At 68.4% G+C, this 56,206-nt stretch carries 49 protein-coding genes, 1 tRNA gene and 1 other RNA gene (1 of these 51 running past the window's edge); 21 read left to right on the forward strand and 30 right to left on the reverse strand.

Annotated elements, in window-relative coordinates; translation table 11 throughout:
• Positions 1–301: 301 nt before the first annotated feature.
• A complete protein-coding gene (locus tag HNO80_RS07495) occupies positions 302–3,511 on the forward strand; it encodes a S8 family serine peptidase (protein ID WP_502707828.1) in 3,210 nt (1,069 codons plus the stop codon).
• Positions 3,512–3,578: 67 nt separating this feature from the next.
• Here the strand turns inward: HNO80_RS07495 and HNO80_RS07500 are convergent, their stop codons facing one another.
• The 4 genes from HNO80_RS07500 to HNO80_RS07515 all read right to left on the reverse strand — a co-directional run bounded on the left by HNO80_RS07500 (position 3,579) and on the right by HNO80_RS07515 (position 6,032).
• Positions 3,579–3,959: a subtilase-type protease inhibitor gene (locus tag HNO80_RS07500; RefSeq protein WP_175322220.1), complete on the reverse strand. Its 381-nt coding sequence runs from the start codon at positions 3,957–3,959 to the stop codon at positions 3,579–3,581.
• The gene (locus HNO80_RS07505) at positions 3,956–4,936 is read right to left on the reverse strand and encodes a 3-methyladenine DNA glycosylase (protein ID WP_249777213.1); all 981 of its coding nucleotides are present in this window, start codon (positions 4,934–4,936) and stop codon (positions 3,956–3,958) included. The genes HNO80_RS07500 and HNO80_RS07505 overlap by 4 nt, the downstream gene beginning before the upstream one ends.
• The gene (locus HNO80_RS07510; RefSeq protein ID WP_175322221.1) at positions 4,911–5,468 is read right to left on the reverse strand and encodes an SSI family serine proteinase inhibitor; all 558 of its coding nucleotides are present in this window, start codon (positions 5,466–5,468) and stop codon (positions 4,911–4,913) included. Before HNO80_RS07510 ends, HNO80_RS07505 begins: the two co-directional genes overlap by 26 nt.
• 69 nt (positions 5,469–5,537) lie before the next feature.
• Positions 5,538–6,032: a MarR family winged helix-turn-helix transcriptional regulator gene (locus HNO80_RS07515; protein WP_175322222.1), complete on the reverse strand. Its 495-nt coding sequence runs from the start codon at positions 6,030–6,032 to the stop codon at positions 5,538–5,540.
• A gap of 78 nt (positions 6,033–6,110) precedes the next feature.
• On the opposite strand from HNO80_RS07515, the gene HNO80_RS07520 reads away from it, so the two are divergent.
• Positions 6,111–6,335, forward strand: coding sequence for a hypothetical protein (locus tag HNO80_RS07520; RefSeq protein ID WP_175322223.1), 225 nt, complete (start codon positions 6,111–6,113; stop codon positions 6,333–6,335).
• A 170-nt stretch (positions 6,336–6,505) separates the two neighbouring features.
• Positions 6,506–6,739 (forward strand): hypothetical protein, encoded by a 234-nt coding sequence (locus HNO80_RS07525; protein WP_175322224.1) that lies wholly within the window; start codon positions 6,506–6,508, stop codon positions 6,737–6,739.
• Positions 6,740–6,833: 94 nt separating this feature from the next.
• On the opposite strand, the gene HNO80_RS07530 is transcribed toward HNO80_RS07525, so the two are convergent.
• The 5 genes from HNO80_RS07530 to ffs form a co-directional block, all read right to left on the reverse strand.
• Positions 6,834–8,192 carry an aspartate kinase gene (locus tag HNO80_RS07530; RefSeq protein WP_175322225.1) on the reverse strand — a complete coding sequence of 453 codons (1,359 nt, stop codon included), beginning with the start codon at positions 8,190–8,192 and terminating at the stop codon, positions 6,834–6,836.
• 433 nt (positions 8,193–8,625) lie between these two features.
• A complete protein-coding gene (locus tag HNO80_RS07535; RefSeq protein ID WP_175322226.1) occupies positions 8,626–9,204 on the reverse strand; it encodes a GNAT family N-acetyltransferase in 579 nt (192 codons plus the stop codon).
• A gap of 8 nt (positions 9,205–9,212) precedes the next feature.
• Entirely contained in the window at positions 9,213–9,812 is a 600-nt protein-coding gene (gene recR, locus HNO80_RS07540; protein ID WP_146335883.1) for a recombination mediator RecR, read from the reverse strand.
• A 51-nt stretch (positions 9,813–9,863) separates the two neighbouring features.
• Entirely contained in the window at positions 9,864–13,031 is a 3,168-nt protein-coding gene (locus HNO80_RS07545) for a DNA polymerase III subunit gamma and tau (protein WP_175322227.1), read from the reverse strand.
• A gap of 27 nt (positions 13,032–13,058) precedes the next feature.
• Positions 13,059–13,155: signal recognition particle sRNA small type (gene ffs, locus HNO80_RS07550), an RNA gene on the reverse strand.
• 453 nt (positions 13,156–13,608) lie between these two features.
• On the opposite strand from ffs, the gene HNO80_RS07555 reads away from it, so the two are divergent.
• Positions 13,609–13,693 (forward strand) — tRNA-Ser (locus tag HNO80_RS07555).
• A gap of 99 nt (positions 13,694–13,792) precedes the next feature.
• Here HNO80_RS07555 and HNO80_RS07560 read toward each other — a convergent pair.
• On the reverse strand, positions 13,793–14,704 hold the full coding sequence (locus tag HNO80_RS07560; protein WP_175322228.1) for an oxygenase MpaB family protein: 912 nt from the start codon (positions 14,702–14,704) through the stop codon (positions 13,793–13,795).
• 586 nt (positions 14,705–15,290) lie between these two features.
• On the opposite strand from HNO80_RS07560, the gene HNO80_RS07565 reads away from it, so the two are divergent.
• From HNO80_RS07565 to HNO80_RS07580, 4 genes are all read left to right on the forward strand, one after another.
• Positions 15,291–16,223 (forward strand): M23 family metallopeptidase, encoded by a 933-nt coding sequence (locus HNO80_RS07565; RefSeq protein ID WP_249777214.1) that lies wholly within the window; start codon positions 15,291–15,293, stop codon positions 16,221–16,223.
• A gap of 103 nt (positions 16,224–16,326) precedes the next feature.
• Positions 16,327–16,812 (forward strand): glutathione peroxidase, encoded by a 486-nt coding sequence (locus HNO80_RS07570; RefSeq protein WP_175322230.1) that lies wholly within the window; start codon positions 16,327–16,329, stop codon positions 16,810–16,812.
• A gap of 261 nt (positions 16,813–17,073) precedes the next feature.
• Entirely contained in the window at positions 17,074–18,285 is a 1,212-nt protein-coding gene (fdhA, locus tag HNO80_RS07575) for a formaldehyde dehydrogenase, glutathione-independent (RefSeq protein ID WP_175322231.1), read from the forward strand.
• Positions 18,286–18,492: 207 nt separating this feature from the next.
• On the forward strand, positions 18,493–19,437 hold the full coding sequence (locus HNO80_RS07580; RefSeq protein WP_175322232.1) for a phosphodiesterase: 945 nt from the start codon (positions 18,493–18,495) through the stop codon (positions 19,435–19,437).
• 61 nt (positions 19,438–19,498) lie between these two features.
• Here the strand turns inward: HNO80_RS07580 and HNO80_RS07585 are convergent, their stop codons facing one another.
• On the reverse strand, positions 19,499–21,139 hold the full coding sequence (locus HNO80_RS07585; protein WP_175322233.1) for a stealth family protein: 1,641 nt from the start codon (positions 21,137–21,139) through the stop codon (positions 19,499–19,501).
• Positions 21,140–21,177: 38 nt separating this feature from the next.
• Complete coding sequence (locus HNO80_RS07590) at positions 21,178–22,089, reverse strand: hypothetical protein (RefSeq protein ID WP_175322234.1); 912 nt, start codon at positions 22,087–22,089, stop codon at positions 21,178–21,180.
• 212 nt (positions 22,090–22,301) lie between these two features.
• Between HNO80_RS07590 and HNO80_RS07595 the strand changes: the two genes are divergently transcribed.
• Positions 22,302–22,601 carry a type II toxin-antitoxin system VapB family antitoxin gene (locus HNO80_RS07595; RefSeq protein ID WP_175322235.1) on the forward strand — a complete coding sequence of 100 codons (300 nt, stop codon included), beginning with the start codon at positions 22,302–22,304 and terminating at the stop codon, positions 22,599–22,601.
• Complete coding sequence (locus tag HNO80_RS07600) at positions 22,594–23,274, forward strand: LytR C-terminal domain-containing protein (RefSeq protein WP_175322236.1); 681 nt, start codon at positions 22,594–22,596, stop codon at positions 23,272–23,274. The genes HNO80_RS07595 and HNO80_RS07600 overlap by 8 nt, the downstream gene beginning before the upstream one ends.
• A gap of 60 nt (positions 23,275–23,334) precedes the next feature.
• Here the strand turns inward: HNO80_RS07600 and HNO80_RS07605 are convergent, their stop codons facing one another.
• Positions 23,335–23,973, reverse strand: coding sequence for a TetR/AcrR family transcriptional regulator (locus HNO80_RS07605; protein ID WP_175322237.1), 639 nt, complete (start codon positions 23,971–23,973; stop codon positions 23,335–23,337).
• A 243-nt stretch (positions 23,974–24,216) separates the two neighbouring features.
• Here HNO80_RS07605 and HNO80_RS07610 point away from each other — a divergent pair, with 243 nt between their 5' ends.
• On the forward strand, positions 24,217–24,465 hold the full coding sequence (locus HNO80_RS07610) for a hypothetical protein (RefSeq protein WP_175322238.1): 249 nt from the start codon (positions 24,217–24,219) through the stop codon (positions 24,463–24,465).
• A gap of 99 nt (positions 24,466–24,564) precedes the next feature.
• On the opposite strand, the gene HNO80_RS07615 is transcribed toward HNO80_RS07610, so the two are convergent.
• The gene (locus HNO80_RS07615; RefSeq protein WP_175322239.1) at positions 24,565–25,275 is read right to left on the reverse strand and encodes a DsbA family oxidoreductase; all 711 of its coding nucleotides are present in this window, start codon (positions 25,273–25,275) and stop codon (positions 24,565–24,567) included.
• Positions 25,276–25,418: 143 nt separating this feature from the next.
• Entirely contained in the window at positions 25,419–25,955 is a 537-nt protein-coding gene (locus HNO80_RS07620) for a GNAT family N-acetyltransferase (protein WP_175322240.1), read from the reverse strand.
• 194 nt (positions 25,956–26,149) lie between these two features.
• Here HNO80_RS07620 and HNO80_RS07625 point away from each other — a divergent pair, with 194 nt between their 5' ends.
• A complete protein-coding gene (locus tag HNO80_RS07625) occupies positions 26,150–27,298 on the forward strand; it encodes an MFS transporter (RefSeq protein WP_175322277.1) in 1,149 nt (382 codons plus the stop codon).
• A gap of 262 nt (positions 27,299–27,560) precedes the next feature.
• Here the strand turns inward: HNO80_RS07625 and aceB are convergent, their stop codons facing one another.
• The gene (gene aceB / locus HNO80_RS07630) at positions 27,561–29,225 is read right to left on the reverse strand and encodes a malate synthase A (RefSeq protein ID WP_175322241.1); all 1,665 of its coding nucleotides are present in this window, start codon (positions 29,223–29,225) and stop codon (positions 27,561–27,563) included.
• A gap of 205 nt (positions 29,226–29,430) precedes the next feature.
• Positions 29,431–30,759, reverse strand: coding sequence for an isocitrate lyase (gene aceA / locus HNO80_RS07635; protein WP_175322242.1), 1,329 nt, complete (start codon positions 30,757–30,759; stop codon positions 29,431–29,433).
• A 141-nt stretch (positions 30,760–30,900) separates the two neighbouring features.
• Here aceA and HNO80_RS07640 point away from each other — a divergent pair, with 141 nt between their 5' ends.
• The 3 genes from HNO80_RS07640 (at position 30,901) to HNO80_RS07650 (ending at position 35,885) form a co-directional block, all read left to right on the forward strand.
• A complete protein-coding gene (locus tag HNO80_RS07640; RefSeq protein ID WP_175322243.1) occupies positions 30,901–32,412 on the forward strand; it encodes a helix-turn-helix transcriptional regulator in 1,512 nt (503 codons plus the stop codon).
• Between the two features lie 285 nt (positions 32,413–32,697).
• Positions 32,698–34,446 carry a pyruvate dehydrogenase gene (locus HNO80_RS07645; protein ID WP_175322244.1) on the forward strand — a complete coding sequence of 583 codons (1,749 nt, stop codon included), beginning with the start codon at positions 32,698–32,700 and terminating at the stop codon, positions 34,444–34,446.
• 164 nt (positions 34,447–34,610) lie between these two features.
• Entirely contained in the window at positions 34,611–35,885 is a 1,275-nt protein-coding gene (locus HNO80_RS07650) for a serpin family protein (RefSeq protein ID WP_175322245.1), read from the forward strand.
• Between the two features lie 43 nt (positions 35,886–35,928).
• Here the strand turns inward: HNO80_RS07650 and HNO80_RS07655 are convergent, their stop codons facing one another.
• On the reverse strand, positions 35,929–36,792 hold the full coding sequence (locus HNO80_RS07655; protein WP_175322246.1) for a hydroxymethylpyrimidine/phosphomethylpyrimidine kinase: 864 nt from the start codon (positions 36,790–36,792) through the stop codon (positions 35,929–35,931).
• A gap of 142 nt (positions 36,793–36,934) precedes the next feature.
• On the opposite strand from HNO80_RS07655, the gene HNO80_RS07660 reads away from it, so the two are divergent.
• The gene (locus HNO80_RS07660) at positions 36,935–38,326 is read left to right on the forward strand and encodes an MFS transporter (protein WP_175322247.1); all 1,392 of its coding nucleotides are present in this window, start codon (positions 36,935–36,937) and stop codon (positions 38,324–38,326) included.
• Between the two features lie 248 nt (positions 38,327–38,574).
• A complete protein-coding gene (locus tag HNO80_RS07665; RefSeq protein ID WP_175322248.1) occupies positions 38,575–39,273 on the forward strand; it encodes a queuosine precursor transporter in 699 nt (232 codons plus the stop codon).
• Between the two features lie 50 nt (positions 39,274–39,323).
• On the opposite strand, the gene HNO80_RS07670 is transcribed toward HNO80_RS07665, so the two are convergent.
• From HNO80_RS07670 to HNO80_RS07695, 6 genes are all read right to left on the reverse strand, one after another.
• The gene (locus HNO80_RS07670) at positions 39,324–40,073 is read right to left on the reverse strand and encodes a dienelactone hydrolase family protein (RefSeq protein ID WP_175322249.1); all 750 of its coding nucleotides are present in this window, start codon (positions 40,071–40,073) and stop codon (positions 39,324–39,326) included.
• A 22-nt stretch (positions 40,074–40,095) separates the two neighbouring features.
• Positions 40,096–41,394, reverse strand: coding sequence for a tRNA guanosine(34) transglycosylase Tgt (gene tgt / locus HNO80_RS07675; RefSeq protein ID WP_175322250.1), 1,299 nt, complete (start codon positions 41,392–41,394; stop codon positions 40,096–40,098).
• 33 nt (positions 41,395–41,427) lie between these two features.
• Positions 41,428–42,153, reverse strand: coding sequence for an SRPBCC family protein (locus HNO80_RS07680; protein ID WP_175322251.1), 726 nt, complete (start codon positions 42,151–42,153; stop codon positions 41,428–41,430).
• A gap of 86 nt (positions 42,154–42,239) precedes the next feature.
• Positions 42,240–43,307: a DUF6707 family protein gene (locus tag HNO80_RS07685; RefSeq protein WP_175322252.1), complete on the reverse strand. Its 1,068-nt coding sequence runs from the start codon at positions 43,305–43,307 to the stop codon at positions 42,240–42,242.
• Between the two features lie 120 nt (positions 43,308–43,427).
• Positions 43,428–43,967, reverse strand: coding sequence for an NUDIX hydrolase family protein (locus HNO80_RS07690; protein ID WP_175322253.1), 540 nt, complete (start codon positions 43,965–43,967; stop codon positions 43,428–43,430).
• A 46-nt stretch (positions 43,968–44,013) separates the two neighbouring features.
• The gene (locus HNO80_RS07695; protein ID WP_175322254.1) at positions 44,014–44,811 is read right to left on the reverse strand and encodes a VOC family protein; all 798 of its coding nucleotides are present in this window, start codon (positions 44,809–44,811) and stop codon (positions 44,014–44,016) included.
• A 43-nt stretch (positions 44,812–44,854) separates the two neighbouring features.
• Between HNO80_RS07695 and HNO80_RS07700 the strand changes: the two genes are divergently transcribed.
• Both HNO80_RS07700 and HNO80_RS07705 read left to right on the forward strand, forming a co-directional pair.
• Positions 44,855–45,472: a YdeI/OmpD-associated family protein gene (locus HNO80_RS07700; protein WP_175322255.1), complete on the forward strand. Its 618-nt coding sequence runs from the start codon at positions 44,855–44,857 to the stop codon at positions 45,470–45,472.
• A 41-nt stretch (positions 45,473–45,513) separates the two neighbouring features.
• The gene (locus HNO80_RS07705) at positions 45,514–46,290 is read left to right on the forward strand and encodes a phosphatase PAP2 family protein (RefSeq protein WP_175322256.1); all 777 of its coding nucleotides are present in this window, start codon (positions 45,514–45,516) and stop codon (positions 46,288–46,290) included.
• Here the strand turns inward: HNO80_RS07705 and HNO80_RS07710 are convergent.
• The 5 genes from HNO80_RS07710 to HNO80_RS07730 all read right to left on the reverse strand — a co-directional run bounded on the left by HNO80_RS07710 (position 46,287) and on the right by HNO80_RS07730 (position 53,651).
• Positions 46,287–48,230 (reverse strand): glycogen debranching N-terminal domain-containing protein, encoded by a 1,944-nt coding sequence (locus tag HNO80_RS07710; protein ID WP_175322257.1) that lies wholly within the window; start codon positions 48,228–48,230, stop codon positions 46,287–46,289. The two genes, HNO80_RS07705 and HNO80_RS07710, sit on opposite strands and share 4 nt — an antisense overlap.
• Positions 48,231–48,319: 89 nt before the next feature.
• Complete coding sequence (locus HNO80_RS07715) at positions 48,320–49,495, reverse strand: ABC transporter ATP-binding protein (protein ID WP_175322258.1); 1,176 nt, start codon at positions 49,493–49,495, stop codon at positions 48,320–48,322.
• The gene (locus tag HNO80_RS07720; protein WP_175322259.1) at positions 49,492–51,084 is read right to left on the reverse strand and encodes an ABC transporter permease; all 1,593 of its coding nucleotides are present in this window, start codon (positions 51,082–51,084) and stop codon (positions 49,492–49,494) included. Before HNO80_RS07720 ends, HNO80_RS07715 begins: the two co-directional genes overlap by 4 nt.
• 3 nt (positions 51,085–51,087) lie before the next feature.
• On the reverse strand, positions 51,088–52,140 hold the full coding sequence (locus HNO80_RS07725) for an iron ABC transporter substrate-binding protein (RefSeq protein ID WP_175322260.1): 1,053 nt from the start codon (positions 52,138–52,140) through the stop codon (positions 51,088–51,090).
• A 164-nt stretch (positions 52,141–52,304) separates the two neighbouring features.
• Positions 52,305–53,651 (reverse strand): glycoside hydrolase family 76 protein, encoded by a 1,347-nt coding sequence (locus tag HNO80_RS07730; RefSeq protein WP_217500696.1) that lies wholly within the window; start codon positions 53,649–53,651, stop codon positions 52,305–52,307.
• A 159-nt stretch (positions 53,652–53,810) separates the two neighbouring features.
• On the opposite strand from HNO80_RS07730, the gene HNO80_RS07735 reads away from it, so the two are divergent.
• Both HNO80_RS07735 and HNO80_RS07740 read left to right on the forward strand, forming a co-directional pair.
• Entirely contained in the window at positions 53,811–54,638 is an 828-nt protein-coding gene (locus HNO80_RS07735) for an SDR family NAD(P)-dependent oxidoreductase (protein ID WP_175322261.1), read from the forward strand.
• A gap of 80 nt (positions 54,639–54,718) precedes the next feature.
• Positions 54,719–55,852, forward strand: coding sequence for an acyl-CoA dehydrogenase family protein (locus HNO80_RS07740; protein WP_175322278.1), 1,134 nt, complete (start codon positions 54,719–54,721; stop codon positions 55,850–55,852).
• 123 nt (positions 55,853–55,975) lie between these two features.
• On the opposite strand, the gene HNO80_RS07745 is transcribed toward HNO80_RS07740, so the two are convergent.
• A protein-coding gene (locus tag HNO80_RS07745; RefSeq protein ID WP_175322262.1) for a DUF1684 domain-containing protein crosses the window boundary here: on the reverse strand, positions 55,976–56,206 show its 3' end. It continues 609 nt past the right edge of the window; 231 of the gene's 840 nt are visible here — the last part of the coding sequence; its start codon lies off the right edge, out of view — the gene reads right to left on this strand; its stop codon occupies positions 55,976–55,978.

A 56,206-nucleotide genomic window follows, 5' to 3' on the forward strand; every position in this document is an offset into this window, starting at 1 on the left:
CCGCCCAAAGCCGGGACGGCGCCGCCGTCCCGGCTTTGCCATGCCCTTGGGACAACCCCGGTTGTCGAGGGATATGACTAATTTTGATTAGTCGATTGTGGCCTATGTCATATCTGGCTCTCAGTCTGTACTGTATGAATCGGCTGGTGTCCGTGGGGGCGGGAGTCAACTACTGTTCCCGCACCCGTACCAGACCGTCGTCCCCGGCAATGGCGCCGGGACCGTTCCTTCTGAAAGGTTCAAATCACTCGTGAAATCACCAGGAAAGAGCTTCCTTCGAAGCGGGGGACTCCGGAGGGCCGTGGCACTGACCCTGGGCTTGCCGGTTCTCCTGTCAACAGTCGCCATTGCGCCCGCCACCGCGGCGCCGGCCCAGGGATCCACCGTTGCCGGAATCGCGCAGAAGAATCTGGACCCCGCCAACTACCGGGATGGTCGGTACATCGTCGTGCTGGCGGAGAAACCGGCAGCCACGTATGACGGCGGGACGGCGGGATTGGCGCCGACCAAGCCGCAGCAAGGCAAGAAGCTGGACACCAAGAAACCGGCCGTCCGGCAATACGAAGCCCACCTCGAGAAAAAGCAGGCCGAAGTCGCCGGGAAGCAGAACGTCGCGATCAAGCGCCAGTTCACCGCGGCGGTCAACGGCTTTAGTGCGAACCTGACGTCAGACCAGGCAATCAAGCTGGCGAAGAACCCGGACGTGCTGGTGGTTGCCCCTGACACCGAGAACGCCCCTGACTACTCCAGTACCGATTTCCTCAAGCTCAGCGGCGCCAATGGCACCTGGAACACCAAGTTCGGCGGCCAGGCGGCGGCCGGCAAGGGCGTCGTCGTCGGTGTTATCGACACCGGCTACACGCCGGGCAGCGCATTCTTCGCCGGCGATCAGGTCAAGCCGCTCGTCGGCAGCCCGGTGGTCGGTGTGCCGTACCGCACGGAGGACGGAAAGATCGCCATGCTCAAGGCCGACGGCGACACCTTCGTCGGCGAGTGCCAGAAGGGCACCGAAACCGGTGCGGACTTTGACGGTTCGGCCTGCAACTCCAAGGTGCTCGCGGCGCACTACTTTGCCGACGACTTCAGGAGCTATGTCAAACCCGAGAACCGCTCTCCGCTGGAGAAACTCTCTCCGGTCGACGTCGCCAGCCACGGCACGCACACGGCCAGCACCGCCGCGGGCAACGCCAATGTGGAGACCTTCGTTGACGGCCGCAGCTTCGGGCTGACCAGCGGCATGGCTCCGGCTGCCAAGCTGTCTATCTACAAGGTCTGCTGGGAAGACACGGACCCCAACACCGGCGGCTGCTATTCCTCGGCATCCGTGGCGGCCATCGATCAGGCAATTCAGGACGGCGTCGACGTGCTGAACTACTCGATCTCGGGCTCCACGACCACCACCACCGACCCGGTGTCCATGGCCTTCCTGTCTGCCGCATCGGCGGGCATCTTCGTCTCCGCCTCGGCCGGCAACTCGGGTCCAACCGCGAGCACGGTCAACCATGGCGCGCCGTGGCTGACCACGGTTGCCGCAAGCAGCTTCTCGCAGGAACTGCAGGGCACCGTTGAGTTCTCTGACGGCACCAAGTTCCGCGGCGCCAGCATCATGAACCGCGAGGTCAAGGACGCAGGTGTGGTGCTGGCAGCCAATGCGGCCGCCACCGCCGGGGACACCAATGCGGCACTGTGCGGACCCGACACTCTGGACCCCGCCAAGGTCGCCGGCAATGTTGTGGTCTGTGACCGCGGCGTCTTTGACCGTGTTGCCAAGAGCGCGGAGGTCAAGCGCGGCGGCGGCGTCGGCATGATCCTCGTGAACTTGAGCAACTCCTCGCTCGATACGGACAAGCACTCCGTCCCGACCGTCCACGTGAACCCGCCGGCCACCGAGGCCATCAAGTCCAAGGTGGCCGCGAACCCGGCCGTCAAGGTGTCCCTCGTCAACAAGGACACCACCGGGCTTCCGCTCGAGGCGCAGCCGCAGATTGCCGGCTTCTCCTCCCGCGGCCCGCTCCTCGCCACCGGTTCAGACCTGCTGAAGCCGGACGTCGCCGCTCCCGGTGTGGCCGTACTGGCCGGCGTTTCGCCGATCGGCACGGGCGGGGACAACTTCGGCTTCATGTCCGGTACGTCCATGGCTGCACCGCACGTAGCGGGATTCGGCGCGCTGATCCTCGGCAAGAACCCGAAGTGGTCCCCGGCCATGGTGAAGTCCGCGATGATGACCACCGCCGGCGACGTCAAGCTTCCCAACGGAAGCAAGGACCCGGACGTCTTCGCAACGGGTGCAGGCCAGGTCGATCCGGCCCGCGTGCTGGATCCGGGCCTGGTATATGACGCCAATGACGAGGACTACCTGAAGTTCATCCAGGGCACCGGCGTCGACCTCGGCATGCCGGGACTCGGCGTGACCAAGCCGCGGGACATGAACGTACCGTCCTTCGCGCTGGGCAACCTCACAGGCAAGATTGAGGTCACCCGCACGCTGACCGCACTGACCCCGGGCACCTACCGCGTCAAGGCCGATGTGCCGGGCGTCAAGGTGACCGTAACGCCGTCCATCCTGAACTTTGGCTACGCCGGCGACAAGAAGACCTTCAAGGTCTCGTTCGAAAACCAGAACGCGGCCCTGGGCAAGTTCGCCATGGGCACGCTGACCTGGCAGGGTGCAAACAAGAACGTCGCGTCCCCGGTTGCTGTCCGCCCGCAGGCGGTCGTGGCGGCCGGCGACGTGGCCTTCACCTCCGAGGGCGGCACCGGCTCCGGTGCCATCAAGGTGGTCTCCGGCAGCAACAGCCCGATCAACATGACCCTCGACGGCCTGTCCAAGGCCGACTCGTCTGCCATCGAGCTGGTGCCCGGCGATGCGATCCTCGGAGCCAATGATGCATCGAACTTCGGAAAGACGGTCCAGGTCCCGGCCGGTGCGCCGCTGGCCAAGTTCTCCGCCCTGTCCTCGGACCCGAATGCGGACTTCGACATGTACGTCGTGACCCCGGCCAACCAGCTGGTTCAGGTTGCTACGTCCTCGGCGAGTGAGTCCCTGTCCATCCCCAACCCGGCTCCGGGAACGTACCGGATCTTCGTCAACCTTTACGCCAGCCCCAACGGCCAGGCTACGAAGGGAAGCGTCGATGCGGCCGTCCTTGGCGCCAACGTCGGCAACGCGACTCTGACCCCGAACCCGCTGCGGCTCGCGAACGGAACGTCCGGCCAGGTCACGATGAACTGGAAGGGGCTGGCAGTCGGCTCCTACATCGGACGCGTGACGTACGCAGGCGCCAGTGAGCCGACGTTCGTCAGCGTGCTGGTGACCCCGGCCGGCGCCGTAGTGGTTCCGCCGACTTCCGAGGACCAGGACAGCAACGACGGCCCCGGCGAGAGCACGGACCAGGGTAAGCACAACGGCAAGGATCACAAGGACAAGAAGGAGAAGGGCAAGAAGGTGAAGAAGGAGAAGGGCAAGATCCAGAACGCGGATCTGTCCAAGGCTCCGAACAACGCCATCTAGGCAGTTGAACTAAGAACAGCGATGGCCGGCGGTTTGCACCGCCGGCCATCGCTGTTTAATGCCCGCCCTAAATGGCTCCGGTGGATCCTGGCGTGCCGCCCAGCAGCGGTGCCATGGCGCGCCAGCGGGCGATTTCGCAGCCGTCGGTGCGGCGGAATTCGCTGCGGACCTCGCGGCCCAGGTAGCGCCCGGTGACCACGGCCACCTGCGGGCCGCCGTACTGCTGGGTGCACAACCGGGGCGGACCGGGCTGGGGGAAGAAGATCTCCTCACCGTGCTGGCGGAGTGCCTCGAGTGCCGCGGCGGGATCCGGCAGGGTGGACGTGGCGGAGGGTCCGCCGTCGTCGGCGACCAGGCGGAAACTTACCTCCGGTGCCCCAGGCGCCTCCGTCAGCCGGATGGTGAGGTCGACGTCGTGCGGGCTGTCCGCTCCGTGGGTGGCCGTCATGGGCGTCCTTCCCGGGCGGCGGGAAGCGGGGGAACCGCAATGGCGGCGGCCTCCAGCAGCGGCGTGAGCTCGTGCAGCAGCCGTCGGCGTAGTTCCTGCGAGGCGTCGGCGAAGGCCCGCTGGTGCTCCACGTATTCGGCCTTGCCGTCCGGCGTCTCGATCCGGATCGGCGGATAACCCCACTCGCTCAGTTCGTAGGGGGAGGCCTGCATGTCCATCGCGCGGATCCGCCAGGAGAGCTCGAAGCAGTCCATGACCAGCTCGCTGGGCAGCGCGGGCGCCAGCTTGTAGGCCCACTTGTACAGGTCCATGTTGGCGTGCAGGCAGCCGGGCTGTTCCATGGTCCGTTGGTTCTCGCGGCTCGGCTCAAGGGTGTTCAGCGGCACCGCGTCCGGGGTGTAGAAGCGGAACGCGTCGAAATGCGAGCACCTGATCCGGTTGTCCTCGACCACCCGGTCCGTCTGCTCGGAACCGAGCCGCAGCGTCAGGTACTCGTGCCGCAGCTCGAACTTGTCCTGCCGGTAGACCATGGCCCACTCGTGCAGGCCGAAGCAGCCGAACTGCGCCGGCCGGGCGGCCGTCCCCGCCAGGATGATGCCGGCAAACTGCACGGCGTCGCGCCGTTCGCTGAGGAACCGTTCGACGTCGACCGTCACGGCGTCCGTGCCGGGCGCCAGCCCCGCGGCGGCGAGTTCGCCGGCGTCGGGCACGCGGTAGTACTTCCAGCCGGAGCGCTCCGCTGCCGCCGGTCCGGACAGCACGACGCCGGCGCCCGGGTGCCAGCGCAGCAGCTGGCCGGGTTTTTGGGTGTAGTAGGTGAAGAGGAAGTCTTCCACCGGGTGTTTTTGGCCGGCCGACCTCCGGGCGAGGTAGGGATCGGAATAGGTGCGGACGCGCTGCTGGTGGGCGGCTTCGCGCGCCAGCCAGTCGTCCTGCGGAAGGTGCTGCAGTTTAGACAGCCCCTCCGGTTGAGCCAAGGATGTCCTTTGCGGCCTTCCACTGGGCGATCTCGCAACCGTCCCGCAGGCCGAACTTCGACTCGACTGCCTTGCCGTCCACGGAACCGGTGACGGTCGCCTGGTCCGGGCCGCCATACTGCTGGGTGCACGCCTGATCCGTGGCCCGGGGTACGGGGCTGAGGAGCGCCGCATTCTTCTTCAGGGCGGCGCAGGCCGCAGCGGCACGGGGGTGCTTGCTTTCCGCCGCCGGAACGCCGTTCTGGCAGACCAGGGTGTAGTTGACGGCCTTCGCGCTTTCGGAGGGCTTGATCATGATGGCCAGCTCGGCGTTGCCCTGCCCAGGCCCGGCGGTAGGGGCCTCGGCCGACGGCGAGGGGGCCGGGGCGGTGGTTTCGGTGTCGGCGGAGGGGGTGCCGCCCGGCGACGAGGCGGAGGCGGAAGCAGGGCTGGTGGACGAGGCGCTCGGCGCAGGTCCGCCGCCCGGTGAGCAGGCGGCCAGTCCGACGGCCGTCATCAAGATGAGCGCTGTGGGAATCAGGTTCTTGCGCATGGGCTCTTCTCCTCGGTCTCAGCCCCATTCTAGCGCCGCGGCGGGTCCCGGGCGTGGGCCGGAAGTACCCTAGCTGCGGGTATTGCCGTCCGCCGCCCGGGTGGCGTCGATGAGCCGCATCATGGCGGCATGCAGTTCGCCGACCTGCTCCCGGTCCAGGCCCAGCCGCGCCATCATGGTGCCGGGGACCGCCGTTGCCTGTTCCCTCAGCGCCGCGCCGCGGGGCGTCAGCCGCACGGCGAGGCTGCGCTCGTTGCCCTCGGCCCGTTGCCGGGTGATGTAGCCCGCCGCTTCAAGCCGCCGCAGCAGCGGCGAAATCGTGGCGGGTTCCTGGGCGAGGGCATCGCTGATGTCTCGGACGGTCCGGGGGCTGGATTCCCACAGGCAGAGCATCACGAGGTATTGCGGGTGGGTAAGTCCCAGCTTGTCGAGCACCGGTTTGTAGGCGCCGACCACGCTGCGGGATGCGACGGTCAGTGCGAAACAGAGCTGGTGTTCCAGCAGGAGATCCTCGTCCACGACGGCGGCTGCGGAACTTCCGCGGGTTCCGATGACATCGGTCATCCGGCCTCCTTCAAATAGTTAGTGCGCTAATGATTAGCGTACACTGGTGGAACATCTGGTACGAAGGAGTGGGTAGCGATGGCGAAGGACAACACCGCCCAGCGGTTCATGCGGGCGACCGGAAAGCTGCGGGCCGTCTTTGGCCCGGCCAGCCGAACCTCGCTCGGCCATGAGATGACCGAGCAGAACCGCCAGCTGCTGGCCCAGCGGCAGGCCGAGACCCAGCAGTGGGAGACCCTGCACCGGCCAGACGGCAGCACCTACGTGGTGCCCCGCAACCCAGAGGACAAGTCCCTGCGCTAGACCGGCCCGGGCCGCGCCGCTGCCTGACCCCGGCGGGGATCCGACCTTGCCCGCCGCGCCTTTTGCCGCCGTCGGGCGTAAAATGAGCACACTGGCGCCGCCCGCGCCACCGCTGTTCCGAATGGCCATTAGCAGGAAGTGGCCAGTCAGCAGGAGAGGGGGTGGGAAATATGGCACATGCACTGAGGAAGGCTGCACTGAGCCGGCACCTGCACCCGTCGTCCTGGGTGCGGTTCCTGTTTGGCCCTGCCTCGCGGGGGGATACCTCCGCGCCGGTCGTGCACAGGCACGATGACTACGAGCACGCCTCGGAGGCCGATCTCGCAGGCTTCGAAGTGGAGACCGACTCGCAGGGACATCATTACGCCGTCCGCCGGGAAGATCTCCCGAAGGAACAAGTCTGACCCGCACGGAGGCAGGACGGAAACGAAAAAAGGGAGCGGCAGGTGCCGCTCCCTTTCCTGTCGGCCGCGAAGCGATCCGTGGCCTCCGGAAGTCCTAGCGGCCCGTGCCGCCGTAAACCGTTGCCTCGTCCTCGCTGTCCAGGTCGAAGGCCTTGTGGATGGCGCGGACGGCGTCGTCCAGCAGGTCGGCGTGGGTCACCACCGAGATGCGGATTTCCGAGGTGGAGATCATGTTGATGTTGATCCCGGCCTCGGAGAGTGCCGCGAAGAACCGTGCCGAGACGCCCGGGTGCGAGCGCATTCCGGCGCCGATCAGGGACAGCTTGCCGATCTTCTCGTTGTACTCGATGTTCTCGAAGCCGATCTCGGCCTGGGCGGCGCGGAGGGCGGCGAGGGCGTCGGCGCCTTCGACGATCGGCAGCGTGAAGGAGATGTCCGTCCGGCCGGTGCCGTGGGTGGAGACGTTCTGGACGATCATGTCGATGTTGGAGTGCGCGTCGGCGATGACCTGGAAGATGGCCGCAGCCTTGCCGGGGATGTCCGGAACGCCGACCACCGTGACCTTGGCTTCGGAACGGTCGTGTGCAACGCCGGAGATGATTGGCTGCTCCAAGGCAACTCCCTCTTGAATCGTGATCTTGTCATCGGCGCTGGGCAGGACCCAGGTGCCTTCGTTCTGGCTGAATGAGGAACGGACGTGCAGCGGCACCCCGAAGCGGCGCGCGTATTCCACGCAGCGCAGGTGCAGGATCTTGGCACCGGAGGCCGCGAGTTCCAGCATTTCCTCGCTGGAGATGCGGTCGATCTTCCGGGCGGACGGGACAACGCGCGGGTCCGCGGTGTAGATGCCGTCGACATCGGTGAAGATCTCGCAGACGTCGGCGTCGAGGGCCGCGGCCAGCGCCACCGCCGTCGTGTCCGAGCCTCCCCGGCCGAGCGTGGTGATCTCATTCGTCGTGCGGCTCATGCCCTGGAAGCCGGCGACAATCGCGATGTGCCCCTTGTCCAGGGCCGTGCGGATCCGGTGCGGGTCGACGTCGATGATCCGAGCCTTGCCGTGGATGCCGTCGGTGATCATGCCGGCCTGCGAACCAGTAAAGGACTGGGCGGAGGCGCCGTATTTGTTGATGGCCATCGCGAGCAGGGCCATGGAGATGCGCTCGCCGGCGGAGAGGAGCATGTCCATTTCCCGGGCCGGTGCGGAGTCGGTCACCTGGGCGGCCAGGTCGAGGAGTTCGTCGGTGGTGTCGCCCATCGCGGAAACCACGACGACGACTTCATCGCCGGCGTTGTGGGCGTCCACCACGCGCCGCGCGACCCGCTTGATACCTTCCGCGTCCGCCACGGAGGAACCGCCGAACTTCTTCACGACGAGGTGCTTGGTGGCGGCAGGAATCGCCGGCAGCTCCTGCGGCTGCGGTCCGGGGTGGACTTCGGTAGTGGGCAAACTCATGCGCGCACCCTCACTGGATCATCGGGGTTCTGGGCGAAGCTACTAAACGGCGCAACCGAACGGCGCGACAGCTACTTCTGAACCAAGTTTATCGCCGTCGGCGGCCCGGAGTTGAATTGTGACCGAACGCCAGACGGTGCCGGGCCGCTTCCGGTGCCCGCTCTTGGCGCCCGCCCCGGCGGACATGCCCTTCGTCCGTCCCGGGAAGTGGACATGTCCCCCTGCGGCTTCGGACATGCCCGCTGCTGGGCACGAAGGATGGACATATAGGCACTATGTCCATTCGCGGCGGGCGCAGTTGGGCATGTCCAACGCCCGGCGGGGCCATGATTGGGCGGGGCCATGATTGCGCGGGACCATGATTGGTCGGGGCCGTGTTTGCGCGGGGCCGCTGCCCTGGACTGCCCGGTCCGCCTGCCCCGAGTTAACTGGTTCAGTCGGGCCGGTCGAGCCGGTAGCGCCAGGACGGAAGCTTCTTGCCTGCGGTGTCCTCGGCCGCGGTGAAATAGCGGTCCGGGCGGAAGCCCAGGCTTTCCAGCAGCCTGCGCGAGGGGAGGTTGGGTTCGTAGACGCCGGCGAAGACAGTCCGGCTTCCACGGGCGGTGAACAACCATTCCGCAAGGGCCCCGGCGGCTTCCCTGCCGAGGCCGAGCCCGTGGTGGTCCGGGTGCAGGATGTAGCCCAGGTTCGCGGCATGGGCAGGGATCCTGCCGGGCACCGGGGGATCCTCTGAGTTCCAGGTCCGGCCGTCTCCAATGACGTCCCCGCTGGCCCGGAGCTGGATGGCCCAGCCGAAGTTGAACCACTCTGCAGTGGAAGCCGCCGCAGCAGCCAGCACTTTCCGCGACCGGGCGCTGTTCGCGTCCGCGCTGAGGGCTTCGTGGGAGAGATACCGCACGGCATCCGGGTTGCCGCGGAACCGCAGGACGGCGCCGTCGTCGTCGGCGGTCAACGGACGCAGGATCAGGCGTTCGGTGCTGATCGTGGCGGGAGTGCCGCCGTCGGGGGCCACGGGGCCCGTCAGCTCAGCGCGTTGCGGCGGCCTTCGAAGGCGCGGCCCAGCGTGACTTCGTCGGCATATTCGAGGTCTCCGCCGACCGGGAGGCCGGACGCGAGCCGCGTGACGGCGATGCCGATCGACTTGAGCATCCGGGCGAGGTAGGTGGCCGTTGCTTCGCCCTCGAGGTTGGGGTCCGTCGCGATGATGATTTCCTGGATGGCGCCGTCGTTGAGCCGGGTGAGCAGCTCGCGGATCCGAAGCTGTTCCGGGCCGATCCCGGCAATCGGGTTAATGGCGCCGCCCAGTACGTGATACCGGCCGCGGAAGGAGCGGGTGCGCTCCACCGCCAGCACGTCCTTGGACTCCTCCACAACGCAGATCACGGAGGGGTCGCGGCGCGGATCCCGGCAGATGTTGCACAGCTCCTGCTCGGTGACGTTCCCGCACACCGTGCAGAACTTCACCCGCTCCTTCACCGTCGTGATGGCCTCGACCAGGCGCTTCATGTCCTGCGGATCGGCTTCGAGGATGTGGAAGGCAAGCCGCTGGGCGGACTTGGGTCCGACGCCGGGAAGGCGGCCGAGCTCGTCGATCAGCTCCTGAACTGCACCTTCGTACACAATTTCCTCGTTCGTTTGGGGGAGTAGCGGCCCGCGCGGCCGCCGGGAGGGCTAGAAGCGCGGCGCCAGCGGGCTTCCATCCAGGGACCGCTCTTCAAGCAGCTTCCCGCCCAGAATACGCTCGACGGCGGCGCGGCCGAAGACGCCCGACTCCTCGATGGTTTCGTCGTCGGCGCTGGGGATGTCCTGGACGTAGCTGGTGGCGGCGACGGCGGCGCGCGCCGGTGCCTTGGCCCGCCCGGCTTCCGCCTCGGGGCTGTTGGACAGGCGCTGGTAGAGGCTCTGCCGTCCGGAGGCCGGAGCGCCGACCGGAGCCGTGGCCGCGACCGGGGATGCCGCGGCCGTGATGACCGTGGGCCCGGCGGCGGCAGTGGCGGGCCTGGCTGCAGGGGCGAGCCCCGCTGCGGGTGCCCGGGTGGCAACGGCACCGTCGAATCCGGATCCGGAGCCGGATCCGGCCGAGAATGCGCCTACCGGCTCCGGGATCTGGGCAGCCGCAGGCTCGTAGTGCGGCGGCTCCGGCTCGGGGGTACGCTGTGCGGCCTCCGGGGAGGTGTGTCGCCCCACGTTCAGTTCCGTGCCGACGGTCCAGACCCCTGGGGACTGCTCGACGGCGCGAGCCCACGGGTCCTTGGCGGCGTCCCTGGCCGCCGGTGCAGCTGCCGGGGCAGGTGCCTGGGTTGTGGCAGGAGCTTCCTTGCCGGACCGGGGTCGTGCCGCGGTGCGCACCGGTGCGGGCGCCGCTGGGGACGCCGCTGGGGACGCCGGCCGGGCGGCTGCCGCGGCTGAGGGATCCCAGTCCAGCGGCGGCTCTTCATCCAACGGCGGCGCATCCTCGTCCCGCGGGGGACCCCAGTCGTCGTCCGGGTACGAGTAAGAACCACCGGGCTCGGAGGCCGGGCCGTGGGACGGCTCAGAGGCCGGCCCTGTGGGCGCGGCGGTCGCTGCCGAGGCCGGCACGGTCTGCACCGGGGCTGGCACGGTCTGCACCGGGGCCGGCCGGGCAGGCTCCGGTGAGGGCGCAGGTGCGGACTGCGGCGCGGGCGTTTCCGCGGCGGCGGAAGGTCCGGCTTCGATCCCGTTGCCGGTTGCCAACGGGGATTCCGGTGCAGCCCCGGTCGCGGCGGGGGCCAGCCCCCAGGCCACATCCGCCGACGTGGCCGGAGCCTCCCGGCTAGCGGGCGCTTTTGGGTTTGGCTCAGAGCTCGCTGAGCTGTTGGTGCCGCCGGCGACGGCCGTGATCTGGCAGTCGATGCCGATCGTCTTGTGGATCGCCTGGCGCAGGTTCTCGGCGTGGTCTGCCCGGCCGAAAGCGCCGGCGAGCCCGGACGTCGTGAAGGACAGGGTCAGGACCTGGTCCTCGAAGTGGCCCACCTGCGCGTTGGGTTCGACGAGCGCCCAGGTGCTGCGCTTGATCTTGGTCAGGGTCTGCAGGATCTCGGGCCACGCACGGCGCAACACCTCGACGTCGGGTCCGGACCCGTAGGCCGCCGCGGGGGCGGGAGCATGGCCGGGCGCAGGGGTCGCTGCAGGGGAGCTAGCCGCGGGGCGCTCGGCCGGCTCATTCCGAGCCGGCTGGGACGGAGCCGCCGGTTGGGACGTGCCAGTCTGGGCCGATTCGGCCGGCGCCGAGGCGGCCGGTGCTTGCTCCGGACGGTTGGTCCGGACAGGCTGGCTTTCCGGCCGGGCTGCCGGTGCAGGAGCCGGGCGGGAGGCGCCGTTCGCGGACGCGGATTCCTCCACCGGCCAGTCGCTGGTGCTGACCCGCGGTGCCGTGAGCGCGGGCCGTTCCGGTTGCGCTTCCTGCGGAACCGCGGCCGGGGCCGGGCTCGCCGAGGGCGCACCAGCGGCGGCGGACGGGGTCCGGTCCGAGGTTTCTTCAGGCCGGTTCGAGACCGGGGCGGGCGGAGCGGCCTGAGCGGCTGCCGGAGCCGCGGCGGCCGGTCCCGCAGCAGGGGCGTGGCCGGCAGGTGCCGGTGCCGCGGCGAGAGCCGGCGACGCTGCGGGGGCCGGCGCCGCTGCTGGGGCGGGCGTCCCGACGTCGTTCCCGGCGTAATTCAGGCGCCGCTCCACCCGGTCGATCCGGGCGGCGATGCCGCGTTCGGTCTGCTCGGAGCTGGGCAGCAGGATGCGGGCGCACAGCAGCTCGAGGTGCAGCCGGGGGGACGTGGCACCGGTCATCTCGGTGAGCGCGGTGTTGGTGACATCCGCAGCGCGGGACAGTTCGGCCGCGCCGAGGTTGTGTGCCTGGTTTTGCATCCGCGCGATCTGGTCCGCGGGCATGCCGCGCAGGATCGACTGGGCACTCTCCGGCATGGCCTGCACGATGATCAGGTCACGGAAACGCTCGAGCAGGTCCTCGACGAAGCGCCGGGGGTCGTGGCCGGTCTGGATGACGCGGTCCACGGCGCGGAACACGGTGGCGGCGTCGGACGCGGCAACGGCCTCGACGACGTCGTCCAGCAGCGAGGCGTGCGTGTAGCCCAGCAGGGCCACGGCCAGTTCGTAGTCCAGGCCGGTCGGGCCGGCGCCGGCCATGAGCTGGTCCAGCACGGAAAGCGAATCGCGCACGGAGCCGCCGCCGGCGCGGATGACGAGCGAGAGGACGCCCGGGGCCACGGGGACGTTCTCCTGCCGGCACAGCAGTTCCAGGTATGCCATGAGCGGCTCCGGCGGGACCAGCCGGAACGGGTAGTGGTGGGTGCGGGACCGGATGGTGCCGATCACCTTGTCCGGTTCCGTGGTGGCGAAGATGAACTTGATGTGTTCCGGCGGCTCTTCGACGATCTTGAGCAGCGCGTTGAAGCCGGCCGAGGTGACCATGTGGGCTTCGTCAATGATGAAGATCTTGTAGCGGTCGCGGACCGGCGCGTAGGTGGCGCGTTCGCGCAGGTCACGGGCGTCGTCGACGCCGCCGTGGCTCGCGGCGTCGATCTCGATCACGTCGAGCGAACCGGCGCCGCCGCGGGCCAGTTCGACGCAGCTGGGGCACACGCCGCAGGGAGTGTCGGTGGGGCCTTCGGCGCAGTTCAGGCAACGCGCAAGGATGCGGGCGGAGGTGGTTTTACCGCAGCCGCGGGGGCCGGAAAAGAGGTAGGCGTGGTTGACGCGGTTCTTCCGCAGGGCCGTCATCAGCGGGTCGGTGACGTGTTCCTGCCCGATAACGTCCGCGAACGAATCGGGGCGATATCTGCGGTAAAGAGCGGTAGTAACAGTCACAGCTAAACCCTACCAATCGGCACAGACATAAAAGACCCCCCATGCACCCGCCAGAGCCCATTTACCCTTGCTACCTTCCGGTCCTGGGGGAGTTCAACAGGATGACGCCACATGAGGGGCCGTCGATTAGTTTACCCGACGATCGGGTGTGCCCCGAATCCGCGAGTTGGCCTGCGGGTTCACGGTTGGACATGTCCACTTTTCGGGGCGGGGAGTGGGCATATGGGGACTATGTCCATCGGCGGATCTGGGCGCGGGGCATGTCCCGTGGCTGGAGATGGGTGCCCGGCCGGGGTGCGCGGGACATGTCCATTCCATGGGCCAGGGAGTGGGCATATGGGGACTATGTCCATCGGCGGATCTGGGCGCGGGGCATGCCCTGTGGCTGGAGATGGGTGCCCGGCCGGGGTACGCGGGACATGTCCATTCTTTGGGCTAGGGAGTGGGCATATGGGGACTATGTCCATCGCGGGATTGGCGGGTGGGGCATGCCCTGTGGCGGCAGGACGGAGGGCTCAATTGGGCGAAGTCGGGAAGTTCAGGTAGTCTAGTATCTGCTTTTGATTCAGAAGCTACTGGAGAATTCGCCTAGCGGCCTATGGCGCACGCCTGGAACGCGTGTTGGGTTAACGCCCTCGGGGGTTCAAATCCCCCATTCTCCGCGTTTGGCCCCGGTCCATCGGACCGGGGCCTTTTTGCGTCCTGCCGCCCGCGCCCCACAGTCACGCGCCCCGCAGTCACGATCCGCCGCCCAGTCGCACCTATCCCGCGAACCCCAGCCGGCGGAGCCGTTCGCGTGCTGCCTGCTCGCTCGGGCCAACCCGGCCCAGGGCGAGATGGACGACGCCGAGGGTGATTTTTGTCGCCAGTTTCACCGGCAGCGGGATCGGGCCCAGCCGCGCGGTCCGGAGTCCCAGCATCTCCCGGTATTTTGGCTCAAGGCTGGCCACCGCCGCCGCAAAGAGCACCCGGTATCCGGGCCTGAGCGCGGGGTGGAGCGGGGGATCGCGGATGAAGGCCACGGTTTCGGCAACCTTGGCGCCCGAGGCGAGTTCGCCGTCGTCGTACCAGCGGTCAAGCTGCCGACGCATGTCCGCCTCGCTCAGCGGCGGCGCCTCCACTCCCATCAGCGTCCCCGCCTGCGCCCACTCGCGGACGTAGGCGTCCGGGCCGCCCGGAATGGGCCCGCCCCAGATCTTGTGCGCGGACAGGAAGGCATCGGTGAAGGCGATGTGCACCCAACGGAGCAGCTCCGGATCGTTCGCCGCGTAGGGCCGGACCATACCGTGGCCGTCGGTGTATTCTCCGTGCACCGACTCGTGCAGCCGCAGCACCCAGCCGGACGCGGCGCGGGCGGCCCCCGTGGACCCGTACGAGACGGTGAAAATCCAGCGGATAGTCCCGGCGAGCCGGCCCAGGGGGTCTTCGCGGAAGCGGGAATGGTCGTGCACCCCGGCCAGGGCCCCCGGGTGCAACGCCTGCATGAGCAGGGCGCGGATGCCGGCAACAATCGTCGGCATGCCCCCGTGCACCGCCCAGACGGCGGAGCCCGGAAGGTGGAAGCCGGCATCGTCACCCTCAGCGAGGCGCCCCACCCACTCCGGGACCGCATCACGGGTTCCGGTGAACGTCTGTTTGAGCTCGGACTGCCACTCCCTGAGGACATTGCGCATACTCCTATTCTTACCCGGTCGGTGCTGGGCCAGTACCTGTTTTCCCTGCGGGCCTACTGGGGCGCCAGCCAATTCGCCGCGCGGTGGCCCGAAACCGCCCCGAACGTGCCGCGGACCCAGGCATTACGGAGGTTCACAGACCCGGTCGAGTGTGTTCACATAAGGGGGTGGGCCCGTTGGGATGGTGGCCTGGCGGAAAAATCGCGGGAGTCACATCGTGGGAAAACACTGGGGAAACTCAACGAGTGCGCAGTCCAAAACTTCGGAGGTCGTCGCGCGCTCTCTGGCGGCAGCTACCGGTCTGGCTCTTGCGGTGCTGGTTTTTGGGCCGTCCGCACCGGCAGGACCGGCAGCCCGGGATGCGGCGGTGTCGCCGCTGGCCACCGGCTCCGCCGGCCCCGGTTTGCTGGCTCCCGGGAGCGCCGCTGATCCGGGGGGTGCAGCGCGGGGGACCTCAAGGCTGACCGCAGATCGGCATGCCCTCATTTCCTTCGCCCGGACCACGGTCCAGACCACGTCCAAAGACGGCAAGGTTGAGCTCCGGGTCGCGTCGGCAGGGCTCTCGCGCCCGCCGAAGGGCTTTCTGATGGCGCCCCTCGAAACACTGCTGGAGTCGTCCCCGTTCGGCCTGCGCACCAGCCCGTTGACCGGAACCGCCGGCGAGTTCCACTGGGGCCAGGATTTTGCCGCCCCGTGTGGGACCCGGGTGTATTCGGCCGACGCCGGTGTGGTGCGCGCCGTCGGATGGCATCCGTGGGGCGGCGGCAACCGGGTGGAAATTGACCACGCCAACGGCCTGATCACCACGTACAACCACCTTCAGGGCATCGCCGTGAAGAAGGGCGAATCGGTGGGAGTGGATGAAGTCATCGCCAAGGTGGGCACGACGGGCTCGTCCACGGGCTGCCACCTGCACTTCGAGACGATCCTCAACGGCTCGCACACCAACCCCTTGGACTGGAAGTTCCTTCCCACGCGGCAAATGGACCGGCTCGACAACATCCAGATGGTCAGCTACGGGCCTGGTGCCGGCAAGCAGGGTGCCGGCAGCGCGGGGAGCGCCGGCTCGGACTGGGCAGTTCCGGTAAAAGAAGACCGCACCCGCGCGGTCACCGGCGGGGTCCAGGAGAAGCCGGTACCCAAGGTTCCAGCCACCTCGGCGGCTACTCCGTCGCCAACGGCCACGGCCTCGCCGCACCCGACGACGCCCGCCGTCACACGGACGCCGACGCCAACGCCAACGCCGACTGTGACTCCGACACCGATCCCGACGCCGACGCCAACGCCGACTGTGACTCCGACACCGATCCCGACGCCGGTGCCCACCGCTCCGGCGACGCCCGCGCCGGCACCGGTCGTGCCCCCGACGCCGACCCCCACCCCCTCACCCGCGGGGACTGATCCGGCGTCGGGGCCGACCGGGCCCGTTCCGGACCCGACCGCCCCGGCGGTCCCGGCGGAGACCCTCTCCACCGAGCCGACGGGCGCTCTGGAGCCCGAGATCTCCCCGACTCCGTAGCCACCTGCAGTCCGGAGTGGCCCCATACCCATACCCACGCGCCGTGGCAGCGAATCACCGTCGTGAACTGTTCCTGCCCCCAAGCCCGCGAGGAAACCAAGCCATGACATCCCTGCACGCCATCCCGCTGACCCTCAACGACGGCACCGAAACGGACTTTGGCCGGTTCCGCGGCCAGGTGGTGCTGGTGGTGAACGTGGCATCCCAGTGTGGTTTCACGCCCCAGTACGCAGGCCTTGAGGCGCTCCACAACAAGTTCCGCGAAGAGGGCTTCAGCGTCCTCGGCGTCCCGTGCAACCAGTTCGCCGGGCAGGAGCCGGGCGCCGACGCGGAAATCGCCGAGTTCTGTGAACGCAATTTTGGTGTGACGTTTCCGCTGACAACCAAGGCCAACGTCCGCGGCAAGAACCAGCATCCGCTCTACGCGCAGCTGACCAAGTTCAAGAACGGCCTGCTGCCGGGCCTGGTGAAGTGGAACTTCGAGAAGTTCCTGGTAAATCGTGACGGCGAGATCGTGGCCCGCTTCGCGCCCACCGTGGAGCCAGACTCACCCGAGGTCATCGAGGCAGTGCGGCAGGCGCTCGGCTGAGCCGCCGTCGGACCACCGCTGGCCCGCACCGGCCACCTTTGGGCGGCAGGGGGGAATGCAAGGGCACAAGGGGCCCTACCCCTCAGCATGCTTCCGGCCTAGACTGGCGAAACCCTCCGACATTCCGGGCATACCTGCGGCGCAGACACGTCTGCCCGTCGGCAGCGCTGCCGACGTAGCCCCGAGGAGGGCGCATCAGAACGCTTCGTGAATCACAACTGGGCACTCAACATTGGGGTCCGTGAAACCAGGAGGAAAGTGATGACAGGAAACAAAGCCGTTGCCTACAAAGGGCCAGGAAAAGTCGAACTGATCGACATTGACTACCCCACCTTCGAACTCAAAGACGGACCGGGGGTCAACCCCGCCAACGTGGGCCGTTCGGTGCGCCATGGCGTAATCCTCAAAACCGTTGCCACCAACATCTGCGGCTCGGACCAGCACATGGTCCGCGGGCGCACCACCGCCCCGGCCGACCTGGTGCTGGGCCACGAAATCACTGGCGAAGTCGTGGAAGTCGGCCCGGACGTCGAGTTCATCAAGGTGGGGGACATCTGTTCCGTCCCCTTCAACATCGCCTGTGGCCGCTGCCGGAACTGCAAGGAACGCAAGACCGGCATCTGCCTGAACGTCAACCCCGCCCGTCCAGGCGCCGCGTACGGCTACGTGGACATGGGCGGCTGGGTCGGCGGCCAGGCGAACTACGTACTGGTCCCGTACGCAGACTGGAACCTGCTGAAGTTTCCGGACAAGGACCAGGCCCTCGAGAAGATCATGGACCTGACCATGCTCTCGGACATCTTCCCCACCGGCTTCCACGGCGCTGTCACTGCAGGCGTCGGCGTGGGCTCCACCGTCTACATCGCCGGGGCCGGGCCCGTGGGCCTCGCGGCGGCCACGAGCGCGCAGCTGCTCGGCGCCGCCGTCGTGATTGTCGGTGACATGAACGAGGACCGGCTGAAGCAGGCGCGCAGCTTCGGCTGTGAGACCATCGACCTGTCCCAGGGCGGACCTGCCGAGCAGATCGAGCAGATCCTGGGAGTCCCCGAAGTCGACTGCGGCGTCGATGCCGTCGGCTTCGAAGCCAAGGGGCACGGCCACGACGCCAAGGAGGCCCCGGCGACGGTGCTGAACTCGCTGATGGAACTCACGGCGGCCGGCGGGGCCCTCGGCATTCCCGGACTCTACGTCACGGGCGACCCGGGCGGCATCGACGAGGCAGCCAAGAAGGGTGCGCTCTCCCTGAGCCTGGGCACCGGCTGGGCCAAGTCGCTGAGCTTCACCACCGGGCAGTGCCCCGTGATGAAGTACAACCGCGGGCTCATGATGGCGATCCTGCACGACAAGGTCCACATCGCGAAGAACGTCAACGCCAAGGCGATCTCGCTTGAGGACGCACCGAAGGGCTACGCCGAGTTCGACGCCGGTGCCGCCACGAAGTACGTACTCAACCCGAACGGCTACCTGAGCTAGCCGCGACGTAACCGAGTAATCCACTTTCCGGCGGACACAACCGGCATATACGTAAGCAGGTATGTGTCCGCCGGAATACTCGATTTGTACCTTTTTTCAAACATGCCTACTGGAGTTTGCACATTGCCGGCCGAATGTCTGGTTGGATAGATCTAACTGAGAGGGACGCTGGAGGCATCTGCCGCCACCCAACCAGGAAGGTTTGCAATGGAGCTCATCGAGGCCGAGCACCCCCGGCCACGTCATTTCCTACTCCACTTGAGCGATCCGCATTTGCTGGGCGGTACGGATCCCCTGCACGGTGCGGTGGACGCTGACTCCCGGCTCAGACAACTTTTCGAGCAAGTCCGTGCCTCCGGCGCGCGCCCCGAAGCCGTGATCTTCACCGGCGATCTGGCCGACCGCGGCGAGGCTGAGGCGTACACGAAGCTGCGCACCATCGTGGAACCTGCCTGCCGGGCCATGGGCGCCAAGGTCATCTGGGCGATGGGCAACCACGACGACCGGACCAACTTCCGGACCAGGCTGCTGGATCAGCCGGCCGACGACGCACCCGTGGACCACAGCTACTTCATCAACGGACTGCGGATCATCACGCTGGACACCTCCGTGCCCGGGTTCCACCACGGCGAACTGAGTGCTGCGCAGCTGGAGTGGCTCGCCGCTGAGCTCTCCACCCCGGCACCCGACGGCACCATCCTGGCCCTGCACCACCCGCCGGTGCCCTCCGTGCTGGATCTTGCCGTGCTGGTCGAACTGCGCGGCCAGGCCGCGCTCGCAGGGGTGCTGCGGAACTCCGACGTGCGAACCATTTTGGGCGGCCACCTGCACTATTCAACGACCGCAACGTTTGCCGGCATCCCCGTCTCGGTCGCCTCCGCCACCTGTTACACCCAGGACCTGAACGTCCCCGTGGGTGGAAGCCGGGGCCGGGACAGCGGGCAGTCGTTCAACCTGGTCCACGTCTACGAGCACACGATCGTGCATTCCGTGGTGCAGGTCGGCGACACGATGCCTGCGGTGGGCGAATTCGTCACGGCCGAAGAGGCCCAGCGGCGCATTGCCGCCGCCGGGATCCGGATTCCGCGCCAGGCCAGGCTCGAGGATCCGGCACAGACCCCGGGCCACCGCCGGATCACCACCCGGAACTAGCCGGCAGCTGCTGCCGCCGGTATTGTCCCGCCGGCAGTTTCCCCCGCGGCTTTTCCCGCTGTTACTTCTCCCAGGGCGCCTTGATCGGGAAGTACTTCTCCAGGAAGTCCGTCACCAGTTCGGCACGCTCCTCGGCAGCCACCTCCGGGAAGCTTCCGTCGTTGAGGCAGAAGAAATCCATGTTCCGCTTCGAGAGCAGCTTCGGCAGGTAGTTCAGGCCGGCGCGGGCCGTCGTGTCCACGTACCGCACCTTGGCTGCGGTCTGGGTCACGGCCCGGCCGGTCAGCAACGCGTAGTAGTGGTAGAACGAATTCGTCACCGAGATGTTGTCCGCGGCCCGGAACCTGCTGGCCGCCGTCTTCGCGAATTCGGCCGGGAACTCCTGCTCCATCTGCGCCACGACGCTGCGCCGGAGCGGCGCGGCGGTGTGTTCCAGGTGCCGGGTGGTGATCCGCCCGAACCGGTCCCAGAGCAGCTTGCGGTTCACCCGCGCCGCGTTCTCGAAACCGCTGCGCTCGGCGTCGTTGTCTCCCAGCCCGATCCGCGTCTCCGCCTCAATGAACTTGGTGATCCCGCCCGGGGTGAAGAACATGTCCGGCCGCACTGCCCGGCCGAAGAACATGTCGTCATTGGAATACAGGAAGTGTTCGGACAGGCCCTCGATGTGGTGGAGCTGGCTCTCGACCGCCTGCGAGTTATGCGTCGGCAGCACGGAGGGGTCGGCGAAGAACTCCTCGCTGCGGACGATCGTCACACTCGGGTGGTCCGCGAGCCACTCCGGGGCGGGGGAGTCGGTCGCGATGAAGATCCGCCGGATCCACGGCGCGAACATGTAGACCGAGCGCAGGGCATACTTCAGCTCGTTGATCTGGCGGAAGCGGGCCTCGTGGTCGTCTCCCTCGCCCACAACGACGCCGGCCATCCTCGCCCGGCGCGCGGCGATGTACTCGGGCGAGCTGCCGTCCACCCAGGAGAACACCAGGTCGACGTCGAAGCTGATGTCGCTGGCGTGGTCGGCGAACATGTTCTCGATGGTGGGCCAGGTGTGGCCGTAGCGTTCGACGGTGCCGCGGACGGCGTCCTGGGCCAGCAGGGTCCGCCGGGTCAGCGAGTTTTCGATCGGCAGGATCAGCTGGTCGCCTTCAAAGCTCCAGAGCTCCAGCTGGACGCCGGCCGAGGCGCCGAACTCGAGGCCGCCGTCCGGTTCCACCCGGGGCCGGTACAGCCGGAAGATCCGGGCCTGGCGGTTGAGTGCCAGCTCCCCGTCGGCCACCAGCACGGAGGACTTCTTCTTGGCGTCCACGGTCATCGAGTAGAACGGCTCGTCCCGGCAGGCCTCCACGAGGGCGGCGCGGAGTTCCCGGCGGTTCTTCCAGTCCACGGCGATCACCGGGCGGTCGTTGTTGCCCCGGACCAGCAGGTAGTCCAGCTTTGCCCCGGCAAGCACCGAACGCACGAACAGCAGGTCTTCCACCATGGCCTGGTACGGCGTGCGGTTTTCATTGATCAGCGCATACCTGCCGTGCCGGCGCACCACGTCGGAGCGCGTCCGGAGTCTGGCGACGGCGGCCGGCGAGGTGATCTCCGCGTGGGCGTGGTTGTCTTCGCTCGCCTGGCTGCCGTAGTAAATCTCGTCCTGGATCAATGCGTCTGTAATGTCGATTCTCCGAGTTGTTGAAGGTGCGTGGATCTCTACTTGCATAATAACCCGGGGCGCAAAAACGCCCCGGTGCGGGGCGCTCAGCCGGCCAGGGCGGCGCGCCAGTGACGCAGGAAGGCCGCGCCGGCGTCGTCGTGGATGACCGCGTCGCCCAGCCCCAAATCGGCCGCGGTCAGGATCCCGTACGGCTTGACCGGCACGCCGTCGGCGGGGCGGACGTCCACATGCTTCACGGGGTGGTCGTTATGGTGCAGCCAGTCGGCCATCGCGTAGTCGGTGCGCGAGTCGCCCACCGTCCGCCAGGCCTGCGGGGTGATGCCCTGGGCGGCCAGCAGTTCCACTGCCCGGCTCGCGCCGAGATCCTTGCCCAGCCGGACGGATTCGATGTCGGTGGAGATGATGGTGGGATCGACCCGGTAGTCGATCTGGTCATCGCTGTCCGGGGCGTGGTGGTCCAGCCGCACCACCCCCAGTCCGTGGCGGCCCATCAGTTCCATGGCGTCGGCGTCGAACAGCGCCTGCTCCTCGCGGTAGTCGGAGTTGGCGACGGCGACATGCTGCTCCACGGAGACCATGGCCCGTTTGGTCTCGTCGTAGAACATGTGGGCGGAGTAATCCTCCGCGACAAGCCGCCGCACATCATCCCCGAACGCCTGCGGGACGGCGAGGTCCCGGTCCACGTGCACCGCGCCGGCACCGGCGGCGGTGTAGCTGAACCAGACGGCGCCCTTCTCGCAAACGGCGTGGATGGTGATTCCCTCCGGCATCCCGGCGGCGAGCATCGGCCCCATCACCTGCTCGCGGATGAAGGCATCCGAACGGCCGGTGTTGAAAATGACCGGAATCCCGGCGGCCGCGAGGGCCAGCAGGTCCGCGATGATCCCCGGCTGGACGGTGCGGGTGAGCGGACTGGCCACGGGACCGTCGACGTCGAGCAGCAGGGCCAGCGGCGGGGCCGAAGGCGCCAGGGCGGAGGTCTCGGTTTCAGTCATACCTCCATTCTCTCAGCCACGCCGGAACTTCGCCTCCGGCAGCGGACTCGTGACGCCCGGGCTCCGGACTGGCCAAAACCGGCGTGACATTCCCGTGCACGGCAGTGACACCCCCGGACATGCCGATGACAAATGGTCACTGTTTGGCCACAACCTCCGGCGCCGTGGCCACTTTGATTCCCCTGACCCGGGATCTTCCTTAGGCTTGCATGGTGATCTTCAAAGCTGTGGGCGAGGGACGCCCGTACCCTGACCATGGTTTCAACACGCCCAAGGACTGGGCGGCGCTGCCGCCGCGCCCGGTCCGGCTGGACGAACTCGTGACCACCAAGCGCACCCTGGACCTGGAAGCGCTGCTGGCCGAGGACTCAACCTTCTTCGGTGACCTCTTCCCGCACGTGGTGGAATTCCGCGGCGTGCTTTACCTCGAGGACGGCCTGCACCGGGCCGTCCGCACCGCCCTGCACCAGCGCACCGCGATCCACGCCCGCGTGCTGGTGATAAATGGCTAGGAAGCCGAAGGATCTCACGGTCCTGCACGGGCACCACGTCATCACCGGCTCCGATCTGCGGGCCACGTTCGCGGAGCAGGACGAGCTGTACAACCGGGTGCGGAAGCGGCGGCGCATCCTGCACGGTGCGGTTCTGTTGCTCCTCGTCGGGCTGCTGGCGGCAGCCATTGTGGTGGCCCTGGGGATCATGAACGGCCAGATCAAGGTCCCGACGGCGGAGCGCAGCCGGGCTGCGGCCCCGCTGTGCCCGGACGCGACGTACGACTACACGCCGCCCGGGAAGATCAAACTGAACGTCTACAACTCCACCAGCCGCCCGGGATTGGCCCGGACAGTGGCCAACGAGTTTGCGGCGCGCAAGTTCGTGGTGGGCGCGGTCGGCAACACCGAGTCCGGCTACCGCGGGGTGGCGCTGGTGGTGTCCGGGGCTGCCGGCCAGTCCGCGGCGTTCAGCGTCCAGCGCAACCTGCCCGGCTCGGACTACGTCCAGGACGGCCGCAGCGACGCAAGCGTGGACGTCATCCTGACCGGGGACTTCAAGCAACTGGCCAAGCCGGGGCTCGTGGACCAGACGCCGGGCAAGCTCAGCTGCCCGCGGGAGACCCGCCGGGTAGTCGAGGACCCCACCATGCCCGTGGTGCCGACGATTGTTCCGGTCAGCCCCAAGCCCTGATTTTCCAGGAGGAACGCTTCCGGGACCCTGATTTTCCGGGAGGAAGCGGGCCGGGCGCGGCTACGCGCTCAGCCGGAGGGGGCGGCCGGCGTCGTCGAACCTGGCCCCGGCACCCAGCTGGATGAAGCGCACCGTCCGGGCGATCCGCGCCTCCGCTTCCGGGTCCGCGCCGGCCCCGTCCCCACGGGCTGCACTGGATGAGAGCGTGCCGTGGATGAGCTGGGCAAGCTGGGTGATGTCCGCCTTGGGGAGATAGCCCTGCGCCATGCCGTCGCGCAGGATGTCCTGCAGCAGGAGGCTGAGTTCGCCGACGTGGTCCGCCAGCTTGGCGAAGGAGGCGGGGGACAGGACAGCCCCCATGGCGGGACCCGGCGGCAGGTGGCGGCGGCTCAGGTCCGCCACCTGGGCCCGGACGTAGAGCGCCAGCCGCTCCACGGGATTCTCCAGCGAGGCCAGGGAATCACGCAGCTCGACGAGGAAGCGCTCCGTCTCGTCCAGCGCGTAGGCAATGAGCAGCTCTTCGATGTCCGCATAGTAGTTGTAGACGGCGGTGCGGCCGATCCGGGCGTGCCGGGCGACGTCGGTCATGGTCAGGCCGGGCAGCCCGTGCGTGAACAGCAGTTCGCCGAATGCGGTCAGAATCCTGCGCTGGGTCTCGGCTCGTTGGGCGGCGTTGCTCGCGGCCGAAATCCTGGGCATACGGACACTTTAGCGCGATCTGTCAGTAAAAAGGGGCGAAGCTCGGCGTGCGTGCGCGTGCGTGCTCTCGTGGGCACCGAAACCGCCCCCCCCGCGCCCGCCGGCGGCGCGCGGTGGCACCCGGAGCCAAACCGGTCCGCGACGCGAGAAAAACACGCACCGGAAACGCCGCCGAAACCTCACCCGTGCATGCTGGTGCCAACGGAGCCCCGACGGAGGGGCGCCGATGGGGAGGAGCTGGCTATGGGTAGGGAAGATGCGATCCGGACGTGCGGGGAACTGGCCGCCGGGGACGAGATCGAGGCGTGGCACAACGGCAAGTTGTTCCACCGCGGGCGGGTCACTCAGACGATCCCGCTGATGGAGCTGTTCTGGATCCTGGACGCCCGGACCGGCGCCCGGAAACTGCTCGATGTCGAGGCACTGGAGATCGTCCGCAGCGCCCCGGCTTCGGGCCTCGGGGTCACCGCAGCACTGGCCCAGCCCGCCTGAAGCGCGAACGTACACTTGAGGCCCCGCGCCGGCGACTTATTGGGGGCCGCAAACGTACGTTCGCGCGGGAGTGGGAGGCGTCCGCGCGGGGCTGCCGTCTCAGACTGGGCACCCGTCAGGGCCGCAAACGACGCCGTCCGGACCGGACGTGCCGGCGTCGACCATGACGAGCGGGTGGCTTTCCTGCCATGCCTGCTCCAGGGCAGCGGTGAAGGTTTCCGCGGGCTGGGCCCCGGAGATGCCGTACTTGCGGTCGATGACGAAGAACGGCACGCCGCTGATGCCCAGGGCCCGGGCCTCGGCGAAGTCCTGCCGGACGTCGTCGGCGTACTTGTCCGAGCCGAACAGCTCGTCCAGTTCGCCGGCGTCGATCCCGAGCTCGAGGCCCAATGAGGTGAGGTATTCACGGCTGCCGATGTCCCGGCCGTGCTCGAAGTGGTCGCTCAGCAGCCGTTCCTTGGCGGCATCCTGCTGACCGTGTGCGGCGGCGAGGTGGATTAGCCGGTGTGCCGTGAAGCTGTTGGCCACCACGACGGCGTCAAAGCGGTAGTTGAGGCCCTCGGCGCTGGCCAGGGACGCCACGTGCTCGAACATGCCCGCGACCTGGTCCTGGGCCATGCCCTTGCGGGTGCTCAGGTAGTCCAGTTCGGTGCCGTCGTAGTGCTCCGGCAGGGACGGGTCCAGCTGGAAGCTGCGCCACTGCACCTCCACGGCATCGCGGTGCGGGAACGCCGCGAGCGCGGTCTCAAAACGGCGCTTGCCGATATAGCACCAGGGGCAGGCCACGTCGGACCAGATCTCAATCTTCATGCTGGCGACAACCCAGCCGGGCACGGGCTCATTCCCGTCAGCCCGCCAGCTCACAAAGCGCGAACGTACATTTGGGGCCCCGGAACCGCGTTTTTTGGGCTCCAAGTGTACGTTCGCGGGGCGAGGGACGCGGCAGGGCCCGGTCAGGGCGCGAGCGGGCGTTCCATGACGAAGTCGTGCTCCACCGTGCTCCCCAGCCTGAACGACTTCGTGCCGACCTTCCGGAAACCGGACTTCTCATAGAACCTGATGGCACGGGCGTTCTGGCTGTTCACGCCGAGCCAGAGGCCGCGGGCGCCCGCGGCCGCCGCCGCGACGATGCTGGCCTGCATCAGTTCGGCCGCCGCGCCGAGGCCGTGGTGCTCCGGGTGGACGTAGCACTTGCTCAGCTCCGTGTTCGGTCCGGCCCCGAGGACGGCAGCCACGTCCGGATCCTGCGTGGCGCGGTCCAGGAGCAGGCTGTAGCCGCGGAGCGCCCCGTCCGCGTCGAGTACGAGCACCGTGACATCCGGATCGGCCAGGTAGTCGCGGAAGTTGGCTTCGCTGAGCGTGTTGGCCAGATGCGCGGCAATGTCCTCGGGCCGGGATTCCGGCGGGCAGGCGAGCGGAAAGGTGATGGCAGCGAGTTCGGCCAGCGGGCCGGCGTCGTCGGCCGTCGCTTTCCGGATGAGGTGCGTCATGCCAAAAACCCTAGTCCGCGGACCGCGCGGCTTGACCTTCGTGAAGCGGGCTCCGTCATGTTCCGGCGGGTGCCGCGCGGGCCGCAGCCGCGCGTGATAGCAATGGGACTGATGAAAACATATTTCTGCCCGGATGCCAGTCGGCGGACCGCCGGGTGAGCGCCTTGGCGAAGATCCCGCGCGGCGGGCTCCTGATGATCGCGATCGGACTCATCGCCCTCAACATGCGCGGGCCGTTCGTGGCGGTCGCGCCGGTGGTGGGGAACATGCAGCGCGACCTGGGCTTTTCGCCGGTCGAAATCGGCTTCCTGACGGGCATCCCGGTGCTCTGCTTTGCGCTGGCCGCGCCGCTGGCATCGCTGACGGGCCGGAAGCTGGGTCCGGAGTTCGCCATCACGCTGACCCTGCTGGGCGTGCTGCTCGGCGTCGTGGTCCGCTCCGCCGGCGGGGGCGCCCTCGTGATGCTGGGGACCGTGATCCTGGGCATCGCCATCACGATCGGCAACATTGTGGTCCCGCTGATCATCCGGCGCGACTTCAGCCCGGCCAAGCAGGCCGCCGCCATGGGCACCTACACCGCCGCGCTGAATATCGGCTCCTTTGTCACGTCCATGATCACGGCGCCGTTGGCGGAGTTGCTCGGCTGGCGTCCTGCCATCGCGGCCTGCGCCCTCTTCGCGGTTGCGGCCGGCGCGGTATGGGTACTGGCCGCCGGCAGCAGCTCGCTCCGGCCCGAAGCGATCCCCGGGGCGGACCCGACCCGAACGGCGGGGCGGCCGGCGTCGCGCTGGATCACCGTGGCGCTGACGGCGGGATTCGCCGGCCAGGCATTCTCCTACTACGGGGTCACCGCCTGGCTGCCCAGCCTCCTTGCCGACGAACTGGGGCTGGCGCCGTCGGCGGCCGGCGCCGGATCCTCGCTGTTCCAGATCCTGGCGATCGCCGGCGGCCTGGGCGTCCCGTTCGTGGCGAGGTTTGCCAGCACGACGACGGTCGGCCTCACCCTGGGGGCGCTGTGGCTGACGGTGCCGGTGGGGCTCCTGCTAGCCCCCGAGCTTTGGTGGCTCTGGTCCTCCTTCGGCGGCGTGGCCCAGGGCGGCGGGATCACCCTGATCTTCATCGCCATCATCCGGCTGGCCCGCGACCAGGCCTCGGCGGGCCGGATGTCCGCCGTGGTCCAGGGCGCCGGCTACTGCTTCGGCGCCGCGGCTCCCACCCTGCTGGGCTTCGTGCACGGCATCTCGGGCTCGTGGACCGGGCCGCTGCTGATCATCATGGGCTCGGTGGCACTGTTCATCCTGGGCTGTGCGCTGTCCCTGCGCCACATCCCGAAGGCGCACTGACCGCACTGACCCGGGCCCGCCACCCGGGCCGGCGACCCCGCGCGAACGGACACTTGAGGCCCATGTTTTGTGGAAAACATGGGCCTCAAGTGTCCGTTCGACGCCGTTGTCGAGTGATGGGGGAGGGTCTTCCGTTGCCGGGCTGCCGCCCCGGATTTCGGGGAGCCTGTTGCGAAGGGCATGGCAGCCCGGCGGACGGAATTCTTGCGGGGCCGGGGCCGGGTGCGGACGCTGTGAGCGGCGCCCGCACCGGGCCGGGCGGCTAGACGGCCACCAGGTCCTCGCAGCTGGCTGCGGTGTCGGCGCCGTCGCGGGCTTCGTGCAGGAAGCGGTCGTAGGCCGGCAGCGTCAGGAAGGCGGGGAATTCGTTGCCGAGCGTGACCTCCTCGAAGATGTCCCTGGCATCGGCGAAGCGGTCGCCCTCGAAGCGTTCCAGCTTGGCGAATTCCTCATCCAGCATGTCCTCCACCCACTCGCGGGTGATGACATCGCCCGCGTCCGTGATGGCCCGGGAGAAGATCCACTGCCACAGCTGCGAGCGGGAGATTTCCGCGGTGGCGGCGTCCTCCATCAGATTGTGGATGGCCACCGCGCCGTTGCCGCGCAGCCAGGACTCGATGTAGCGGATGCCCACCTCGATGTTGTTCCGCACGCCCTGCTCGGTGATCGTGCCCGTGGTGGAGGAGATGTCGATCAGTGCGCGGTCATCCGGCGTGACATCCTCGCGGAGGCGGTCCAGCTGGTTCGGACGGTCGCCGAGGACGCCGTCGAACACCTCGCGGCACACCGGCACCAGGTCCGGGTGCGCCACCCAGGAGCCGTCGAAGCCGTCGGCCGCCTCGCGGGTCTTGTCGGCGCGCACCTTCTCGAAGGCGATGGCGTTGGCTTCCTCGTCCTTGCGGTTGGGGACGGCCGCGGCCATGCCGCCGATCGCCATGGCGCCGCGCTTGTGGCAGGCCCGCACCAGTTGTTCGGTGTAGGCACGCATGAATGGCTGCGTCATGGTGACCTGGCCGCGGTCCGGCAGGACAAAGCGCGGTCCACGGGTGCGGAAGTTCTTGATCAGCGAGAAGATGTAGTCCCAGCGGCCGGCGTTCAGGCCTGCGGCGTGCTCGCGCAGTTCGTAGAGGATCTCCTCCATCTCGAACGCGGCGGTGATGGTTTCGATCAGCACCGTGGCGCGGATGGTGCCCTGCGGGATCCCCAGCAGGTCCTGGGCCAAGACGAAGATGTCGTTCCACAGCCGCGCCTCGAGATGGTTCTCGATCTTCGGCAGGTAGAAGTACGGCCCCTTGCCCTGGGCGATCAGGCGGCGGGCGTTGTGGAAGAAGTACAGGCCGAAGTCCACAATGCCGCCGGCCACCGGAGTGCCGTCAATGAGCATGTGCTTTTCCGGCAGGTGCCAGCCGCGGGGCCGGACCACGATCGTGGGCAGCTCGTCGGCGGCGCGGAGCTTGTACTCCTTGCCTTCCGGGGAGGTGAAGTCGATCCGGCGCTCCAGCGCGTCGGTGAGGTTCAGCTGGCCCTGGATCACATTGCGCCATGAAGGGGTGGAGGAGTCCTCCATGTCAGCGAGCCACACCTTGGCGCCGGAGTTGAGCGCGTTGATGGTCATCTTCTTGTCCACGGGGCCGGTGATCTCGACCCGGCGGTCCGCCAGGCCCGGTGCCGGGGGAGCGACGCGCCACTCCGGGTCGTTGCGGATGGACTCGGTCTCGGGAAGGAAACGCGGGTCCTGGCCCTTGCTGATCTGCTGGCGGCGTTCCTGCCGGGCCCGCAACAGCTCCTGCCGGCGCTCCGCCGTCGCCCGGTGCAGCTTGGCAACAAAGGCCAGCGCGTCCGGAGTAAGAACCTCGCTTTGCCGGCAAATCGGCTGTGCGGTCAACGTAACCCCGTTGATAGTGAAGTTGTCAGTGAAGCTGTTCATTTCAATCTCTCCTTAGAGAAGAAGCAAGGTCGACGGCGAATGGTGACTCAAGCGCGAGGCCGAAGGTGCCGGGATTGCGGCAGCCTGCGTAAAAGGGGCCCTGTGTCCGGGCCCGTCCTCGCTCAGCGAGGTCGGACCCGGACACGGGGAATAGCAGGCAGAGCAATGCCGGACCGAAGGCCGGACGCAAGGCCGCCGTCGTGAGTTAGTGGAACTGGCCTTCTTCGGTGGATCCCACCAGGGCCAGGGTGGATGCGTTCGGGTTGAGCGCGGTGGCGATGTCGTCGAAGTAGCCGGTTCCGACTTCGCGCTGGTGCTTGGTGGCGGTGTAGCCGCGGGCTTCGGAGGCGAATTCCTTTTCCTGCAGCTCGACGTAAGCGCTCATGCCTTCCCGGGCGTAACCGTGGGCGAGGTCGAACATCGAGTAGTTCAGGGCGTGGAAGCCGGCCAGGGTGATGAACTGGAAGGTGAAGCCCATGGCGCCGAGCTCGCGCTGGAACTTCGCAATCGTGGCGTCGTCGAGGTGCTTGCGCCAGTTGAACGACGGCGAGCAGTTGTAGGAAAGCATCTGGTCCGGAAACTCGGCCTTGACCGATTCGGCGAACTTGCGGGCCAGCTCCAGGTCCGGGGTGCCGGTCTCCATCCAGATGAGGTCGGAGTACGGGGCGTAGGCCTTGGCCCGGGCGATGCAGGGTTCGATCCCGTTGCGGACCTTGTAGAAGCCTTCGGCGGTCCGTTCGCCCGTGATGAATTCCTGGTCGCGCTCGTCGACGTCGGAGGTGATCAGGGTGGCTGCCTCGGCGTCGGTGCGGGCGATGATGACCGACGGTGTGCCGGCGACGTCGGCGGCGAGACGGGCCGCGTTCAGCGTCCGGACGTGCTGCTGGGTGGGGATCAGGACCTTGCCGCCGAGGTGGCCGCACTTCTTCTCCGAGGCGAGCTGGTCTTCCCAGTGCACGCCCGAGGCGCCGGCCTGGATCATGGACTTCATCAGTTCGTACGCGTTCAGCGGTCCGCCGAAGCCGGCCTCGGCGTCGGCCACGATCGGCACCATCCAGTCCTCGACGGTCTGGATGCCTTCGGAGAACTCGATCTGGTCGGCGCGGAGCAGGGCGTTGTTGATGCGGCGGACCACCGTGGGAACGGAGTTGGCCGGGTACAGGGACTGGTCCGGGTAGGTGTGGCCGGAGTTGTTGGCGTCGGCGGCAACCTGCCAGCCGGAGAGGTAGATGGCGCGGAGGCCGGCCTTGACCTGCTGCACGGCCTGGTTGCCGGTCAGGGCGCCGAGGGCGTTGGTGTACTTGCCCTCCTTGTGCTCCTCGGTGAGCTGCTTCCACAGCTTCTCGGAACCGCGGCGGGCCAGCGTGTGTTCTTCGGAGACGCGGCCGCGGAGGCGGACGACGTCGGACGCCGAGTAATCCCGAGTGACACCTTCCCAGCGGGGGTTGGCAGCCCACTCGAGCTCCAGGGCGGCGGCCTGCTCTGTTGTGTCCTGGCCGGACGGCTGCTGGGTGGGCTCAAATGCTGCAGTCATCTTTGTCTCCTTGATGGGTCCCGGCCCGACAGTCTGCGTCTCTGCAAGTCCTGGCAGGTTGTTCCGGGGTAGTGAATCTTTCCGTGAGATCTACTTTTCTTTACTTTCAAGGGGGTTACTAGGGGAAATCTATGGAAAGAAATGCACTTCTTCCCGTATTCTCAAGAAATGCATCCAAGCAGCTGGAACCGTCAGGCAGTGCCCCCGTCCCTCCCCGCCGAACCGGAGGTGGATGTCATCAGCATGGGCCGAAGGGTCCGGCACCTGCGCAAGGCGGCCGGGCTCACGCTCGATGACCTGAGCGCCACGGTGGGAACGGCACCCAGCCAGCTGAGCCTGATCGAGAACGGCAAGCGCGAGCCCAAACTCGGCCTGCTCCAGCAGCTCGCGGCGGCGCTGGGCGTCAGCATCGACGAGTTGCTCGGCGCGGAACCGCCCAACCGCCGTGCGGCCTTGGAGATTGAGCTGGAGCGTTACCAGCGCAGTCCCATCTACGAGTCCCTGAAGTTGCCCAAGATCCGCATCAGTTCCCGGCTGCCGATGGACGTGCTGGAGTCCATGGTGGGGCTGCAGCATGAGCTGGAGCGCCGCCTCAACGAGCAGGTCGCGACGCCGGAGGAGGCCCGGCGCGCCAACGGTGAACTGCGGGCCATGATGCGGGAGCGGAACAATTACTTCCCGGAATACGAGGCGGAGGCGCAGAAGGTGCTGGCGTCGGTGGGCCACACCTCCGGCCCGCTGTCCCACCACGTCATCGCCGACATCGCCGGGCACCTTGGGTTCAGCCTGCACCATGTGGGCGACCTGCCGCATTCCACCCGCTCGGTGACAGACCTCAAGAACCGCCGGATTTACCTCACGCAGAACGCCCGGAGCGACCACGACCCGCGTTCGGTGCTGCTGCAGGCCCTGGGCCACTACGTGCTGGGCCACCAGACGCCCACCAACTACGGCGATTTCCTGATGCAGCGCGTCGCCACCAACTACTTTGCCGCCGCGCTGCTGCTGCCGGAGCAGGCCACCGTGGAGTTCCTGCGACGCGCCAAGGCGGCCAAGGAAATCGCGGTGGAGGACATTAGGGACGCGTTCGCCGTGTCCTACGAGACAGCGGCGCACCGCTTCACCAACCTCGCCACGCAGCACCTGGACCTGCGCACGCACTTCCAGAAGACGCATAAGAGCGGCATCATCTACAAGGCCTACGAGAACGACGGCGTGACGTTCCCGCAGGACCACACCGGCGCCATCGAGGGCCAGCCCTCGTGCAAGAACTGGACCTCCCGCGTGGTGTTCGACGTGCCGGACAAGTTCAGCGCCTACAACCAGTACACCGACACCCCGGCCGGGACCTACTGGTGCACGGCCCGGACGGAGCGTTCCGCTAACGGGGAGTTCTCGCTCTCCGTGGGGGTGCCCTACGCTCAGGTCAAGTGGTTCCGCGGCCGCGACACGACGGAGCGGTCCAAGTCGACCTGTCCGGACGAGAGCTGCTGCAAGCGTCCGCCGGCCGCCCTGGCCTCGGAGTGGGCCGGCAACGCCTGGCCGTCGGCCCGCGCCCACTCGCACCTGCTCGCCGCGATGCCGCCCGGTGCCTTCCCCGGCGTGGACGAGACCGAGGTCTACTCGTTCCTGCAGGCGCACTCCGGGAACTGAGTTCGACGGGACCCGGCACGCTCCCTCAGGTCCTGTAGTTTCCGGTCCGATGCTCCCGCAGTTGCAGCCGGTCACTGTCTGTCGCTCCTGCAGGTCCGGCCGGTTATTGTCTGACGCTCCCGCAGGTACGGCGGTTTCAGCGTGACGCATCTGCGCATCGGCTGAGGGGGCGTTTGTTGATCTGTTGCGGAAGCTGAGGGAGCGTTCTCTGGGCCTGGCTGACAGGCGGGCGGACTATATTGGCCAGTGTCAGCTCATCGATCCACCTCGCGGGAGCGTGCACCCATGGCCAAGGAACTTGCCACCCAGCTTGTCGAACAACTCCAGGCTGCCGGCGTGCAGCGGATCTACGGGATTGTTGGCGACAGCCTCAATCCGATCGTCGACGCCGTCCGGAAGACCGGCGGAGCGGCGAAGGGCGGAATCGACTGGATCCACGTCCGGCACGAGGAGGCCGCGGCCTTCGCCGCAGCGGCGGAAGCCCAGCTGACCGGCCGGCTCGCGGTCTGCGCCGGCTCCTGCGGTCCGGGCAACCTGCACCTGATCAACGGCCTCTACGATGCCAACCGATCCGGCGCCCCGGTGCTTGCCATCGCTTCGCACATCCCGAGCAAGCAGATCGGCAGCAGCTTCTTCCAGGAAACCCACCCGGACCGGCTCTTCAACGAATGCTCGGTGTACTCCGAGCTCATCAGCACCGCCGAACAGGCGCCGCGGGTGATGCACAGCGCCATCCAGCACGCCGTCGCGCTCCGCGGCGTCGCCGTCGTGACCCTCCCCGGCGACATTGCGGGGCTGGAGGCGACCGCCGAAACCCCCGCGCCGGCAGCCTTCCGGCCGGCCGCAATGGTGCCGGACCCCGCCAGCGTGCGGGAGCTGGCGGACGCCATCAACGACGCCGGGAAGGTGGCCATCTTCGCCGGAGCCGGCGTCGACGGCGCGCACGACGAGGTCATGGCCCTGGCCGAACTGCTCGCCGCGCCGATCGGGCACTCGCTGCGCGGCAAGGACTTCATGCAGTACGACAACCCTTACGACATCGGCATGACCGGCCTGCTCGGCTACGGCGCCGCGGCCGAGGGCATTGAGGACGCGGACTTGCTGATTCTGCTGGGCACGGACTTCCCCTACGACCAGTTCCTGCCCGGGACCCGGACGGCGCAGGTGGACCGCGCCGCGCAGAACCTGGGCCGGCGGACCGACGTCGACGTCGCCGTGCATGGCGACGTGCTGCCGACGCTCGCGGCCCTCATGCCCCTGCTGAAGCCGAAGAAGAGCCGCCGCTTCCTTGACGCGATGCTCAAGAAGCATGACCGGCTGATGAACAAGGCCGTCGGGGCGTACACCCGCAAGGTCGAGAAGACCGAGCCCATCCACCCGGAGTACGCGGCCTCGCTGCTGGACCAGGTGGCGGCGGAGGACGCGGTCTTCACGGCGGACACGGGCATGTGCAATGTCTGGACCGCGCGGTACATCAACCCGCTGGGCACCCGGCGGCTGATCGGCTCGTACCTGCACGGTTCCATGGCCAACGCGCTGCCGCATGCCATCGGCGCCCAGCTCGCCTACCCGGGACGCCAGGTGGTCTCGGTCTCCGGCGACGGCGGCCTGTCCATGCTGCTGGGCGAGCTGATCACGGTCGCGGCCCACCGGCTGCCGGTCAACGTGGTGGTCTTCAACAACTCCACCCTGGGCATGGTCAAGCTGGAGATGCTGGTGGACGGGCTGCCCGATTTCGGCGTCGACGTCCCGGACGCCAACTACGCGGACGTTGCCCGGGCCCTGGGGTTCCACGCCGTCCGCGTCACGGATCCGTCCAGGATCGAGGCCGCCTACCGGGAGGCGTTCGCGCACCCCGGGCCGTCCCTCGTGGAGCTGATCACTGATCCCAAGGCACTCTCGATTCCGCCGAAGATCAAGGGCGCGCAGATCCTGGGCTTCGCCACGGCGATGTCCAAGGTGGTCCTCAACCGGGGCGCCGGCGAGGCCGTGAGTATGGCCCGGAGCAACCTGCGAAACATCCCGCGGCGCTGACGGGCCCCGAGGAACCGCGAGGCGCCGGTCTGCACGCCGCGCGGCGCCGGCAAACGGCGTCAAATCGTGACCCGGGTGTGGTCGCGCTTTGCCGGTGCCGGTGCTTGACTGACCGTAGGCGGATCTTCGCCGTTCCACGCGGTTGTACGGGCCTTGGGGGCGCGATGAAACAGAAGATTCCGGCACGCTTTATTGCTGCCGCGGCGGGCTTGGCGCTGGTCCTCTCGGCCTGTTCGGCCGCGCCGCCGACGCTATTGAAGGCCGACGGCGTCGAACGCGTTTCGGCGGACCGCTCCGCCTACCCGGCCGAGCTGGCCCAGCTCGGGGCGTCGGCGCGGAAACTTGGCGCCGCGCTCCTGGCGGACGGCGGGGAGGCCGGAAACGGCAACGTGGTCTCGTCCCCGGGCAGCCTGCTGATTGCCCTGGCCATGCTGCGTACAGGTGCGGCCGGGGCAACGGCCGCCGAGATGGACAAAGTCCTGGGCCTCCCCGCCCAGCACCGCGACGAGGCCCTGGCTGCGTTGCTCGCGTCCCTGGAGGCCTTCGACGGCGACCCCGGGTCGGTCGACGAAAAGAACCCTCCGCGCCGGCCGGTCCTGCACACCGCCAACGGCCTCTTCGTGGATAAGGGCGTGCCCACCGGGGAGGGTTACCTGCGATCCCTGGCCCGGTACTACGGGACAGGCGTGTACCCGGTGGATTTTCAGGACGAGGACACCACCAAGCCGGCGATCGACGCCTGGGTGAACAAAAACACCGGCGGACGGATCAAGAAGGCCCCCGCGGGATACCGCCGCAAGAACACCTTCAGCGTGCTCAACGCCGTGTACTTCGCCTCCGCTTGGAAGGTGCCGTTCGACCCGGCGGACACCGCAGACCGTCCCTTCACGACGGCGGCCGGCGAGCAGGTTTCCGTCCCCACAATGTCCGGCGTCCAGGAGCTCGCGTTCGCCCGGGGCGAGGGCTGGCAGGGCGTTGATCTTCCCTACGCCGACGGATTCGTGATGCGGCTGGTTCTGCCGGATTCCGGGGCTCCCGGCACCGGGGTGCCATACCTTGCCGACGCTGCACGGGCCCTTGACGCGGCTTCCCCGTCGCCGACGCAGGTCTCCCTGCCGCAGTGGGACCACAAGAGCACCTTCGAACTGCGGAAGGTCTTCACAGGCCTCGGCCTGCGGGACATGCTCGAGACCGAGACGGGCTTCGACGCGATCCAGCACGGCCTCAAGATCACGCAGGCCGGCCAGTCCGCTAACATCACCGTGGCGGAGAAGGGCACGATTGCCGCCGCCGTGACCCAGATCAACGCGCGTGCGGTGAGCGGAGCCGCCTTCACGCACACGATCCGTTTCGACAGGCCGTTCCTCTACGAAATCGTCCACGTCGAGACCGGGCTGCCGCTGTTCATGGGCAGGGTGGCAGACCCCCGCTCATCATGAAGCCCTCCCTCAGATTCTGCAGGCAATAGCCCGACAGGAAGGCCTAGCGCGGGCCGCCCTGCCAGAGCGCGTCGAAGGGGGCGCCGGAGGCCACCCGGTTCCGGATCCCCGCCGTGACGAAGTCCTTCGCCGTGCGGGCGGCCTCAAGCGGCGTCGCGCCCTTGGCCAGCTCGGCCGTCACCGCGGCGGCCAGCGAACAGCCGGCGCCGGAAACTGCGACCTCGCCCACCTTCGGGGCGGAGAGGACCTCCAGCGTCTCGCCGTCGTAGTAGACGTCCACGGCGTCGAGCCCGGCCAGGCGCACGCCGCCCTTGGCCAGTACCGCGGCGCCGCTGAGTTCGTGGATGCGGACGGCCGCGGCCTTGAGCGAGTCGACATCGGTGATCTCCAGCCCGGAGAGCGACTCGGCCTCAAAGTGGTTCGGCGTGACGAAGGTGGCCAGCGGCAGGATCTGTGCCTTGAGCGCCTGATCGGTGTCCAGGGCGTGGCCCGGCTCCTGGCCTTTGCAGATCAGCACCGGGTCCAGCACCACGTTCCGGAAAGCAGAGTCGGCCAGCGCCGACGCCACCGTGGAAATTGTCGCCGGGCTGCCCAGCATGCCGATTTTCACCGTGTCCAGCACGGACCGTGCGCCGGACGCGGCGCCGTAGGCCGCCGTCGTCGCTTCCAGCTGGTCGGCGATGACCTGCTGGTCCACCGGGACGAAGCGGTGGTTCCAGTTGTCCTTTGGATCGAAGGACACGATGCAGGTCAGGTTCGCGATGCCGAAGACGCCGAGCTCCTGGAAGGTCTTCAGGTCCGCCTGCGCGCCGGCGCCGCCGGTGGCCTCGGAGCCGGCGATGGTCAGGGCGACGGCGGGGTAGGCGCTGGCGTCGGAGGTCACGTTGTCCACGGCGTAAGAAGTCATGGACCCATCCTGCCACTCGGGGAAAAACGGTCGCATTGTGCGTATGACCAATATGACCAAAACCCAAGTGTTCTGGATCACCGGGAATAGGGTGGCGGACGGCGTTGCTCACTTGCGGCGCCGGATCCAGGAAGGTTCATTGATGAGCACCCAACTGTCCGAAGCGGCCCAGACCCGGAAAGCCGTCGGCAACATCCTCAAAGGCTCGGCCGGCAACCTCGTCGAGTGGTACGACCTGTACGTCTACACAGTCTTTGCGGCTTACTTCCAGTCGCACTTCTTCAATTCCAAGGACGAGCTCCAGGCCGGCCTTGAGGCGATGGCGGTCTTCTCGACGTCTTTCCTGATGCGCCCGATCGGCGCGTGGTTCTTCGGCCGTTACGCCGACCGCAAGGGCCGCAAGGCAGCCCTGACACTGAGCGTGACGATGATGTCCGCCGGCTCCTTCGCCATCGCCATCCTGCCCACGCAGCAGCAAATCGGCCTGTGGGCAATGATCCTGCTGGTCCTCATCCGCGTGATCCAGGGTTTCTCGGTGGGCGGCGAGTACGGCACCAGCGCCACCTACATGTCCGAGGCTGCCACCACCAAGCGCCGCGGCTTCTTCTCCAGCTTCCAGTACGTCACGCTGATCGGCGGCCAGATGCTGGCCCTGCTGGTCCTCGTCATCCTGCAGAACGTCATGCCCAAGGCAGACCTGGGCGAATGGGGCTGGCGGATCCCGTTCGCGATCGGCGGCGTTGCGGCCCTCGTGGTGCTCTGGCTTCGGCGCTCCATGGAGGAGACCGTCTCGGCCGAACAGATCGAGGCCGCCAAGGCCCCCGCGGTGGCCGGTCAGGCGCAGCCCGGCACCATGAAGCTGCTGTTCACCAGCTACTGGAAGCCGCTGATGATCTGCATCGGCATCACGCTCGGCGGCACCGTGGCGTTCTACACGTACACCAATTTCATCCTGAAGTTCATGAATGACACCTCGGGCATCGCCAAGACGGACACCTCGGTGATCAACTTCTGGGCACTGTTCATCTTCATGCTGCTCCAGCCGGTCTACGGCATCATCTCGGACAAGGTGGGCCGCAAGCCGCTCCTGCTCTGGTTCGGCATCACCGGCGTCCTGTTCACCTGGCCGCTACTTTCCGCCCTGGCCGGCACCAAGGATCCGCTCACGGCATTCCTGCTGATGATGGGTGGCCTGCTGATTGTGGGCGGCTACACCTCCATCAACGCCCTGGTGAAGGCCGAACTGTTCCCCGCCTCCATCCGCGCCCTCGGCGTCGGGCTGGGCTACGCGATCGCCAACTCGCTCTTCGGCGGCACCGTCCCGCTGATCGGCGCTGCTCTGCAGAAGGCCGGCCAGGAAGAACTGTTCTTCACCTACGTCACGGTGGCCATCGGCATCTCGCTGCTGGTCTACATCTTCGCGCTGAAGAACAAGAAGTCCACGCACCTGGACCACGAGCAGGGCCATGCCTGGGAGCCCGCGGCGGCCCGTGAGGACGACGGCAAGAACCTCGTAGACGCCTCGCGCCGCTAGGGTTCGCACCGCGGACGACGGCGGGTTGCCGGCTACGGGACCGGTCCCGGAGCCGGCGGCCCGCCGTCGTCGTTTGCGCCGGCGCTGTAACTCCCGGGGCGGGCGCCGGGGGTGCGGCGGGCAGGTGCGAGAATGGAGGCGGGCCCGGGCTAGTGCAGCCGGGGCCTTCCAGTGCTAATACAGCCGGCCGTCCCACGCCCGTTCACGTGTTGCGGGCCGCCGAGCGAACCACTACGAATGGAATGCCCATGACTTCCGCCAAGACCTTTCCGGCTGCCGCCCCGCCGAAGTTCGCCTCGATCGGTTCCCCGTACTTCGGCATCATGCTGGCCGTCATGGCAGTGGTGCTGATCCTGTCCAACATCGGGGCCTCCAAGGGCGTGGCGATCGGCCCGATCATCACCGACGGCGGGTTCTTCCTCTTCCCGCTGGCCTACATTCTGGGCGATGTCATCAGCGAGGTCTACGGCTTCAAGGTGGCGCGCAAAGCGATCATCACCAGCTTCGCGCTGTCAGCCTTCGCGTCCCTCTGCTACTGGGTCATCATCGCGCTGCCCGGCTTCGACGACGAGTACGGGGCCGCCAAGCAGTCCGCGCTGGAAGGCGCCCTGGGCCCGGTACCGCAGATCGTGCTCGCCTCCCTGTTGGCCTTTTTCGCCGGCCAGACGATCAACTCCTGGATCCTGGTGAAGATGAAGGCCCGGACGGGGGAGAAGTCCCTGTGGGCCCGCATCATGGGGTCCTCCGTGGCCGGCGAGTTCGTGGACACGCTGATCTTCTGCAGCATCGCTGCGTCCGTGATTGGGATTACCGACGTGGCGATGTTCGTGAACTACGTCCTCGTTGGATTCCTCTACAAGACCCTCGTGGAGTTTGCCTTCGTGCCCTTGACCTCGCTCGCCATTGGCTGGGTGAAGAAGCGCGAACCGAGCTACGGAGCGGTCTAGCTCCGCAGCTCGCAGGGAACCGTCGAAACGGCTAAGGGGCGGGCCGTCCGTCAGGCCTTGAGCGTCCCGTCGAGGAGCTCGCGGAGCTCGCGGAAGTGCCGTTCCGTGGCCTCCGGATGGAAGGCGGAGGTGTCCGCCATCCAATAGCCGTGGGGTGCCCCCGCGTAGATTTCGTTGGCAGCCTTCAGGCCGGCCGCGTCCAGGGCCTGGCCCAGCCGGGCAACCGCGTCAGGATCCATGCTCCGATCATGATCGGCGTGGCCGAAGACGAACCGGGCACGGGCGTTGCCGAGTCCCAGGTGGGGGCTGTCGGGCTCGTCGGTCGCCAGGCCGCCGCCGTGGAAGCCGCCGCACGCAGCCACAGCGTCCGGGTGGGCGGTGGCGGTGCGGACAGCAAGCCGTGCGCCCATGCAGTAGCCCGTGACGCCGACCGGGCCGGGGGCGATGCCGTCGAGCCTGCCCAGGGCATCCAGCCACGCGTCGATGTCCGGCAGCGCCTTGTCCGTGGTGAGGCGTCCGACCCGCGGGAAGGCGGCCGCGCCCGCCGCCTCGCGTCCCTCCGGCGTGGTCATGTCCAGGTCCGGGGCCAACTCGGCTGCCGTTCCTTCGCGGTAGAAGACGTTCGGGGCCAGGACGACGTAGCCCCAGTCGGCGATGCGCTGCGCCATGTCCTGGATGCGCGGGCGCAGGCCGAAGGCGTCCATGTAGAGGAGGACGCCCGGGAAGGGGCCCGTGCCGGTGGAGGGGCGGGCCACCAGGGCCTCGGCTGTGCCGTCTGCGGCAGGGATCTCGATGAGCATCCGGTCAGGATATCCGAAGTGCCTAGGAGTAATACCGGCCCAGGGTCTCGGCCTTGAACTCGAAGAAGGTGCCGGCCTCGATGGCGAGGCGGGCGTCGTCGACCATTTTCACCACGAAGCGCTCGTTGTGGATCGAGATCAGGGTGGCCGAGACCATCTCCTTGGCCTTGAACAGGTGATGGATGTAGGCCCGGGAGTAGTTCAGGCAGGCGTAGCAGTCGCAGCCCTCCTGCAGCGGGCCAAAGTCGCGCTTGTACATGGCGCCGGAGAGGTTGTACCGGCCGGTGGGGTGGTAGAACGCCGAGTTGCGGGCCACCCGGGTGGGGGAGACGCAGTCGAAGGTGTCCGCGCCGTTTTCGATCGCGGTGAAAATGTCGTCCGGCTCGGAGATGCCCAGCAGGTGCCGCGGCTTGTTCTCCGGCAGTTCCTCATTGCACCAGCGCACGATCGTGCCCAGGTTTTCCTTCTCCAGCGCCCCGCCGATGCCGAAGCCGTCGAAGTTCATCGCGCCGAGATCCCGGCAGGCCTTGCGGCGCAGGTCCTCGTATTGGGCGCCCTGGATTACACCGAAAAGCGCCTGGTACGGTTTCCCGGCACGCTCGGACGTGAGCCGGAAGTGCTCGGTGATGCAGCGTTCGGCCCAGCGGCGGGTGCGCTCCAGGGACTCCTCCTGGTAGCCGCGGGAGTTCTGCAGCGTGGTCAGCTCGTCGAAGGCGAACATGATGTCCGCGCCGATCTGGTGCTGGACGTTCATCGAGATCTCGGGGCTGAAGCGGTGCCGGTCGCCGTTGAGGTGGCTTTTGAACCAGACGCCCTCCTCGTCCACGTGGGCCAGGCGTTCCTTGCCGGGCGCGACGGCGTCGTCCGGTCCGGAGTGGTCCACCGACTTCATGTCGATCACCTTCTTGAACCCGGACCCCAGGCTCATCACCTGGAAGCCGCCCGAGTCCGTGAACGTGGGTCCGCGCCAGTTCATGAAGGCACCCAGCCCGCCGGCCTCGTCCAGGACGTCCGCGCCGGGCTGCAGGTACAGGTGGTAGGCGTTGGCCAGCACGGCCTGCGCGCCGAGGTCGGCGACGGCCTCGGGCAGCACGGACTTGACCGTGGCCTTGGTTCCGACGGCGATGAACGCCGGCGTCTGGATCTCGCCGTGCGGGGTGGTGATGGTGCCGGTGCGGCCCAGGAATTCCCCGCCGTTCGCCGCCACCTGCTGGCCCGACGGCGCGCAGGTTTCGCTCAGGCGCTTGCCCACCCGGAAGGAAAACTCCGCCTGCCGGGCAGGCTCGGGGGGCAAGGACGCAAAGTCAGGATTCGCTGGCACCGTTCAAGTGTGCCAGCTAACACCGCGGAACCCTTAGTGCAGCGGGTCCGATGTGGGGTAGTTCTCAGCCCTCCAGCTGTCCCAGTAGTTGCGGATGACCTCCAGCTGGTGGGCGCCGAGCTCGTAGGTGGAGACGATCACCAGGGAGCCGCCGTCGGGCCGGAGCTCGGGGATGGCGGGCTGGTCCGCCACGATCACGAGGCCGTCGCCGTGCTCGGCGTACCCGTGCACGGTCAGGCCCACCTGGTGGTTGCTCCGGAACCAGACCTTCCCGGCAATCTCCTCCCCGGTGGCCAGGGTCAGCGAGTACGTCTCGCCCGGCGCGGGCACGTCGGCCAGGCCGAGTTTGTCGATCGCGGAGCCTCCCGTCCCGGGCACTGAGAAGAAGAACGTCCGCCGTTTGCCGTGCGGGTGGCGTTCGAGGGCGAAACGGAGCTGGTGCAGGAAGGTCAGCCAGCCCTGGGTGATGTCCTCGTCCCAGGCCGCCCACTCCGAATTGTGGTCGATCGCCGCGCGCGTCATGCTGACCTCCGTGCCGGCGGGGACCGGTTTCAGGGTGAAGACGTCGCCGCCGTCGACGACGAGGGAGGTGTGGTCCGCGCTCTCGACCACGTTGGGGCTGAAGTAGATCGCGTCGATCTCGGCGGCCTGGTCGTCGGCCTCCCAGCCGTGCCACTGGGCCACCTTCGCGGGTTCGCGCAGCATCGTCCAGACCTGCGGCGCGTCAGAGTTGATCACCACGCTGAGATTGTTCGTCATGGGGCTGAATTTACCCCGCCCGGCCCTGACCGGGTAGGGCCAATCGTCCACGGATCGCCCGTGCGGGCCGCGTTCGGCCGTAGCGCTCAGCCGCGGACGGACTCGAGTTCGTTGCTGATCCGGCGTTCAATTTCCGGGCCGCCGATGGTCTGCGAGCCGCCGTGCGCGCGCAGGAAGAGGAGCGCCTCGAGCCGCAGCAACCGCCACTCCCGCTCCGCATCCGGGTTGGAATTGTCGATGGCGCGGAAGATTTCCTTGTCGTACAGATTTGGCTCGTTGAGCGAGCGCTGGCGCATCTTGGCGTTGATCCGCGACTTGAACGGGTCCGTCTCCATGGCGTCCGGCGCCCGCAGGAACTTCTCATAGACGGCGGCGCGTTCCTCTTCCCCGCGCTGGCGGCAAATGTAGCTCGCCAGCGCGAGCGAGGCCTCCACCGACGCCCAGCGGCCGGGGTTCCCGTCGAAGGGCAGCACATTGAGCAGGTCCGCGACGGCAAGGGCGTTGTCGGCGTCCTTGAGCACAACGAACAGTTCATGCGCCAGATCGCTGAGGTCCTTGAGGCAGCTGCCGGACTTGGTGTTGATGCCCTTGGTGAGCCGGTCGCTGAGCAACAGCACGCCCAGAGCATCGGGGTGGGCCTCGGCCGCGGCCCCCACGACGGATTCCGGAGTTCCCTCCGCGATGGGGATCAAGGCCAGATCCGCTTCGCTCGGTCCACTGACGGCCGGCGGGACCACCGGCGGCGGCGGGACGACGACGGCGGGCGCCGACGTCGGGCTGCCGTCCTCCGCGGGACGGGGCGGGACCACCTGCAGTTCCGGGCCGGCGTCGTCCGCGGAGGGAGAGGCGGGTTTGTCGGAACCGGCGTCCGGGGCATCGTCATCCTGGCGGCCGGCGTCGTCCGCAGGGGACAGCTCCGGGGCCCCGGGCGCGGCGTCCCGGACCAGGACCACGGAGCCGGCGGCGATCCGCAGCACGCCGCCCCCGGTGAGGGTGGCGCGCACGATGGCGGGGGAACCGAAATCGTCGTTGTCGACGTCCACGCGCTGGATTTCGGCGGTGCGCGTGGCGTCGGGCAGGAGCAGCAGATCCCCGGTCTGCAGAGATCCCGCCTGCCGTTCGCTGTAGTTCAGTGAGGCTGTGGGGTGGGTCATCTGGAGTCCTTAACTTCTCTTTCGGTCCGCTCAACAGTCTACAAAGACCGGGGCGCGAAGTCGGGGACGCCGGGGTGGCCCGGGCGTCCCGGGGCGGTCCAGCTGCTCCGGGCAGACTCCCTAGTGGCCGACGCCCGCGAACGCCAGTGCCTGCCGGATCAGGGCGCCGCGGCCGCCGCTGAACTCCAGCTGCACGTCCGAACTCATCACTTCCTCCGGCGTCATCCAGGTCAGTTCCAGGGCGTCCTGCCGCGGAGAGCATTCGCCCGTGACGGGGATGATGTAGGCCAGGGCGACGGCGTGCTGCCGGTCGTCGGTGAAGCCGGTGTGGGACGGGGACGGGAAGTATTCGGCCACCGTGAAGGGGACCGGGCTGATCGGCAGCTGCGGGAAGGCGAGCGGGCCAAGGTCCTTTTCCATGTGGCGCAACAAAGCCGCCCGGATGGTCTCGCGGTACAGCACCCGGCCGGAAACCAGGGACCGGATCATGGTGCCGTCCTCGTCGGCCTGCAGCAGGGTGCCGACCTCGTTCACAAACCCGAGCGGGTCAAGCCGGACCGGAACGGCCTCGACGTAGACCATGGGAAGCCGGCCGCGGGCCTCGAAGAGATCCTCGTCGGAAAGCCAGCCGGGATTGGGGTCGGGAGTGCGAACGTTCATGGTTAAGTTCTACCCCATCCGAGTTCGCCGGGCGTGGTTACCCTGTCTATTCGGACTCCGGGGCCGCGGAGATCCACAGGGCGTGGGGGTGGGCGGCGCTGCCGTCCGCATCGGGGTTGCCCACGTGCAGCAGCGGCACGGCGGCCTCCTCGACCACCGCAACGTCATGCCCCGCCTCGGCGAGCCGCTCCCGCAGCGCGTCAAGGTCGCCGTCGTATTCGAAGGCCAGCCCGGCGCTCCCGGCGCCCGCCGCGGTTCCGGCAGCGGCGCCGACCATCAGGACGCCGCCGTTTTTCGCCGTGAACGCCTCCGTTTCGGCGATGTCGGCGTCGGCGTAGCCAACGCCGGGGGCGCCCGGCACCGGCCGGGGGCGGGCGCCGATGTCGCGCAGGGTTTGGGTCGCCGCCCGCGGATCCTGAGCGAACCAGACGCCGACGACGGTGAGCCCCGGCTCCGCCTCCGCGGAAGTGGACCAGGTGCCGTCGGACGCGCGCGCGGCGGGGTCGGCCAGGAAGCTGAACCCATCCGGCGAAGAGACCCGGCATGAGGAACCGTGGTCGGCGTCGATGACCTCTGCGGCGGTGCCGCCGCCGGCGCCGGCTGCGGCTCCGGCTTCGTTGGTCCGGCGGGCAAATTCCGCGAGGTCGCCGACCTCGACGCCGAAGAAGGTGGTGCCGTCCTCCGCCGAACCCCCCTCGGCGAAGTGCAGGGCCAGGCGGCCCGCGCCGGCGTCGAACTCCCGCCAGGTGGGCTCGTCGACGGTCTTGACCATGCCCAGGTCGGTCAGCAGCCGCTCCCACTCATCGAGGCGGGAGGTGAAATGGATGGGGCGGACACGCAGCATTGGTATCTCCCTGGTGGTTTGGGGCTGGGAGCACAATGGTGCCATGGCTGCTGAGCTAAGGGAACTGCTGGTGAAAGACGCCGCCGAGTGGCGCGGGTGGCTGGAACAGCACCACGCGGACAGCCCCGGGGTGTGGCTGGTGCTGCACAAGAAGGGCGGCTCGGTGACCGAGCTGGACTACGAGGCGGCCCTGCAGGAGGCGCTGTGCTTTGGCTGGATCGACGGGCAGGGCAGGCGCCGGGATGCCGAGACCTCCTTCCAGCGGATGACCCGGCGTGGGCCGAAAAGCGTGTGGTCGGCGCGGAACGTCGAGCGCGTCGGTCGCCTCGAAGCGGCCGGCCGGATGGCCCCCGCCGGGCGCGCCGCCGTCGAAAGCGCCAAGGCCGACGGACGCTGGGAGGCGGCCTATGCGGGCCAGGCCGCGGCCGAGGTGCCGGAGGACCTTGCCGCGGCGATAGCGGCGGACCCTCGGGCGCAGGCGATGTTTGAGGTCCTGACATCGGTGAACCGGTTCGCGCTGATCTACCGGACCAACTCGGTCAAGCAAGCCGCCACCCGGGAGCGGAAGATCGCCGGCTTCGTGGACATGCTCGCACGCTTTGAAACGCCGTACCCGCAAAGCCGGCGGCCGGATCCGGGACCTTCAGCGACTTCCCGGTAACTGTCCGGGGTCCCGACAGCCCGGGGTGGCAAAATAGCCCAATGCCTACCACCCAACGCGGGGCGTCGCGCGGCGCCGCCCCCACCCAGCGTTCGCAGCGCACGCTGTTCTTTGCCGCCGCCGGCCTGCTGGTGGCCGGCGAGGCCGTGTTCTGGCTCATGCTGGCTGCAGTCCAGACGGACTCGGGCCTCGCGTTGCTCGACGGCGGCGTCCACAACGCCCTGGTGGAGGACCGGTCGCCCCTCGCCACGGGAATCCTGGCTGCCGTCAGCACGGTGACCTCGCCGAGCTGGATGACGGTCATCGGGGGCCTGCTCGCGCTCGGCTGGGCGGTCCGGAAGCGCGAAATCTGGCGGCCGGCGCTGCTCCTCGGAGCCATGGCGGCCACCTTCGGCGTGTCCACCGTGATCAAACACGAGGTCGCGCGCGGCAGGCCCTCGGCTACCGACTTCCTGATGGGCCCCGACGATGCCCTGTCCTTCCCCTCCGGACATACCTTTGGTACCGGCGTCTTCCTGCTGGTTCTGGTGTACCTGCTGCTGGGCAGCGCCGGCGCACGCACGGCGCGGCGTTCGACGGCGGTGCTGGCCTTCTCGGGGGCCGCCCTCGGCACGTTGCTGGTCGCGTTCAGCCGGCTCTACCTCGGCTACCACTGGCTGACGGACGTGGTCGCCTCGCTGGGCCTGGCGGTGGCCGTCACCGGCATCGTGGTCCTGGTCGATGGCCTGCGCGGCGCCCGGACGGCGGACCTGGCTCCGGCCGAGCCGGCACTTCCGGCCGAGCGAGGCCTGCCGGCCCGGGTGGAGCAGACGCCCTAGAACACCACGCCGAGCGCCTGGGCGAGCACCACCGCGGAGGCTGAGGACCACGCCTGCGGGTGGCAGGAGGCCGGATACGGCACCGCGCGCCCCGACTCGGCCGCGGTGACGCCGGCGAAGAGCTCCGGGAGCCGGTGCCCGAACGACCCTGCGGCGGTCAGCAGGCCTTCCGCCAGCACCCGTGCCTCGGCGGTGAATCCCTCGCTGAGCAGGCCCCTGATCGCGATCGCGGTGTCGTGGCTCCAGACCGAGCCGCAGTGGTAGCTGAAGGGCCAGAATCCCGCCGCGCGCCGGGACAGGGTGTGCAGTCCGTAGCCGGAGAACAGCTCCGGGCTGAGCAGCCGGTCCGCCACGAGCCGCGCCTCCGCGGCGTCCAGGATCCCGGTGCCCAGCAGGTGCCCCATGTTGGAGCCCGGGATATCCAGCGGTTCGCCGTGGCCGTCGAGCGCCATGGCCGGGAACCGGCCGCCGTCGTCCTGAACCCAAAAGCGCTCGCGGAAGTTCCGCTTCAGCCCCTCGGCGAAGTCGCGCAGCTCCTGGGCCCCGGGTTCGCCGTACGAGTCGAAGAGTTCTGCCGTCCCCACGGCTGCCTGGTAGGCGTAGCCCTGCACCTCGGAGAGCGCGATCGGGCCGTCGGCCTGGCGGCCGTCGCGGAACTGCATCGCGTCCCGGGAGTCCTTCCAGCCCTGGTTGCTCAGGCCATGGCCGGAGGTGTCCTGGTAGCTCAGGAAGCCCCCGTTGACTGTATTCCCGGCGGCAGCCCCTGCGGCCAGCAGCCACTGCGCGGCGCGGGAGGCATTGGGCAGCAGTGAACGGACCGCTGCGTCATCGGTGCCGGCGCGTCCCAGCTCGCCCAGCAGGCACAGCCACAGCGGGGTGGAGTCCACGGCGCCGAAGTACACCGGGGGCAGCCGCAGGGCCTGGCTTTCCAGCACGAGTTCCTTAGCTCTCAGTTCGTGCAGGATCTTGCCCGGCTCCTCGGCCGCGGCGGGATCGGTCTTGGTGCCCTGGTGCGCGGCCAGGGCGCGCAGCGTTCCGGCGGCCAGGGCGGCGTCGAAGGGCAGCAGCAGCCGCGCGGCCCACAGCGAGTCCCGGCCGAACAGGGTGAAGTACCAGGGAGCGCCGGCGGCCAGGAAAGGCGCATCGGGGGCCTTGCGGCTCGCCAGCCGGAGCCCGTCGAGTTCATCGAGGGAGTTGTCCAGGAGCAGGCCCAGCGCCCCCTCCGGCTCGGCCCGGACTCGACGGGAGGCCGGCAGCGGCGCGGCCACCACGGCGTCCTCGGTATCGGCCAGGACCGCCTGCCATTCGGCCTCCATCGGCTTGCCCCGGCCGGCCGTCCCGCGCCAGGTCAGCCGTTCGCCGCGGGCCACCCTGCCGGGCGCGGAAACGGTCAGGGTCTTGCCGCCCTCGCTCCAGCGCAGCGAGGAATCATCCGCCGCCGAGGGCTGCAAAGGTTCGCGGTAGCGGCCGAGCCGGATGGCGGCCATGTCAGTGAAGTCAGCGGCCAGCCGCACCTCAACCTCGGCATCCAGGGCGTCCAGCGAGGTGCTCAGCCGCAGTGAGACACGGACGGCACCGGGCGTGACGGTCCAGGTTTGCAGGAGTTCGACGGCGGGATCCTCGGTGGGCCCCTCGATGCCGCGCACGAGGCCACGTACCCGGAGCACACCGCCGGGGGCGGCCTCGACCGTGGCCGGTTCCGGGGCGAAGCCGTTGACGGTCACCTCTGCCCGGCACAGCATCCGGGTGTCGCCGTGCAAGAGTCCGGTGAACCAGTCGCCGGCGCCGGTCACGGCGGCCGTGCCACCGCCGGCCGCGTCTCGGTTCGCGGCGCTGTCGCTGGATGCGCCGCCGGCCAGCCGGCCGTCGGCGTCGAGCCACAATTGGGTGGGAGCGGCCACGGAACAGTGCTGACGGTGAAGTGCTGGCTGAACAGTCATGCGCCCCAGCCTATGCCGGAAGGCCGGGGCGGACCTAGGCCCGCCCGCGGGCCCGCCTGCCCGCAGGTCCGCCCGCCCGCGGGCGGGGCTCAGTCCTGCGCGGCGTCTTCCATCGGGAAGGCCACGGCCTCACCCACCACCCGCAGGCACAGTTCGGTGCCGGGCCGGGCGATCGACGCGTTCCAGTGCCGGATGGTGATGATCTCGCCGCCGCCGGGGTAGCGGTGGTCGGCAACGGCGCCCTCGGCCAGGACCGGAGGAACGGCCAGCTTGAGCCGTACCGTGGTCTCCGGACCGAAGTAGTCCGTGTCCACCACGGTGCCGCGGATGGGGCCATCCTCCGCGATCCGGATCTGCTCGGGCCGGAGCATGAGCTGCACCCGTCCCTGCGCCGGCGGCCGACGGACCGGAATGCCGCCCAGCGAGCAGGTGGCCAGCGAGCCCTCCATCCAGGCGTCGAGGATCACGGCGTCGCCCAGGAACTCCGCGGTGGCCCGGTCCGCCGGGCGCGTGTAGACCACGAACGGGTTGCCGATCTGGGCGAGCTTGCCGCCGCGCATCACGGCGACCTGGTCCGCGAAGGAGAGCGCCTCGGCCTGGTCGTGGGTGACCAGGATGGTGGTCACACCGGCGTCGTGGAGCACCTTGCCGACGGCGCGGCGGGTGGCGACGCGCAGCCCGGCGTCGAGCGCGGAAAACGGTTCGTCCAGCAACATGAGCTCGGGCTCGCGGGCCAGGGCGCGGGCCAGCGCGACGCGCTGCTGCTGGCCGCCGGAGAGCTGGTGGGGCCGCCGCCTGGCCATAGCCGGATCCAGCGAGACCATCTCGAGCAGCTCCGCGACGCGGGCCTTGACTCCGCGGTGGCCGCCGGAGAGCTTGCCGGCGTCCAACCCGAAGGAGATGTTCTGGCCGACGGTCAGGTGCGGGAAGAGGGCGCCGTCCTGGGCCACATAGCCGACGTGCCGCTTGTGCGCGGGTACCCAGACGCCGTCGCCGGCCACCTTGCGGCCATCGAGGGAGATGCTGCCGGTGTCGGGGTGCTCGAAGCCGGCGATCAAGCGCAGCAAGGTGGTCTTGCCTGAGCCGGAGGGGCCCACGATCGCCGTCGTTCCGCCCTTCGCGACGGAGAGGTTGACGCCTTTGAGGACGGCTTGGGACCCGAAGTTCTTGGTGACGGCTTCGACTTCCAGGTGGCTGTTGGTGCTGGGCGCCACGGAGGGTGCGATCCGGGGTTCCGGAAGCCGGGAGGGGTTTTGTTCGGTCACTGTCCCGCTGCTTTCTTGGACTGCTGGAAGAGAAGGTAGGTCATCGGCGCCGAGATCAGGATCATCAGCAGGGCATAGGGGGCGGCCCCGGCGTAATCGATTTCGCTGCTCTTGCTCCAGAACTCGGTGGCCAGGGTGCGCGTTCCGTTGGGGGAGAGCAGCAGGGTGGCCGTCAGTTCATTCACGATCCCGAGGAACACCAGGGCAGCGCCGCCGGCCGCGGCCGGCGCCGTGAGCCGCAGGGTAACCCGAAGGAACGCCAGCAGCGGAGGCTTGCCGAGGGCCTGGGCGGCTTCGTCGAGCTCCTTGGGGGCCTGCGAGAGCCCGGAGCGGATGTTCACCAGCGCCCGGGGCACGAACAGCAGGACGTAGGCGGAGATCAGCAGGGCCGTGGTCTGGTAGAGGTCCGGTGCCATCCGGATGCTCACGGTGACGAAGGCCAGGCCGACGACGATCCCGGGCATGGAGCTGGTGACGTAGTTGGAGAGCTCCAGGGCCTTGCTGAACCAGCCGGGATGCCGCACGGCAAGGTACGCCATCGGGAACGCGACCACGGTGGTGGCGAGGGCGCCGGCCAGGCCGTAGCCGAGGGTCTGCAGCAGCGCCGGCAGGAACTCCTCGGCGGCCCAGATGTCCGGTCCGCCGGCGAAGATCCAGCGCAGCACGAACGTCAGCGGAAGCCCGAAGGCGAGCGCGGTCAGGGCCAGCAGGGACAGCTGCGCGGGCAGCTGGTAGGCGTGCAGCGGCAGGCGCAGCGCGCGGGCCTGGGCGCCGGAGCCCACCCGGGCGTAGCGGGCGGTGCCGCGGCTGCGGACCTCCACGAGGAGCAGGATCAGGCAGAGGAACACCAGCACGCTGGCCAACATGTTCCCGGCCGTCCCGTTGAAGGTCGACTGGTACTGGACCATGATCGCGGTGGTGAACGTATCGAAACGGATCATCGCGAAGGCGCCGTACTCGGCCAGCAGGTGCAGCGAGACCAGCAGCGCACCGCCGGTGATCGCGATCCGCAGCTGGGGCAGCACTACGCGGAAGAACGCGCGCCACGCCCCAAGGCCCAGGGAGGCGGCGGACTGCTCGATGGCGGGGTCCAGGCGGCTGAGCGTCGCCGCGGCGGGAATGTAGACCAGCGGGAAGTACGACAGGGTGGCGATCAGCACGCCCGACCAGAGCCCGCCCATCGAGGGCACGGCGGAGACCCAGGCGTAACTGTTGACGAAGGCCGGCACAGCCAGCGGCGCGGCGAGCAGCACGGCCCACCACTTATGGCCCCTGAGGTTGGTGCGTTCCACCAGCCAGGCGCCGCCCACGCCCAGGACCACGCACAGCGGCACCGTGATCAGCATCAGCAGCACGGTGTTGAGCAGGAGCTCGCCTACCCGGGCGCGGAAGATCAGGCCGACGGCGGTGTCCCAGCCGGTGGCGACCGTCATGACCGCCACATAGCCTAGCGGGATCAGCGAAAACAGGGCGATCAGGACCGCCAGGATGGCCACCACGGAGACGCCGAAAGGCGGGCGGGGGCGCTTGCCCCTGCCCGCCGTCGTCGTGCTTCCGGTGGTTCCGGGAGCCGCCAGCGTTTTTGTCACTGCTTAGAGCAGACCCGCCTTGGTCATCAGGTCGGTGACCTTGGCGGAGTTCAGCTTGGCCGGGTCCACCTTGGGTGCCTGCAGTTCCTTGAGCGGAACCAGCTTCTCGTTGGACGGGACGTCCGAGCCGACGGCGTACTCGAAGGACGTGCCCTTCTGCAGCACTTCCTGGCCCTTCTTGCCGGTGATGAACTTCAGGAAGGCCTGGGCGGCCGCCGCGTTCTTCGAGGACTTGAGCACGCCGCCGCCGGAGACGGACACGAAGGCGCCGGGGTCCTGGTTCTTGAAGTAGTACGGCGTGACGTTCTTGGAGTTCTCGCCGGTCTTGGCCTGGTCGCCGTAGTAGTAGTAGTGGTAAATCAGGGCGGCGTCCACCTCGCCGGCGTTGACGGCCTTCATGGCCGTGCTGTTGCCCTTGTACGCCTTGTAGTTCTCCTTCATGCCCTTGAGCCATTCCTCCGTGGCGGCCTGGCCCTTGAGTTCCAGCAGGGCGGAGACGATCGCCTGGAAGTCGGCGCCGGACGGCGACGCCGCCCACTTGCCCTTCCACTCGGGCTTGGCCAGGTCCAGCATGGACTTGGGCAGCTTGTCCTGGCCCAGCTTGGCCTTGTCATAGACCAGCACGGTGGAGCGGGCTGCGATGCCGGTCCACTTGTTCGTCGAGGGCCGGAACTCGGCCGGAACCTGGTCGACGGTGGCCTTGTCCACGTCCGCGAACAGTCCGGCGTTTTCCACCTGGGCCATGGCGGGGGAGTTCTCGGTGAGGAACACATCGGCGCGGGAGGCCGCGCCTTCCTGGATGATCTGGTTGGACATCTCGGTGTCGTCGCCCTGGCGCAGGGTGACCTTGATGCCGGTTTCCGCGGTGAAGGCGTCAACCCATTCCTTGGTCAGGGATTCGTGCTGGGCGTTGTAGACCGTAATCTCGCCGGCCGGCTTGCCGTCGGCTCCGGTGGTGCTGCCGGAGGTCGAGGCGCCGGAGCCACAGGCTGCCAGGCTGAGCGCGGCGGTGGCGGCGAGGGCGATGCCTGCCAGCGCATTGTTGCGGATCTTCATGAGGCTACTTTCTGCAAGGAAAAGGTCGTAGGTGCCTAACCTCCGTGAGCGGGAAGTTAGGGCATGCTCACTACGAAAAACTGTAGGTTAGCCAAACCTAAGCAACCAAGCCGAGAGCGCCTTAAGTGAGGAGGATCACACGAATTACGAAACTATTGCGTGACCTAATTACCCGTGGAGGGTTCAGGGGCCGTTGTTGCTCCTTGTGTGGCCGCGGCCTCGTGGGTGGCGTCGGAAGCTGCGCCGGCTTCTTCGGTGGCGGGCTCGGGGGCCCCGGGCTCCTCGGCGCCGGCCTCCTCGGCGGAGGGCTTCCCGATGGCGGGCAGCTTCCCGGCGATCGATGCCGCCGCCTCGAGCACCATCCAGGCCTGCAGCTGCGTGGACAGTTCGACGGCGGACCCCGCCGGGTAGCTCCGGCGTGCCGGCAGCTCGGGACGGGCCGAGAAGACCAGCCGGGCGCCCTTGCGTGCCAGCGGCTCCTGCGCCGCCACCAGACGGCGGCCCTCCCAGAACGCCTCCGCGGTATCCGTCACCAGCAGGGCCGCTTCGGCCCGGGTCTCGGCGGACAGCCGTTCGTCGACGGCGGCCAGGGCCAGGTAGCGGATGAGGACGCCGGTGAAGAGGCCGCCGTCGCCGCTGCCCTCGGACCGGAGCACCGTGCCCTTGCGCCCCAGCAGCGGCGCCTGGACCGTGAGGCTGCGCCCCACCGCGGCGATCAGCGCAGCCGCCCGTTCCAAGTTCGCCTCGCCGCCCAGCTCCAGCAGCGCACCCAGGACCGGGCCCTGGTTGTAGGTGTAGATGGCGCTTTCAAGCACCAGCTCGCCGCCGGGGGCGATCCGCAGGCCGTCCCGGTACAGGCCCTGGTCCGGGTCGTAGAGCTTGGCGTCCAGCCAATCGAGCAGGGCCTGCGCCTTGGCCGACTGCCCGGTCCGGGCGTAGTACAAGGCGACCGGAGCCGTTGCCGGGGTGTTCTTGAAGTCGCGCTTCTTGCTCCAGAACGTGCCCCCGCCCAGGTCGTCGGTCGAGGCCGAGTCGAACTGGAGGGTGAGGCTCTTGAGGACCTTGGCGTTGCGGCGCCGGCCGGAGGTCTTGCGGGTGTCTTCGGCGAGCTTCTCCAGCCGCAGGGTGGCAAGGGCCAGCCAGGCCATGTCGTCGTAGTAGCTGTTGACGACGGTCAGGAAATTGCGCAGCCGGATGCCGGTGACCAGCCGGGAAGCAAGCTTGCCGGCGCTGGGCAGGTTGTCGCCGTCGAACTTGGCCGGTGTGTGGCCCTCGACGCCGAGTTCGCGGCGGCCGGTGTCCACGAGGCAGTCCACATAGTGTGCCTGCCACCAGTAGTGCCACGGCCGGACCAGGTTCCTGAGCCGGCCGGAGGGGCGGGTAATCGCGGCGATGTGGGTGCCGGGCAGGAAGAAGAGGCGCTGCCCGAACAGCCGGGTTACCGAACGTGCGGCCTCATCGGCACGGAAAGACCAGTTCGGGGCGGGGGAGCGGGCAGGTGGTGCGGTCATGGACCAAGCCTAGTGGCGACGTCGGCTCCGGCGCGGAATGGCGGGGTCGAGGTGCGCAATGTTTGCATTCCAGTTAACCTGTACTAACTAATGTTCCCTGGTGCCGGTGGGCTGCGCACAGCTCACGGCCGGGTTGCGGTTCCACATCAAGGAGGATGTATGGACGTCTTGGGTACTGTCGCACTGATCACGGGTGGCGCTTCCGGGCTGGGGGCCGCGACGGCCCGGCGGCTGTTCGCTGCCGGCGCGTCCGTGGTGCTGGTGGACCTGCCGGCCTCGGCCGGGGACGCTTTGGCCGCCGAGCTCAACGCGTCCGCCGGCGGCGGCGCGCCGGCGGACAGCGGCACGCCGGAACCGGCGAACCGTGCCATCTTCGTCCCCGCGGACGTCACCAGCGAGGAGCAGGTGCAGGCCGCCGTCGACGCCGCCGTCGCCCTTGGGCCGCTGCGGATCGTGGTGAACTGCGCCGGCATCGCCACCCCGGGCAAGGTGCTGGGCCGGGACGGTGTGCTGCCGCTGGAGACCTTCAGCCGGGTCATCCAGATCAACCTCGTCGGCACCTTCAACGTCATCCGCCTGGCCGCCGCGGCGATGGCCGTCACCGAGCCGGTTGCCACCGAGCTGGGCGGCGAGGAGCGCGGCGTCATCATCAATACCGCCTCCGTCGCTGCGTTCGACGGCCAGATCGGGCAGCCCGCCTACTCGGCTTCCAAGGGCGCCGTCGCTGCCATGACGCTGCCGATCGCCCGCGAACTGGCGCGCTCGCTGATCCGCGTCGTCACGATCGCGCCCGGGATCTTCGAGACCCCCATGATGGCCGGGCTGCCGCAGGAGGCGCAGGACTCGCTTGGCCGGCAGGTGCCGCACCCGTCGCGGCTGGGCCGGCCCGCCGAGTACGCGAACCTCGCCGCGCATATCGTGGACAACGCCATGCTCAACGGCGAGACCATCCGGCTCGACGGCGCCATCCGGATGGGACCGAAGTGACGCTCGCCGTGGACACTCCTGCCCCCGCCGACCCGGCGCTCTCCGGACTGCCGTCCGCCGATTTCTTTGACTTTGAGTCGATGCTGAGCGCTGTCGAACAGGCGAAACTGGCCGAGCTCCGGGAGTTCCTGGCCCGCGAGGTGGCGCCGTTCGCCACCCAGTGGTGGAACGACGCCGAGTTCCCGGCGCATATCCTGCCCAAGCTGGCGGCGCTGGAGCTCAGCGCACCGGCCCAGCGCGGCTACAGCAACCTGTTCGCCGGTCTTGTCATCGCCGAGATGACCCGGGTGGACACCTCGCTGGCGACCTTCTTCCTGGTCCACCATGACCTGTTCGTGGAATCGCTCTACGGCTTTGGTTCCGAGGAGCAGCAGGCCCGGCTGCTGAAGGACGCGGCCGATCTGCGCACCACCGGGGCCTTCGCACTGACCGAGCCGGACCACGGCTCCGACGTGGCCGGCGGGATGGAGACCACCGCGCGGCGCGTGTCCGGCGGGGACGCCGGCGACCACTGGGTGCTCAACGGTGCCAAGCGCTGGATCGGCAACGGGACGTTCTGCGACTACATGCTGGTATGGGCGCGTGACGAGGCCGACGGCGGCATCCGCGGCTTTATTGTCGACGCCACGCTGCCCGGCGTGCGCCGGAGCAGGATCGAAAACAAGATCGCGCTGCGGACCGTGCAGAACGCCGACATCGTGTTCACCGACGTGCGGGTGGCCGAGGCAGACCGGTTCGCCGGGATCAACAGTTTCGAGGACACCAACGAGTTGCTGCGGGGTTCGCGGATCATGGTCGCCTGGCAGGGCGTGGGGCAACAGCTTGCCGCGTTCGACGTCGCCCGGCAGTACGCCGTCGAACGCCGCCAGTTCGGGCGGCCGCTGGCCAAGTTCCAGCTGGTCCAGCAGCAGCTGGTGACAATGCTCGGCAACGCGGTGGCGAGCATGGGCATGATGGTCCGGATTGCCCAGCTGCAGGATGCGGGCGCGGCCGACATGCCCCAGGTGGCGCTGGCGAAGTCCTATGTGAGCGCCCGGATGCGGGAAACCGTGGCGATGGGCCGGTCCCTGCTGGGCGGCAACGGGATCGTCACCGACTACCGGATGGCGAAGATCTTCGCCGATGCCGAGGCGATCTATACCTATGAGGGCTCGTACGAGATCAACACCCTGATCGTGGGCCGCGCCGTGACCGGGGTGTCCGCGATCGTCTAGCCGCCCGGCCCCGCCGCCCAGCGCGAACGGACACTTGAGGCCCTGAATCTACGGATTTTTTGGGCCTCAAGTGTACTTTCGCGCTTTAGGGGGGGCTTGAAGTGGACGTTCGCGCTTAGGGGATTAGGCGAAGGGCTGCTTTTCGCCGGCTTCGATCCGGTAGTCCAGGCTGTTGTTCTTCACCGGCATGGGGCAGGTGCCGTACGGGGTGAAGGCGCTGGGATAGTTGATCGCGCGGTTGAAGTCCAGGATGACCGTTCTGTTTCCCAGGGAATCGACGCGGGGCCGGGCGGTCGAGACTTTGCGCCATTCGTCCGTCGTTATCCCATTGGTCTCGTCGTGGAACGTCACGGT

The sequence above is a fragment of the Arthrobacter sp. C9C5 genome, assembly GCF_013359735.1.
Classification (GTDB): domain Bacteria; phylum Actinomycetota; class Actinomycetes; order Actinomycetales; family Micrococcaceae; genus Arthrobacter.

What these genes read in the sequence shown, in the direction of transcription:
- HNO80_RS07500 (WP_175322220.1), bottom strand. Translation starts at nt 3,959, where the DNA reads ATGACGGCCACCCACGGAGCGGACAGCCCGCACGACGTCGACCTCACC.
- HNO80_RS07510 (WP_175322221.1), bottom strand. Translation starts at nt 5,468, where the DNA reads ATGCGCAAGAACCTGATTCCCACAGCGCTCATCTTGATGACGGCCGTC.
- HNO80_RS07515 (WP_175322222.1), bottom strand. Translation starts at nt 6,032, where the DNA reads ATGACCGATGTCATCGGAACCCGCGGAAGTTCCGCAGCCGCCGTCGTG.
- HNO80_RS07520 (WP_175322223.1), top strand. Translation starts at nt 6,111, where the DNA reads ATGGCGAAGGACAACACCGCCCAGCGGTTCATGCGGGCGACCGGAAAG.
- HNO80_RS07525 (WP_175322224.1), top strand. Translation starts at nt 6,506, where the DNA reads ATGGCACATGCACTGAGGAAGGCTGCACTGAGCCGGCACCTGCACCCG.
- HNO80_RS07530 (WP_175322225.1), bottom strand. Translation starts at nt 8,192, where the DNA reads ATGAGTTTGCCCACTACCGAAGTCCACCCCGGACCGCAGCCGCAGGAG.
- HNO80_RS07560 (WP_175322228.1), bottom strand. Translation starts at nt 14,704, where the DNA reads ATGCGCAATGTCCTCAGGGAGTGGCAGTCCGAGCTCAAACAGACGTTC.
- HNO80_RS07565 (WP_249777214.1), top strand. Translation starts at nt 15,291, where the DNA reads ATGGCGCCCCTCGAAACACTGCTGGAGTCGTCCCCGTTCGGCCTGCGC.
- HNO80_RS07570 (WP_175322230.1), top strand. Translation starts at nt 16,327, where the DNA reads ATGACATCCCTGCACGCCATCCCGCTGACCCTCAACGACGGCACCGAA.
- fdhA (WP_175322231.1), top strand. Translation starts at nt 17,074, where the DNA reads ATGACAGGAAACAAAGCCGTTGCCTACAAAGGGCCAGGAAAAGTCGAA.
- HNO80_RS07580 (WP_175322232.1), top strand. Translation starts at nt 18,493, where the DNA reads ATGGAGCTCATCGAGGCCGAGCACCCCCGGCCACGTCATTTCCTACTC.
- HNO80_RS07585 (WP_175322233.1), bottom strand. Translation starts at nt 21,139, where the DNA reads ATGCAAGTAGAGATCCACGCACCTTCAACAACTCGGAGAATCGACATT.
- HNO80_RS07590 (WP_175322234.1), bottom strand. Translation starts at nt 22,089, where the DNA reads ATGACTGAAACCGAGACCTCCGCCCTGGCGCCTTCGGCCCCGCCGCTG.
- HNO80_RS07600 (WP_175322236.1), top strand. Translation starts at nt 22,594, where the DNA reads ATGGCTAGGAAGCCGAAGGATCTCACGGTCCTGCACGGGCACCACGTC.
- HNO80_RS07605 (WP_175322237.1), bottom strand. Translation starts at nt 23,973, where the DNA reads ATGCCCAGGATTTCGGCCGCGAGCAACGCCGCCCAACGAGCCGAGACC.
- HNO80_RS07610 (WP_175322238.1), top strand. Translation starts at nt 24,217, where the DNA reads ATGGGTAGGGAAGATGCGATCCGGACGTGCGGGGAACTGGCCGCCGGG.
- HNO80_RS07615 (WP_175322239.1), bottom strand. Translation starts at nt 25,275, where the DNA reads ATGAAGATTGAGATCTGGTCCGACGTGGCCTGCCCCTGGTGCTATATC.
- HNO80_RS07620 (WP_175322240.1), bottom strand. Translation starts at nt 25,955, where the DNA reads ATGACGCACCTCATCCGGAAAGCGACGGCCGACGACGCCGGCCCGCTG.
- HNO80_RS07625 (WP_175322277.1), top strand. Translation starts at nt 26,150, where the DNA reads ATGATCGCGATCGGACTCATCGCCCTCAACATGCGCGGGCCGTTCGTG.
- aceB (WP_175322241.1), bottom strand. Translation starts at nt 29,225, where the DNA reads ATGAACAGCTTCACTGACAACTTCACTATCAACGGGGTTACGTTGACC.
- aceA (WP_175322242.1), bottom strand. Translation starts at nt 30,759, where the DNA reads ATGACTGCAGCATTTGAGCCCACCCAGCAGCCGTCCGGCCAGGACACA.
- HNO80_RS07640 (WP_175322243.1), top strand. Translation starts at nt 30,901, where the DNA reads ATGCACTTCTTCCCGTATTCTCAAGAAATGCATCCAAGCAGCTGGAAC.
- HNO80_RS07645 (WP_175322244.1), top strand. Translation starts at nt 32,698, where the DNA reads ATGGCCAAGGAACTTGCCACCCAGCTTGTCGAACAACTCCAGGCTGCC.
- HNO80_RS07650 (WP_175322245.1), top strand. Translation starts at nt 34,611, where the DNA reads ATGAAACAGAAGATTCCGGCACGCTTTATTGCTGCCGCGGCGGGCTTG.
- HNO80_RS07655 (WP_175322246.1), bottom strand. Translation starts at nt 36,792, where the DNA reads ATGACTTCTTACGCCGTGGACAACGTGACCTCCGACGCCAGCGCCTAC.
- HNO80_RS07660 (WP_175322247.1), top strand. Translation starts at nt 36,935, where the DNA reads ATGAGCACCCAACTGTCCGAAGCGGCCCAGACCCGGAAAGCCGTCGGC.
- HNO80_RS07665 (WP_175322248.1), top strand. Translation starts at nt 38,575, where the DNA reads ATGACTTCCGCCAAGACCTTTCCGGCTGCCGCCCCGCCGAAGTTCGCC.
- HNO80_RS07670 (WP_175322249.1), bottom strand. Translation starts at nt 40,073, where the DNA reads ATGCTCATCGAGATCCCTGCCGCAGACGGCACAGCCGAGGCCCTGGTG.
- HNO80_RS07680 (WP_175322251.1), bottom strand. Translation starts at nt 42,153, where the DNA reads ATGACGAACAATCTCAGCGTGGTGATCAACTCTGACGCGCCGCAGGTC.
- HNO80_RS07685 (WP_175322252.1), bottom strand. Translation starts at nt 43,307, where the DNA reads ATGACCCACCCCACAGCCTCACTGAACTACAGCGAACGGCAGGCGGGA.
- HNO80_RS07690 (WP_175322253.1), bottom strand. Translation starts at nt 43,967, where the DNA reads ATGAACGTTCGCACTCCCGACCCCAATCCCGGCTGGCTTTCCGACGAG.
- HNO80_RS07695 (WP_175322254.1), bottom strand. Translation starts at nt 44,811, where the DNA reads ATGCTGCGTGTCCGCCCCATCCATTTCACCTCCCGCCTCGATGAGTGG.
- HNO80_RS07700 (WP_175322255.1), top strand. Translation starts at nt 44,855, where the DNA reads ATGGCTGCTGAGCTAAGGGAACTGCTGGTGAAAGACGCCGCCGAGTGG.
- HNO80_RS07705 (WP_175322256.1), top strand. Translation starts at nt 45,514, where the DNA reads ATGCCTACCACCCAACGCGGGGCGTCGCGCGGCGCCGCCCCCACCCAG.
- HNO80_RS07710 (WP_175322257.1), bottom strand. Translation starts at nt 48,230, where the DNA reads ATGACTGTTCAGCCAGCACTTCACCGTCAGCACTGTTCCGTGGCCGCT.
- HNO80_RS07725 (WP_175322260.1), bottom strand. Translation starts at nt 52,140, where the DNA reads ATGAAGATCCGCAACAATGCGCTGGCAGGCATCGCCCTCGCCGCCACC.
- HNO80_RS07730 (WP_217500696.1), bottom strand. Translation starts at nt 53,651, where the DNA reads ATGACCGCACCACCTGCCCGCTCCCCCGCCCCGAACTGGTCTTTCCGT.
- HNO80_RS07735 (WP_175322261.1), top strand. Translation starts at nt 53,811, where the DNA reads ATGGACGTCTTGGGTACTGTCGCACTGATCACGGGTGGCGCTTCCGGG.
- HNO80_RS07740 (WP_175322278.1), top strand. Translation starts at nt 54,719, where the DNA reads ATGCTGAGCGCTGTCGAACAGGCGAAACTGGCCGAGCTCCGGGAGTTC.